At 61.7% G+C, this 57,671-nt stretch carries 51 protein-coding genes; 31 read left to right on the forward strand and 20 right to left on the reverse strand.

The genetic code is table 11. From position 1 onward, the window contains the following. Positions 1-240: 240 nt before the first annotated feature. The 10 genes from CGA22_RS07940 to edd all read right to left on the reverse strand — a co-directional run bounded on the left by CGA22_RS07940 (position 241) and on the right by edd (position 12,940). On the reverse strand, positions 241-1,587 hold the full coding sequence (locus tag CGA22_RS07940; RefSeq protein ID WP_041023870.1) for a carbohydrate porin: 1,347 nt from the start codon (positions 1,585-1,587) through the stop codon (positions 241-243). A 229-nt stretch (positions 1,588-1,816) separates the two neighbouring features. Continuing rightward, a complete protein-coding gene (locus CGA22_RS07945) occupies positions 1,817-2,977 on the reverse strand; it encodes an ABC transporter ATP-binding protein (RefSeq protein ID WP_041023871.1) in 1,161 nt (386 codons plus the stop codon). A 2-nt stretch (positions 2,978-2,979) separates the two neighbouring features. Further along, positions 2,980-3,825, reverse strand: coding sequence for a carbohydrate ABC transporter permease (locus CGA22_RS07950; protein ID WP_041023872.1), 846 nt, complete (start codon positions 3,823-3,825; stop codon positions 2,980-2,982). Next, positions 3,818-4,726: a carbohydrate ABC transporter permease gene (locus CGA22_RS07955; protein WP_041023873.1), complete on the reverse strand. Its 909-nt coding sequence runs from the start codon at positions 4,724-4,726 to the stop codon at positions 3,818-3,820. The genes CGA22_RS07950 and CGA22_RS07955 overlap by 8 nt, the downstream gene beginning before the upstream one ends. 175 nt (positions 4,727-4,901) lie before the next feature. Then, complete coding sequence (locus CGA22_RS07960) at positions 4,902-6,188, reverse strand: ABC transporter substrate-binding protein (protein WP_041023874.1); 1,287 nt, start codon at positions 6,186-6,188, stop codon at positions 4,902-4,904. A gap of 115 nt (positions 6,189-6,303) precedes the next feature. Continuing rightward, positions 6,304-7,563, reverse strand: coding sequence for an AGE family epimerase/isomerase (locus CGA22_RS07965; RefSeq protein WP_188258537.1), 1,260 nt, complete (start codon positions 7,561-7,563; stop codon positions 6,304-6,306). A 201-nt stretch (positions 7,564-7,764) separates the two neighbouring features. Continuing rightward, positions 7,765-9,234: an ATP-binding protein gene (locus CGA22_RS07970; protein ID WP_041022913.1), complete on the reverse strand. Its 1,470-nt coding sequence runs from the start codon at positions 9,232-9,234 to the stop codon at positions 7,765-7,767. Continuing rightward, on the reverse strand, positions 9,224-9,955 hold the full coding sequence (locus CGA22_RS07975; RefSeq protein WP_041022914.1) for a response regulator: 732 nt from the start codon (positions 9,953-9,955) through the stop codon (positions 9,224-9,226). Before CGA22_RS07975 ends, CGA22_RS07970 begins: the two co-directional genes overlap by 11 nt. Positions 9,956-10,160: 205 nt before the next feature. Further along, positions 10,161-11,117, reverse strand: coding sequence for a glucokinase (locus CGA22_RS07980; RefSeq protein ID WP_041022915.1), 957 nt, complete (start codon positions 11,115-11,117; stop codon positions 10,161-10,163). Continuing rightward, on the reverse strand, positions 11,114-12,940 hold the full coding sequence (gene edd / locus CGA22_RS07985) for a phosphogluconate dehydratase (RefSeq protein WP_041022916.1): 1,827 nt from the start codon (positions 12,938-12,940) through the stop codon (positions 11,114-11,116). Before edd ends, CGA22_RS07980 begins: the two co-directional genes overlap by 4 nt. 229 nt (positions 12,941-13,169) lie before the next feature. On the opposite strand from edd, the gene gap reads away from it, so the two are divergent. The 13 genes from gap (at position 13,170) to CGA22_RS08050 (ending at position 27,119) form a co-directional block, all read left to right on the forward strand. Beyond that, entirely contained in the window at positions 13,170-14,171 is a 1,002-nt protein-coding gene (gene gap, locus CGA22_RS07990; RefSeq protein ID WP_041022917.1) for a type I glyceraldehyde-3-phosphate dehydrogenase, read from the forward strand. Positions 14,172-14,374: 203 nt separating this feature from the next. Continuing rightward, positions 14,375-14,893 carry an RNA polymerase sigma factor gene (locus CGA22_RS07995; RefSeq protein WP_041021886.1) on the forward strand — a complete coding sequence of 173 codons (519 nt, stop codon included), beginning with the start codon at positions 14,375-14,377 and terminating at the stop codon, positions 14,891-14,893. Between the two features lie 167 nt (positions 14,894-15,060). Beyond that, positions 15,061-15,966 (forward strand): FecR family protein, encoded by a 906-nt coding sequence (locus CGA22_RS08000; RefSeq protein WP_223194733.1) that lies wholly within the window; start codon positions 15,061-15,063, stop codon positions 15,964-15,966. A gap of 119 nt (positions 15,967-16,085) precedes the next feature. Continuing rightward, complete coding sequence (locus CGA22_RS08005; RefSeq protein WP_188258538.1) at positions 16,086-18,677, forward strand: TonB-dependent receptor; 2,592 nt, start codon at positions 16,086-16,088, stop codon at positions 18,675-18,677. A 167-nt stretch (positions 18,678-18,844) separates the two neighbouring features. Continuing rightward, positions 18,845-19,435, forward strand: a complete 591-nt coding sequence (locus CGA22_RS08010) for a biliverdin-producing heme oxygenase (protein ID WP_041021889.1) — start codon at positions 18,845-18,847, stop codon at positions 19,433-19,435. Between the two features lie 171 nt (positions 19,436-19,606). Beyond that, complete coding sequence (locus CGA22_RS08015; RefSeq protein WP_041021890.1) at positions 19,607-20,011, forward strand: YbaN family protein; 405 nt, start codon at positions 19,607-19,609, stop codon at positions 20,009-20,011. Between the two features lie 45 nt (positions 20,012-20,056). After that, the gene (locus tag CGA22_RS08020) at positions 20,057-21,403 is read left to right on the forward strand and encodes a CoA transferase (protein WP_041021891.1); all 1,347 of its coding nucleotides are present in this window, start codon (positions 20,057-20,059) and stop codon (positions 21,401-21,403) included. An 87-nt stretch (positions 21,404-21,490) separates the two neighbouring features. Continuing rightward, on the forward strand, positions 21,491-22,918 hold the full coding sequence (gene arcD / locus CGA22_RS08025; RefSeq protein WP_041021892.1) for an arginine-ornithine antiporter: 1,428 nt from the start codon (positions 21,491-21,493) through the stop codon (positions 22,916-22,918). A gap of 30 nt (positions 22,919-22,948) precedes the next feature. Continuing rightward, positions 22,949-24,205 (forward strand): arginine deiminase, encoded by a 1,257-nt coding sequence (arcA, locus tag CGA22_RS08030; protein ID WP_041021893.1) that lies wholly within the window; start codon positions 22,949-22,951, stop codon positions 24,203-24,205. A gap of 12 nt (positions 24,206-24,217) precedes the next feature. Beyond that, positions 24,218-25,228, forward strand: a complete 1,011-nt coding sequence (locus CGA22_RS08035) for an ornithine carbamoyltransferase (RefSeq protein ID WP_041021894.1) — start codon at positions 24,218-24,220, stop codon at positions 25,226-25,228. A gap of 132 nt (positions 25,229-25,360) precedes the next feature. Further along, a complete protein-coding gene (gene arcC, locus CGA22_RS08040; RefSeq protein WP_041021895.1) occupies positions 25,361-26,290 on the forward strand; it encodes a carbamate kinase in 930 nt (309 codons plus the stop codon). Positions 26,291-26,354: 64 nt separating this feature from the next. Beyond that, positions 26,355-26,714: a DUF5064 family protein gene (locus CGA22_RS08045; RefSeq protein ID WP_041021896.1), complete on the forward strand. Its 360-nt coding sequence runs from the start codon at positions 26,355-26,357 to the stop codon at positions 26,712-26,714. A gap of 228 nt (positions 26,715-26,942) precedes the next feature. After that, a complete protein-coding gene (locus tag CGA22_RS08050) occupies positions 26,943-27,119 on the forward strand; it encodes a hypothetical protein (RefSeq protein WP_167355727.1) in 177 nt (58 codons plus the stop codon). 7 nt (positions 27,120-27,126) lie between these two features. On the opposite strand, the gene CGA22_RS08055 is transcribed toward CGA22_RS08050, so the two are convergent. Beyond that, entirely contained in the window at positions 27,127-28,020 is an 894-nt protein-coding gene (locus tag CGA22_RS08055; RefSeq protein WP_041020439.1) for a helix-turn-helix domain-containing protein, read from the reverse strand. A 174-nt stretch (positions 28,021-28,194) separates the two neighbouring features. Between CGA22_RS08055 and pobA the strand changes: the two genes are divergently transcribed. Together pobA and CGA22_RS08065 are read left to right on the forward strand one after the other, a co-directional pair. Then, positions 28,195-29,385, forward strand: a complete 1,191-nt coding sequence (gene pobA, locus CGA22_RS08060; RefSeq protein ID WP_041020440.1) for a 4-hydroxybenzoate 3-monooxygenase — start codon at positions 28,195-28,197, stop codon at positions 29,383-29,385. 51 nt (positions 29,386-29,436) lie between these two features. After that, entirely contained in the window at positions 29,437-30,972 is a 1,536-nt protein-coding gene (locus CGA22_RS08065; protein ID WP_188258539.1) for an MDR family MFS transporter, read from the forward strand. Positions 30,973-31,180: 208 nt separating this feature from the next. Here CGA22_RS08065 and CGA22_RS08070 read toward each other — a convergent pair whose 3' ends face one another. Next, positions 31,181-32,530 (reverse strand): spinster family MFS transporter, encoded by a 1,350-nt coding sequence (locus CGA22_RS08070; RefSeq protein WP_041023130.1) that lies wholly within the window; start codon positions 32,528-32,530, stop codon positions 31,181-31,183. 283 nt (positions 32,531-32,813) lie between these two features. Here CGA22_RS08070 and CGA22_RS08075 point away from each other — a divergent pair, with 283 nt between their 5' ends. Then, on the forward strand, positions 32,814-34,991 hold the full coding sequence (locus CGA22_RS08075) for a hypothetical protein (protein ID WP_041023131.1): 2,178 nt from the start codon (positions 32,814-32,816) through the stop codon (positions 34,989-34,991). A gap of 277 nt (positions 34,992-35,268) precedes the next feature. Here CGA22_RS08075 and CGA22_RS08080 read toward each other — a convergent pair whose 3' ends face one another. Continuing rightward, positions 35,269-35,574, reverse strand: a complete 306-nt coding sequence (locus tag CGA22_RS08080) for a DUF2288 domain-containing protein (protein ID WP_024776370.1) — start codon at positions 35,572-35,574, stop codon at positions 35,269-35,271. A 338-nt stretch (positions 35,575-35,912) separates the two neighbouring features. Here CGA22_RS08080 and CGA22_RS08085 point away from each other — a divergent pair, with 338 nt between their 5' ends. The 9 genes from CGA22_RS08085 to CGA22_RS08125 all read left to right on the forward strand — a co-directional run bounded on the left by CGA22_RS08085 (position 35,913) and on the right by CGA22_RS08125 (position 43,666). Further along, positions 35,913-37,040 (forward strand): branched-chain amino acid ABC transporter substrate-binding protein, encoded by a 1,128-nt coding sequence (locus CGA22_RS08085; RefSeq protein ID WP_041023132.1) that lies wholly within the window; start codon positions 35,913-35,915, stop codon positions 37,038-37,040. A 273-nt stretch (positions 37,041-37,313) separates the two neighbouring features. After that, positions 37,314-38,237: a high-affinity branched-chain amino acid ABC transporter permease LivH gene (gene livH, locus CGA22_RS08090; protein WP_041023133.1), complete on the forward strand. Its 924-nt coding sequence runs from the start codon at positions 37,314-37,316 to the stop codon at positions 38,235-38,237. Then, positions 38,234-39,487 (forward strand): high-affinity branched-chain amino acid ABC transporter permease LivM, encoded by a 1,254-nt coding sequence (locus CGA22_RS08095; protein WP_041023134.1) that lies wholly within the window; start codon positions 38,234-38,236, stop codon positions 39,485-39,487. Before livH ends, CGA22_RS08095 begins: the two co-directional genes overlap by 4 nt. Further along, complete coding sequence (gene livG, locus CGA22_RS08100; RefSeq protein WP_041023135.1) at positions 39,484-40,251, forward strand: high-affinity branched-chain amino acid ABC transporter ATP-binding protein LivG; 768 nt, start codon at positions 39,484-39,486, stop codon at positions 40,249-40,251. The genes CGA22_RS08095 and livG overlap by 4 nt, the downstream gene beginning before the upstream one ends. Next, positions 40,252-40,953, forward strand: a complete 702-nt coding sequence (locus CGA22_RS08105; protein ID WP_041023136.1) for an ABC transporter ATP-binding protein — start codon at positions 40,252-40,254, stop codon at positions 40,951-40,953. It begins immediately after the preceding gene. A gap of 254 nt (positions 40,954-41,207) precedes the next feature. After that, the gene (locus CGA22_RS08110) at positions 41,208-41,513 is read left to right on the forward strand and encodes a DUF2282 domain-containing protein (RefSeq protein WP_041023137.1); all 306 of its coding nucleotides are present in this window, start codon (positions 41,208-41,210) and stop codon (positions 41,511-41,513) included. Positions 41,514-41,538: 25 nt separating this feature from the next. Then, positions 41,539-42,426 (forward strand): DUF692 domain-containing protein, encoded by an 888-nt coding sequence (locus CGA22_RS08115; RefSeq protein WP_041023138.1) that lies wholly within the window; start codon positions 41,539-41,541, stop codon positions 42,424-42,426. Beyond that, complete coding sequence (locus CGA22_RS08120; RefSeq protein ID WP_041023139.1) at positions 42,423-43,184, forward strand: DUF2063 domain-containing protein; 762 nt, start codon at positions 42,423-42,425, stop codon at positions 43,182-43,184. Before CGA22_RS08115 ends, CGA22_RS08120 begins: the two co-directional genes overlap by 4 nt. Further along, positions 43,181-43,666 (forward strand): DoxX family protein, encoded by a 486-nt coding sequence (locus CGA22_RS08125; RefSeq protein WP_041023140.1) that lies wholly within the window; start codon positions 43,181-43,183, stop codon positions 43,664-43,666. The genes CGA22_RS08120 and CGA22_RS08125 overlap by 4 nt, the downstream gene beginning before the upstream one ends. An 83-nt stretch (positions 43,667-43,749) precedes the next feature. Here CGA22_RS08125 and CGA22_RS08130 read toward each other — a convergent pair whose 3' ends face one another. Further along, positions 43,750-44,664: a LysR family transcriptional regulator gene (locus tag CGA22_RS08130; RefSeq protein WP_041023141.1), complete on the reverse strand. Its 915-nt coding sequence runs from the start codon at positions 44,662-44,664 to the stop codon at positions 43,750-43,752. A gap of 104 nt (positions 44,665-44,768) precedes the next feature. On the opposite strand from CGA22_RS08130, the gene CGA22_RS08135 reads away from it, so the two are divergent. The 3 genes from CGA22_RS08135 (at position 44,769) to CGA22_RS08145 (ending at position 47,823) form a co-directional block, all read left to right on the forward strand. After that, positions 44,769-45,368, forward strand: a complete 600-nt coding sequence (locus CGA22_RS08135) for a short chain dehydrogenase (RefSeq protein WP_041023142.1) — start codon at positions 44,769-44,771, stop codon at positions 45,366-45,368. Positions 45,369-45,447: 79 nt separating this feature from the next. Then, positions 45,448-46,122: a COG3650 family protein gene (locus CGA22_RS08140; RefSeq protein WP_041023146.1), complete on the forward strand. Its 675-nt coding sequence runs from the start codon at positions 45,448-45,450 to the stop codon at positions 46,120-46,122. An 87-nt stretch (positions 46,123-46,209) separates the two neighbouring features. Then, positions 46,210-47,823 (forward strand): NAD(P)/FAD-dependent oxidoreductase, encoded by a 1,614-nt coding sequence (locus tag CGA22_RS08145; RefSeq protein WP_041023143.1) that lies wholly within the window; start codon positions 46,210-46,212, stop codon positions 47,821-47,823. 219 nt (positions 47,824-48,042) lie between these two features. On the opposite strand, the gene CGA22_RS08150 is transcribed toward CGA22_RS08145, so the two are convergent. Continuing rightward, positions 48,043-49,137, reverse strand: coding sequence for a PLP-dependent cysteine synthase family protein (locus tag CGA22_RS08150; protein WP_041023144.1), 1,095 nt, complete (start codon positions 49,135-49,137; stop codon positions 48,043-48,045). A 257-nt stretch (positions 49,138-49,394) separates the two neighbouring features. On the opposite strand from CGA22_RS08150, the gene nhaA reads away from it, so the two are divergent. Next, a complete protein-coding gene (gene nhaA / locus CGA22_RS08155; RefSeq protein ID WP_041023145.1) occupies positions 49,395-50,582 on the forward strand; it encodes a Na+/H+ antiporter NhaA in 1,188 nt (395 codons plus the stop codon). Positions 50,583-50,838: 256 nt separating this feature from the next. Here the strand turns inward: nhaA and CGA22_RS08160 are convergent, their stop codons facing one another. Continuing rightward, positions 50,839-51,303 (reverse strand): glycine zipper 2TM domain-containing protein, encoded by a 465-nt coding sequence (locus CGA22_RS08160; RefSeq protein WP_041021792.1) that lies wholly within the window; start codon positions 51,301-51,303, stop codon positions 50,839-50,841. A 170-nt stretch (positions 51,304-51,473) separates the two neighbouring features. Between CGA22_RS08160 and CGA22_RS08165 the strand changes: the two genes are divergently transcribed. Further along, the gene (locus CGA22_RS08165) at positions 51,474-51,758 is read left to right on the forward strand and encodes a hypothetical protein (RefSeq protein ID WP_052435101.1); all 285 of its coding nucleotides are present in this window, start codon (positions 51,474-51,476) and stop codon (positions 51,756-51,758) included. Here CGA22_RS08165 and pdxH read toward each other — a convergent pair. The 4 genes from pdxH to dinG form a co-directional block, all read right to left on the reverse strand. Next, positions 51,706-52,353, reverse strand: a complete 648-nt coding sequence (pdxH, locus tag CGA22_RS08170; RefSeq protein ID WP_041021793.1) for a pyridoxamine 5'-phosphate oxidase — start codon at positions 52,351-52,353, stop codon at positions 51,706-51,708. The two genes, CGA22_RS08165 and pdxH, sit on opposite strands and share 53 nt — an antisense overlap. A gap of 24 nt (positions 52,354-52,377) precedes the next feature. Beyond that, positions 52,378-53,493, reverse strand: coding sequence for an OmpA family protein (locus CGA22_RS08175; protein ID WP_188258540.1), 1,116 nt, complete (start codon positions 53,491-53,493; stop codon positions 52,378-52,380). A 117-nt stretch (positions 53,494-53,610) separates the two neighbouring features. Continuing rightward, positions 53,611-54,756: an EstA family serine hydrolase gene (locus CGA22_RS08180; protein ID WP_041024505.1), complete on the reverse strand. Its 1,146-nt coding sequence runs from the start codon at positions 54,754-54,756 to the stop codon at positions 53,611-53,613. Between the two features lie 109 nt (positions 54,757-54,865). Further along, the gene (dinG, locus tag CGA22_RS08185; protein WP_041024506.1) at positions 54,866-57,010 is read right to left on the reverse strand and encodes an ATP-dependent DNA helicase DinG; all 2,145 of its coding nucleotides are present in this window, start codon (positions 57,008-57,010) and stop codon (positions 54,866-54,868) included. A 99-nt stretch (positions 57,011-57,109) separates the two neighbouring features. Here dinG and CGA22_RS08190 point away from each other — a divergent pair, with 99 nt between their 5' ends. Beyond that, positions 57,110-57,574, forward strand: coding sequence for a CopD family protein (locus CGA22_RS08190; RefSeq protein WP_041024507.1), 465 nt, complete (start codon positions 57,110-57,112; stop codon positions 57,572-57,574). Positions 57,575-57,671 lie beyond the last annotated feature (97 nt).

The raw sequence follows: 57,671 nt of genomic DNA on the forward strand, positions 1-57,671 counted from the left end.
GGAAATCATTGAACTCTCAACGGGTACAGCGCGTTTTTTATGGCGAGGGAGCATGCGGTGGGAGCAAAGCTTGCTCGCGACACAGGCGCCTCGGCTCTCGGGCAAACCGCATTCAGCTTCATCGCGGGCAAGCCTTGCTCCCACAGATGACCTCTCGGCGCGGGAACACCCCAAAAAAAAGCGGACAGCCTTGGCTGTCCGCAAATATGCGCACATAGAGAGGAGCTTATCGCAACAACGTTAGAACACCGACTGAATTTTCAGGCCGGCCACCAGCGCGTTGTCCACTTCATCCACGCCACCTGGGTGGGTGATGTATTGCAGGTTGGGACGTACGGTCAGCCAGTTGGTCACGTGGACACCGTAGTTGAGCTCGTAGTTGTACTCAGTTTCACGCAACGGCGCGAACAGCGGGTCGTTGTAATCGGTCACACCGTTGGCAGCGTTGGTCAGTTCGGCGTTTTTCTTCACGTCATCGTTGACATGGATACGGGAGAAGCCGATGCCGATGTCATCTTTAGGACGCGCATCGAACGGCCCCTTGTACACGAACATCAACGACTGGTAGTTGTCGACGACGTTGGTGTCCTTGTCGTGGAAGGTCGCGTTGGCTGCGATGTTCAGGCCGCGGGACGCATCACCGTTGTGGGTGGTGAGTTGTTGCTGCGCCACGAACCAGTAGCCGTGCTTGCTGTTGTGACTGCGGTAGGCATTGCGGGTGGTTGCGGCGTCATCGCCATTGTCGTCTTCACGGACGTCATTGGCATCGGCCGTGCTCTTGTAGTAACCGACACGGTATTCACCCGGCAGGCTGTTGACCTTCGGCGACCAGACCAGCTCGACCGGGATCACGGTGCCCTTGGTACCACTGCCGCTGAGCTTGAAGCCGTTGCCATGTTCCAGTTGCGAAGGGTTCTGGTTGTAGGCACCGATCTGCGCATAGAACTCAGGCGTGATGTTGTACTTCACGCGCAGCGCAGCCTGCATGACTGGCCAGTTGTACCAGATACCGGTAGCCCAGTTACCCACTTGGGAGCCGCAGAATGCCAGGTTCTGGAATTCGCAAGGGAAGGTGTTGAAGTCTTCGCCTTCGCCGAAATAACCGGCCTTGACGTCCAGCTTGCCGTCGAGGAACTGGTGCTTGATCCACAGTTGGGTCAGACGGACCATGTGGCCACGGCCGTAGACTTCCTGGGAGGAACTCAAGGTGCCGGCACGCGGGTCGCCGACGCGGTCGTTGGAAATGTTTTCGCCGTTACGGTTGGTCAGTTGGATCTTGGCCTGGGTGTTATCCCAGCCCCACAGTTTCTGCAGGTCCAGTGCCACGCCCAGACCGAACTGGTCGGCGTAACGCGCAGTCTTGTCGTTGTTGTAGCCACCGTGCAGGTTGCCACCCACTTCACCGACATAGTCAGCCTTGATGTCGATACCCTGCTCGATCAGCTTGGTCCGCTCACCACCCCAGTCACCCGTCATCCACTGCGAGTCGGCGCTGAACGCGTCGGCAGCATGTGCGCTACCGGCCAGCATCATCGCCGCAACGGCTGATAACTGGCAGATAAGCTGGGCATTGTTTTTCTTCTTCATCCCTACATTCCTCGTCTTTATTGTTATTTACTGTTTTTATTTTTTCTAACGCGGTTTACAACGATTGCGCTGGACGGTCCCCCACCCACCGCATACTTCTTTTTGTGGGAGCGAGCCTGGGTGGGAGCTAAGCTTGCTCGCGATGAAGACGCCTCGGTCTCTGGATGACCGCGTTATCGTTCTTCGCGAGCAAGCTTTGCTCCCACAGGCTCGCTCCCACATTTGCTCTTTACCGGCCTTTGAACTGCGCCACGTTCGGCGCCCGCCCCTCGGCTTGCGTCTGACCAGCCATACCCAGGCGCTCTCCGGTCTGGGCATCAAATAGTAATACTTTTTGCGGGTCAAACTGAAGCGTCATTGTTTCACCGGCCTGTGGCGCCACGTCCGGAGCCAGGCGGCAGCAAACCTTGGTGTCATTTAGACTGACAAATACCAGGGTGTCCGGGCCGGTGGGCTCGGTGACCTGGACTTCGGCACGAATGGTTGGCAAACCGTTCGGCTCGCTGCCGGCCAGTACAATCTGTTCCGGACGCATGCCAAGAATCACTTCACGATCTTCCAGACCGGCGTCCTGCATGCCCAACGGCAACTCGCAACGGGCCTGGCCGCTGTCGAGCAGCGCCACCAGGCGACCGTCCTTGCGTTGCAGGCGCAGGGGAATGAAGTTCATCGGCGGCGAACCGATGAAGCTCGCCACGAACAGGTTGGCCGGGTTGGTGTAGATTTCTTTCGGGGTGCCGAACTGCTGGATGATCCCGTCCTTCATCACCGCCACTTTGTCGCCCAGGGTCATGGCCTCGATCTGGTCGTGGGTTACATAGACCGTGGTGGTCTTCAGGCGCTGGTGCATCAGTTTCATTTCGGTGCGCATCTCGACCCGCAGCTTGGCGTCGAGGTTGGACAGCGGTTCGTCGAACAGGTAGATCTTCGGCCGCCGCGCCAGGGCACGGCCCATGGCCACGCGCTGCTGCTGGCCACCGGAGAGCTGGCCGGGCTTGCGATTGAGCAGGTGTTCGATCTGCAACAGCTTGGCAACCCGGGCCACTTCCTCGTCGATGGCCGATTGCGGCATCTTGCGGATCTTCAGGCCGAATTCGATGTTCTCGCGCACGCTCATGGTCGGGTACAGCGCATAGGACTGGAACACCATGGCAATGTCGCGATCCTTGGGGCTCATGCCGCTGACGTCCTGGTCGCCGATCATGATCGCGCCGCCAGTGATGGTTTCCAGGCCAGCGATGCAGTTCATGAGGGTCGACTTGCCGCAGCCCGAAGGCCCGACCAGGATCAGGAACTCACCGTCCTTGATCGACAGTTCGATGTTCTTCAGGGTGTCGGGCAGGCCGACGCCGTACGTCTTGTTTACATTGCGAAGTTCGAGCGTTGCCATGATTACCCCTTGACCGCGCCGGCCGTCAGCCCGCGCACGAAATACTTGCCTGCGACCACATAGACCAGCAGGGTCGGCAGCCCGGCGATCATCGCCGCCGCCATATCAACGTTATATTCCTTGGCCCCGGTGCTGGTGTTGACCAGGTTGTTCAGCGCCACCGTGATGGGTTGCGAATCGCCGCTGGAGAACACCACGCCGAACAGGAAGTCGTTCCAGATCTGCGTGAACTGCCAGATGAGGCAGACCATGATGATCGGCGTCGACATCGGCAGGATGATCATGCGGAAGATGGTGAAGAAACCCGCACCGTCCAGGCGCGCCGCCTTCACCAACGCGTCAGGAATGCTGACGTAGTAGTTGCGGAAGAACAGCGTGGTAAACGCCAGGCCATACACCACGTGCACGAACACCAGGCCGGTGGTGGTGCTGGCCAGGCCCATCTTGCCGAGGGTGAACGAAGCCGGCAGCAGTACGGTCTGGAACGGCAGGAAGCAACCGAACAGCAGCAGCCCGAAGAACAACTGCGAACCGCGAAAGCGCCACATCGACAGGACGTAGCCGTTCAGTGCACCGATGGCGGTGGAAATCAGCACCGCCGGCACGGTGATCTTGATCGAGTTCCAGAAGTAACCGTTGACCGTCGCCCAGGCCTTGACCCAACCGATGCCGCTGACCACAGTCGGCCAGCTCAACAGGTTACCGGTGCTGATGTCTTCCGGGGTCTTGAAGCTGGTCAACAGCATGACCACCAGCGGAACCAGGTAAAGCAGTACGGCGAGGATCAGTACCGTGTAGATCGCGATGCGACTCAGGCTGATGCCAGGTTTGGTGGCGAGACTAGTCATGACGCTTGGTCCTCAGCTCGGAATACAGGTAAGGCACAATGATCGCGAGGATCGCACCGAGCATCAGGATCGCACTGGCCGAGCCCATGCCCATCTGGCCGCGGCTGAAGGTGAAGGAATACATGAACATGGCGGGCAGGTCGGACGAATAGCCCGGGCCACCGGCCGTCATGGCCGCCACCAGGTCGAAACTCTTGATCGCGATGTGCGCCAGGATCATCACGGCGCTGAAGAACACCGGACGCAGGCTCGGCAGGACCACTTTCCAGTAGATTCTGGGCATGCTCGCGCCATCGATCTGCGCGGCGCGGATGATCGATTGATCGACACCCCGCAGGCCGGCCAGGAACATCGCCATGATGAAGCCCGAGGCTTGCCACACGGCGGCGATCACCAGGCAATACACCACGCGATCCGGGTCGATCAGCCAGTCCAGGCGAAAGCCTTCCCAGCCCCAGTCACGCAGCAGCTTGTCCAGGCCCATGCCTGGGTTGAGCAGCCACTTCCAGGCGGTACCGGTCACGATCATGGAGAGCGCCATCGGGTACAGGTAGATGGTGCGGATGAAACCTTCGCGACGGATACGCTGGTCGAGGAAGACGGCCAGCAGCACGCCGATCACCAGGGTGATGCCAATGAACATGCCACCGAACACCGCGAGGTTCTTGCTCGCGACCCACCAGCGGTCGTTATCGAACAGCCGGGCGTATTGCGCCAGGCCGACCCATTTGTAGGTGGGGAGGAAAGTCGAGTTGGTGAACGAGAGAAGAAACGTCCACAGGATGTAGCCATAAAAGCCTACCAGGACGATGAACATGCTGGGCGCCAGCACCAGTTTTGGAAGCCAGCGCTGCAGTGCATCGAACGGCGAGGCTTTGCTGAACACAGCAACAGAGCTCATGGGGAAATCCAATACGTGAAAACTACAGTGACATCCCTTGTGGGAGCCGCTTGCGTGGGAGCCGAGCTTGCTCGCGATGAAAGCGCCTCGGTCTTTCGACAGACCGCGTTATCGTCATCGCGAGCAAGCTTGGCTCCCACAGGCCCGCTCCCACAGGGACAGCGTTGCTGCCCGATTACTTGGCGGACTTGACCGCCGCGCCGAGCTTCTTGGCCGTGTCGGCCGGGTTGGCACTCGGGTCGTTGATGTAGTTGGTCACTACGTCAAAGAACGCGCCTTGTACTGCCAGCGTGGTCGCCATGTTGTGCGCCATGCTTGGCTGCAAGCCGCCAGTCGTGGCGTCGGCCAGGAAGTCCTTGGCAGCGGTCTGGGCACAGGAGTCGAAACCGTACTTGCCCATGTCTTTCAACATGTCATTACGAACCGGGATCGAACCTTTGTTGATGCTGAAGACCTTCTGGAAGTTCTCACCCAGCACGACCTTGGCAATGTCCTGCTGACCGGCAGAAGTGCCCTTGTCTTTCTGCTTGAACACCGCCAGGGAGTCGATGTTGTAGGTGAAGGCCTTGTCGGTACCCGGGAAGGCTACGCATTCGTAATCCTTGCCGGCGACTTTCTTGGCCGCGGTCCACTCGCTCTTGGCCCAGTCACCCATGATCTGCATGCCGGCCTTGCCGTTGATGACCTTGGCCGCCTCGAGGTTCCAGTCCTGGCCCTTGCCGTCCGCATCCATATAGGTCGCGACTTTCTTCAGCTCGGTCAGCGCCTTGACCATCTCGGGTCCGGTCAGCGCAGCGTTGTCCAGGTCGACCAGGGCTTTCTTGTAACCATCGGCCCCCATGACCGACAGCACCACGGCTTCGAACACGGTGCTGTCCTGCCAAGGCTGGCCACCGTGGGCGAGCGGAATGAAGCCTGCCGCTTTCAGTTTGTCACCAGCGGCATAGAATTCTTCGAGGGTGGTCGGGTTTTTCGTGATACCGGCTTTCTTGAAGACTTCCGGGTTGATCCACAGCCAGTTGACGCGGTGGATGTTCACCGGCACGGCCACGTAATCGCCCTCGTACTTCACGGTATCGGAGACTTTCTTGTCGAGAAGGGAGTCCCACTTCTCGTCTTTGGCAACGTCCTTGAGGACGTCGCTGTCGAGCAGTCCGGTGGACGCCCACTCCTGGATGTCCGGGCCCTTGATCTGGGCAACGCCTGGCGGGTTGCCGGCGACTGCGCGGCTTTTCAGCACGGTCATGGCCGTGGCACCACCACCGCCTGCGACGGCGCCGTCTTTCCAGGTGAAACCGTCCTTCTCGACTTGGGCCTTCAGGACATCAACAGCTGCCTTCTCACCGCCCGAGGTCCACCAATGCACCACTTCGACCGTCCCTTTCGAGTCGGCGGCAAAAGCACTGAGGGGAAACAACGAGGCAATGGAAACAGCAACTGCGAGGCGATTAATCGCGTTCATCTGAGTACCTTTTTTTGTTGTTATGCATGCAAGTCTGTGGCTTGCGCTGCATGGATTCTAAACAGGGGGATTCCCTTCACAGGTAACGAAGGGATGCGTAAATGTCACGACATGGTTACACGGTTGCCGGAGCGGAAAATTGCGCCAAGGCCGACGCCATGCTCGGCGCCAGGGGCAGGCGTGGAATCAGCACCGCCTGCCAGGCGTGATACAGGTCCGGCTTGCCGGGCCAGATGTCGGCACTGGGGCGATTCTGCGGATCGAGTTCGTGGTGCCAACTGCCGTTGCACCGGTCGATGAAGTGCTTCTCGCAAAACTCCCAGAAGCACCGGTACCAGGTTTCGTATTGCGCCTCGTCGGTGCGCTTTAGCAAGGCGCTGGCAGCCGCCGCCGCTTCGGCATGGACCCAGTGCAGGCGATGGCGGACCACCGCGCGATTGTCCCAATCCAGTGTGTATACAATGCCAGGCGCGCCATCGACGTCCCAGCCGTGGCGGCAGTTCTGCTCGAACAGTTTCTGCGCATCCTGGACCAGCCAGCCCGGGGTCAACATGCCGATCCGCACGCGCGCCGCTTCGAGGTGCAGGAGCAGGCGGGCCCATTCGAAACCGTGGCCCGGCGTGGTGCCATACGGACGGAAGCCATCGGCGGGATTGTCGTGGTTGTATTCGCGCAGCGGCTGCCAGTGGCGGTCGAAATGCTCCACCACCAAATAGTCGTTGGCCGCCGCGTGGCCGTGGATCACGCGCTCGACGATACGCAACGCGCGAGCGAGCCAGCGCGGATCGTCGGTGACATCGGCCAGGGCCAGGAAGGCTTCGGTGGCGTGCATGTTGCTGTTGGCGCCGCGATAGGCTTCCTCGACGCTCCAGTCACGGTTGAAGGACTCGCGCAACGCGCCTTCTTCTTCGCTCCAGAAATGCCCGTCGATGACTCGCACCGCCTCGTCCAGCAACGCCTGGGCGCCGGGACGCTGGGCCACCACGGCGGAACTGGCGGCCAGGGCCACGAAGGCATGCAGGTAGGCGGCCTTGCCGGTGTCGTCTTCATGGGGTTGCGTCGTGGCAAACCAGCCGCCGTATTCAGCGTCCCGCAAGGGGCCGCTGAGGGCCTCGATGCCGTGGTCCACCAGCTCGGCGAAGCCCGGCAGGCCCTGGGCGTGGGCCATGGCGAAGCTGTGGGTCATGCGGGCGGTGTTCATGGTTTCGGCCCGGGCCCCGGTCGGCAGGCAACCGCGCTCGTCCAGGTTGCCGAAACCGTCCGGCAGCCTCGACGCCTTGGCGAACGCCAGCAACCGCAAACCTTCGGCGGCGAGCCATTGCTGGTGGGCAGGTGCGTTCAGCCAACTGCTGAAGGCCGGTTGGAAGGTGTCCATCAGACTTACCTTTTTTGTTGTTTTGACGCAGGGAGTCTAAACAAGGGATGACGGCGGGCAGGTAACGAAAGGGGCGAGTTATGTCACCACTCCGTTACAAAACAGAAGACGCCATCGCGAGCAGGCTCGCTCCCACAGTGGGAGCGCCTTGGCCCACTTGTGGGAGCGAGCCTGCTCGCGATGAACGATAACGCGATCTCGCTAATCGACACTGCGAGGCAACTGCAACGTCACCCGCAACCCGCCCTCGCGCAGGTTCTGCAGGCTCACTTCACCCCCGTGGCTGTGGGCGATGTTGCGGGCGATACCCAGCCCCAGGCCATATCCCTGCTGCTGCCCGGCCAGGCGGAAGTGTGGCTCGAAAACCTGCTCGAGACGCTGCTCCGGCACACCCGGACCTTCGTCGTCGACATGCAGGACGAACGCGGTTTCGTCGTCGTCGATGTGCAGGTGCGCGTTCTGCCCGTACTTCAAGGCATTGTCGATCAGGTTGCCGATGCAGCGCTTGAGGGCCAGCGGCTTGCCGGGATACGGCGCCAGCGCCCGGCCATCCTGGGTGACACGGCCATTGCCGTTGGGGGCAAGGTAAGGCTCCACCAGGCAATCGAGCACATGGTTGAGGTCCACCGGCTCGATGTTTTCGTGGATATCGGTGTCCTTGACGCATTGCAGCGCCCCTTTGACCAGCAACTCCAACTCGTCCAGGTCACGGCCGAACTTGGCTTGCAGGTTCTCATCCTCCAGCAGCTCGACCCGCAGCCGCAGGCGAGTGATCGGCGTGCGCAGGTCATGGGAAATCGCGCTGAACAACTGGCTGCGCTCGGTCAGGTAACGGCTGATGCGCTCGCGCATGGCGTTGAACGCCCTGCCCACCTCCACCACTTCGCTGCCGCCCCCCTCGGCCACCGGCTCCACTTCGGCGCCCAGGGACATGTCCCGGGCCGCCCGGGCCAGGCGCTTGAGCGGCCGGCTCTGCCAGTGCACGAGCAGACCGATGAACAGCAGCAACAGGCTGCTGGTGAGCACGATGAAGCCGACCTGTTGCTTCGGCAGGTCCTGTTCTTCGAGGCTGGTGTAGGGTTCGGGCAGCAGCGAGGCGATGTACAACCATTCGCCAGGCGCCATCTGGATCTGCGTGACCAGTACCGGCGGGTTCACGGGCTCAAGCGTCAAGGCGTAGTGAGCCCACGAGCGTGGCAACTCGTCGAGCTTCAGCCCGCCGTTGAAAATCCGCAGGTCATCGGGGCTGACGAAGGTGACGGAAATATCGGTGTTATTGCCCAGGGACTTGCGCAGCACTTCGTCCACCGCCTTGAGCACTGCCAGCTTGCGCGGCGTGACCGGCAGCACATCCATGCCCAGGGGTTTGTCATTGAGCGTGACGACAAACCGCGTCCCCCCCATGCTGCGCAGTTGGTCCAGCACCAGCGGTCGGTACGCCACCGGCAACGAACGCAGGTAGCTGACGCTGGCCGTCATCGAATGGGCCAGGCTGCGGGCGCTGGTGACCAGGCCTTCGAGCTGAGTGGCGCGCAGTTGCGACACCCAGATGACGCTGGACAACGTCTGGGCGAACAGCACCACCAGCAAGGTCAGCAACAGCATCCTTCCGAGCAGCGAGCGCGGCACCGGCACCCGTCGGGCGAGTTTCCTGGCCCAATCAAAGACCATTGCTGGCAACCACATTGGCCGCCAATTGGTAACCACTGCCGCGCACCGTGCGGATCAGCCGTGGCGGCTTGTCGGTATCACGCAGGCGCTGGCGCAGGCGACTGACCGCCATGTCGACGATCCGGTCCAGGGGCATCAGCTCACGGCCCCGGGTGGCGTTGCCGATGGTATCGCGGTCGAGGATTTCCTGGGGATGATCGAGAAACAGTTTGAGCAGGGCGAAATCGGCGCCGGAGAGGATCACCTCCTCACCGTCGGTGTGGAACAGCCGATGACTGACCATGTCCAGCCGCCACTCGTCGAAGGCCAGCACTTCACCGCCGGAGCGCTCCTGGCCGAACTGTGCCCGGCGCAACAGGGCCTTGATGCGCGCCTGCAATTCACGCGGGCTGAACGGCTTGCCGAGATAGTCGTCGGCCCCCAGCTCCAGGCCGATGACCCGGTCGGCCTCGTCGGAACTGGCAGTGAGCATGATGATCGGCACATGGGCCTGGCGCGGGTGCTGGCGAACCCAGCGGCAGAGGCTGAAGCCATCTTCGTCGGGCAGCATCACGTCGAGGATCACCAGATCGCTCGGCGCGTCGTTCAACGCCTGGCGAAACCCGGCGCCGTCGGGCGTGGTCCGCACCTGGAACCCCGCACGGCTGAGGTAAGTGTCCAGCAGCTCGCGAATCTCCTGGTCGTCGTCGACCAACAAAATCGATTTGTTTACTGAACTCACGGGGCCGCGTCCTTGTTGTTTGGATTAGTGCGGATTATGCCTGATGGAGAAAGCCTATAAACACACCACAAACCGTTGTGGGAGCGGGCTTGTGTGGGAGCCGAGCTTGCTCGCGATGAAGACGCCTCGATCCATTGACCGTGTTTTCCTTCATCGCGAGCAAGCTTTGCTCCCACAGGCTCGCTCCCACAGGGGGACTGCATTTTCAGCTGGCCGATTGCTCCAACGCCACGCCCGCGCCCATCAGGCCAGAGTACGGCGCGGTGACCAGCCAGACCGGAATGCCCTTGAAGTAATCGCTCATGCAGCCCTTGTCGGCGAAGCAGCGGGCGAAGCCGCTTTCGAGGAAAAAGTCGGCAAACCGGGGAATCACCCCGCCGACGATGTATACACCACCCCGACCGCCCACCGTCAGCACATTGTTGCCGGCCACGCGCCCCAGCCAGCGGCAGAATTGCTCCAGCACTTCCAGGGCGATAGGGTCACCGGCCAGGCCTGCGGCGGTAATGGATTCCGGTGTATCGAGCACGGGTTCATGCCCGTCCACCGCGCAGATCGCCCGGTACACCCGGGGCAAGCCGCTGCCGCTCAAGGCGGTTTCGGCGCTGACGTGACCGATCTCGTTGTAGATGTGCTGCCAGAGCTGGGTTTCCCGCGGGCTGCTCATCGGCAGGTCGACATGGCCGCCCTCCCCCGGCAATGCCGCAAAGCGACCGTCGCCCAGGTCCAGCAATGTCCCGACGCCCAGCCCCGTGCCCGGCCCGATCACCACCGCCGGGCGCATCGGCTCCGGGGTGCCCTCGCACACGACCCGGTACTCATCGGGACGCAGACGGGTCATGCCCAGGGCCATGGCCGAGAAGTCGTTGACCAGCAACAGCTTCTCTACCTGCAGGGTCTTGCAGAACGCCAGGTTGCTCAGGCGCCAGTGGTTGTTGGTGAAGCGAAACAGATCACCCGACACCGGGCCGGCCACCGACAGGCACACCGAACCGATGGCGCCAGGCGCCAGCCCCATGCCACTCAGGTACACCTTGATGGCATCTTCAGGGCAGGCGTAATCCGCCGTCGCCAGCACCTGGACGTTCTCCAGGTTGTGGTTCTTCCACAACGCGAAGCGCGCGTTGGTCCCACCGATGTCACCGACCAGGGCCAGTTTCAATTAATCGTCTCCAGTGCAGCCGTGAAGGCGCTGGCGCCCTGCTCTGCGGAGCTGAAGGCCATGCGCATGAAACCGAACAGTTCGCGACCGGTGCCGATGTTGTTGCCCAACAGGCCCTTAGCCGGTTCGCGTGCGGCGAATTCCTCGGCGTCCACCTTCAATTCCAAGGTGCCTTTGACGCCATCGACGCGGATGATATCGCCCTCCTGCACCCGGGCCAACGCGCCGCCGACATAAGCTTCGGGGCTGACGTGGATCGCCGCCGGGATTTTCCCCGAGGCGCCGGACATGCGCCCGTCGGTCACCAACGCCACTTTGAAACCGCGATCCTGCAGCGAACCGAGGAACGGGGTCATCTTGTGCAGCTCCGGCATGCCGTTGGATCGCGGCCCCTGGAAGCGCATCACCGCGACAAAATCCTTCTCCAGCAGTCCGGCCTTGAACGCATCGGCCAGGTCCTGCTGGTCCTGGAAGACCATGGCCGGTGCTTCGACGATCTGGTTTTCCAGCGCAACGGCGGAGACTTTCATCACGCCACGGCCCAGGTTGCCTTCCATCACCCGCAAGCCGCCCTCTGGCGAGAACGCACGGGCCACCGGGCGCAGGATGTTTTCGTCAAGGCTTTCGATCGGGCCGTCGCGCCACACCAGCTCGCCGTCCTCGAGGAACGGCTCCTGGGTGTAACGGCTCAGGCCATGACCGAGCACGGTGTTGACGTTTTCGTGGAGCAGGCCGGCTTCCAGCAGTTCGCGGATCAGGAACGACATGCCGCCCGCCGCCTGGAAGTGGTTGATGTCGGCCTTGCCGTTCGGGTAGACGTGACTCAGGGTCGGCACCACCTCGGAGAGGTCGGCCATGTCCTGCCAGGTCAACTGGATGCCCGCCGCCATGGCGATGGCCGGCATGTGCAAGGTGTGGTTGGTCGAGCCGCCGGTGGCGTGCAGCGCAACGATGGAGTTGACCAGCGAACGCTCGTCGACAATTTCGCCGATGGGCATGAAGTTGCCGCTCTGCTTGGTCATGCGCGTCACCTGGAACGCCGCTTCGCGGGTCAGGGCATCGCGCAGCGGGGTGTTCGGGTTGACGAACGAAGCGCCCGGCAAGTGCAGGCCCATCACTTCCATCAGCAGTTGGTTGGTGTTCGCGGTGCCGTAGAAGGTGCACGTGCCAGGGCTGTGGTAGGACTTCATCTCCGACTCCAGCAGCTCCTCGCGAGTGGCCTTGCCCTCGGCGTAACGCTGGCGCACGTCAGCCTTTTCCTTGTTGGAAATGCCGGACACCATCGGCCCGCCGGGCACGAAAATCGTCGGCAGGTGACCGAAGCGCAGCGCCCCCATCATCAGGCCCGGGACGATCTTGTCGCAGATGCCGAGCATCAGCGCGCCGTCGAACATGTTGTGGGACAACGCCACCGCCGTGGACATCGCGATCACTTCGCGACTCGGCAGGCTCAGTTCCATCCCCGCCTCGCCTTGGGTGACGCCGTCGCACATGGCCGGCGTGCCGCCCGCGAACTGGCCGACCGAGCCGATCTCGCGCAAGGCTTTCTTGATCTGTTCCGGGAAGGTTTCGTAGGGCTGGTGGGCCGAGAGCATGTCGTTATAGGACGACACGATGGCGATGTTCGCGGCGTTCATCATCCGCAAGTGATGCTTGTCTTCGCTGCCGCAACCGGCCACGCCGTGGGCGAAGTTGGCGCATTGCAACTTGCCGCGCATCGGACCGTCGCTGGCAGCACCGCGGATCAATGCAAGGTAAGCCTGACGCGTGGCGCGGCTGCGGGCGATAAGCCGTTCGGTGACCTCAAGAACGCGGGGATGCATGTGTAGAACTCCAGGCTAACGGGTGTGGCGACCTGATTGTCTATGCTGATCAGAACCGGCTGCGCGCCCTGTGACAGAGAAGGCGACAAACGGTTTTTGACCAATCGGACCAGTTGATTCAGGTCACTCGTTGTAGATAAAACAAAATATTGCCATCAAAAAGGCTTGTTTTCTATTTTTATGCGAATAATCTTGTAATTCCAACAACAAATCGACGGCGGCGCAGTTAATGACTCTTCGAATCGCAATCAATGGTTTTGGCCGCATCGGCCGCAACGTCCTTCGTGCACTGTATACCCAAGGCTATCGTCGCGACTTGCAGATCGTCGCCATCAACGACCTGGGCGACAGTGCGATCAACGCTCATCTGCTCAAGTACGACACCGTCCACGGCACTTTCGATGCCGAGGTGCAGCACGATAACGAAAGCCTGACGGTCAATGGCGACCGCATCGCGGTCAGCGCCATCCGCAACCCGGCCGAACTGCCCTGGGCCGCCGAGAAGATCGACGTGGTGTTCGAGTGCACCGGGCTGTTCACCGATCGCGCCAAGGCCGCCGCCCATATCAGCGCCGGCGCTCGCAAGGTAATCATCTCGGCCCCGGCCAAGGGCGCCGACGCCACGGTGGTGTATGGCGTGAACCACGACATCCTGCGCCAGTCCCACCAGATCATTTCCAACGCTTCGTGCACCACCAACTGCCTGGCCCCGGTGGCCCAGGTGCTGCATCGCGAGCTGGGTATCGAAAGCGGCCTGATGACCACCATCCACGCCTACACCAACGACCAGAACCTGACCGACGTCTACCACACCGACCCGTACCGCGCCCGTTCGGCCACCCAGAACATGATCCCGAGCAAGACCGGTGCCGCCGAAGCGGTAGGCCTGGTACTGCCGGAACTGGCGGGCAAGCTGACCGGCATGGCCGTGCGTGTGCCGGTGATCAACGTATCCCTGGTGGACCTGACCGTGCAGCTCAAGCGCGAAGCGTCGGCCGAAGAAGTCAACGAACTGCTGCGCCAGGCCAGCCAACATTCGAAGATCCTCGGCTACAACACCCTGCCGCTGGTCTCCAGTGACTTCAACCACAACCCGCTGTCGTCGATCTTCGACGCCAACCACACTAAGGTCAGCGGCAAGCTGCTCAAGGTACTGGCCTGGTATGACAACGAGTGGGGCTTCTCCAACCGCATGCTCGATAACTGCCTGGCGTTGTGCAACGCGGAATGATTGAGCACGGCTGTTGAGCTCTTTTGTGGGAGCGAGCCTGCTCGCGATAGCGATGTGTCAGTCTGCATTTTTTTCGACTGACACACCGCTATCGCGAGCAGGCTCGCTCCCACAGTGGTTTTCAGGTAGTGACGAAATCCGGGCTTGACCTATCGAGTAGATGATAAGCATTATCATTTACTCCTACCGGATCGGGCCTTACCGTGAGTCAATCGCGCTTTCACCACGTCTTCCTCGCCCAGCGCACCCCCCTGCTGCGCACCCTCGAGCGCATGGTCAACAACCCCAGCACCGCCGAAGACCTGCTCCAGGAAACCTATTTGCGCGTCTCCCGCGCACTGGGTGAACGCACAGTCGAGCACCTCGAACCCTTTGTCTTCCAGACCGCCCGCAACCTGGCGCGGGATCATCTGCGGACTCGGCGCATGCAATCCCGGACCGTGCTGGACGACGTGCCGCTGGAGGTCGTCCACAACGTGGTCGCCCCCCAGAGCAGCGCCGAAGACGCCGCCCATGCCGAACAGATGCTCGAGCGTCTCAGCGTCGGTCTGCAAGCGCTGAGCCCGCGCCAACAGCGGATTTTCATTCTCAGCCGCCTGCATGGGCATGCTTATCAGGACATCGCCGCAGCGCTGGGTGTGTCCCTGAGTACCGTGCAAAAGGAACTGAAGCTGATCATGGCGATCTGTATCGGCGTGGCAGAGCGCCTGGACATCGACTGAATCCGCCAGAGCGCTTCTACACGAACGCACCGATTGCGCTGGCCGACGGCGCTGCTAGTCTGGGTCGCCGGATTCGAAACAGCCGTGCAAAGACACTGCGAGGAACCACCGTGACGGATAATCACCACGCTCCCGAGTCTGCGTCAGCGCAGGACACCGCCCATGCCATGGAGCAAGCGCTGGACTGGCTGATCCTGCTGGACAACCCCAGCCAGGAGCAGGCCCGGCAATTCCAGGTCTGGCTGGCGGCCGACCCGCGCCATGGCGAAGCGTTCGTCAGGGCCCAGACCCTATGGAACGGCCCGCACGTGAAGGAAAGCGCCCGGCGGCTCCAGGCCGCCCCCAGGGTTGGCGCACTGTCACGCTTGCGCGCCCATTGGAAACCCCTGGCCACCGCTGCCGTGCTGTTCCTCGGCCTGTTCAATTTCAGCGACCTGCCCCTGCGTTTCCAGGCCGATCACCTGACGGTGGTCGGTGAGCGCCAGCGCCTGCAACTGGAGGACGGCTCCAAGGTCCTGCTCAACACCGACTCGGCCTTTTCCAGCACATTCAACGAACAGCGCCACGTGGCCCGGCTGTACAAGGGCGAGGCGTTTTTCGAGGTGCCCGACACTCGCAGCCTGCCACTGGAGATCGACGCCGGGCCGGTCACCGCCAGTGTCAGCAACACCACGTTTGCGGTGCGCTACCTCGACGGCGTAGCCCAGGTCCAGGTCCAGCGCGGCGATGTGGACCTGCGGGCCAACCGCAACGACACCCATGTCCGGCTCTCGGCCGGGGAAAGCATCCGCATCGGCCCCAACGGCTTCGACCGCCCGGCCCCGCTCGACGCCAGCACCGACCTGGCCTGGGTCCAGGGTCGGCTGGTGTTCCAGAACCGGCCGCTGAGCCAGGTCCTGGCCGAACTGCGGCGCTACTATCCCGGCTGGATCATCAACCGCAACGAGCAGTTGGCCCAGGTCGCGGTAACCGGTAATTACCGCCTCGATCAGCCGCTGGACGTGGTTCGCTCCCTGGCTCACATCACGTCCGCGCAGCTTCAGGAATTCCCCGCCGTGGTGATCCTGAACTAAATGAGAATTATTTTTACTCGATAGCCTTCGCTGATTCGTCTCGTTATAGCCAATGCAATTGATTCGCATCTATCGATGCCTATCTGCACCTATAACAGATGCGACACGGAGCGCTATCGATGTCCTCTCGCCCTACCTGCAGGTTCCTCGCCCCTTCCCGAACGCTGTCGTTGCTGACCGCCGCCATCCTCATGGCCGGCATCGCGCCCGCCGCCCTGGCCGCCGCGACGCAACCGCCTGCGCGCACCATCGGCGACTACACCTTCGCCATCGCCCGGCAGCCACTGGTCTCTGCCCTGAACGCGTTCACGGCCGTTACGGGCTGGCAAGTGGGTCTGCCGGCCGAGCTGGCCGAAGGGGTCGCGTCGCCCGGCGTCAACGGCTCGCTGCCACCGGAGCAAGCCCTGGAGCGCCTGCTGACGGGGACCAACCTGAGCTACCGCAAGCTGGGCAACAACAGCATCGTCCTGGAGAAACGCAGCACCGGCAACGTGGTGAACCTGCAGCAGATGACCATCAGCGCCACCCGCCAGGAGCAGGACATCAGTGGCGTACCGAGCACCGTCAGCGTCCATGATCGCCAGGCACTGGACCGTAACAACGTCAACACCCTCAAGGACCTGGTGCGCTACGAGCCCGGCGTGTCGGTGGGTGGCGCGGGACAGCGCGGCGGCATCAGCGGCTACAACATCCGTGGCATCGACGGCAACCGGATCCTGACCCAGGTCGACGGCGTGGCGATTCCCGACGGTTTCTTCAACGGCCCCTATGCCAAGACCCAGCGCAACTACGTCGACCCGGAAATCATCAAGCGCGTGGAAATCCTCCGCGGTCCGGCGTCGGTGCTCTATGGCAGCAATGCCATCGGCGGCGCCGTCAGCTACTTCACCCTGGAACCGGACGACATCATCAAGCCTGGCCAGGACGTCGGCGCCCGGTTGAAAACCGGCTACAGCTCCGCCGACGAAAGCTGGCTCAAATCCGCCACCGTCGCCGGTCGCAGCGGGACATTCGATGGCCTGCTGCACTACAGCCAGCGCGACGGCCATGAAACCGAATCCTACGGCAGCCACAACGGCACCGGACTGGACCGCACCGCAGCCAACCCGGAGGACGTGCGCGCCAGCAACGTATTGGCCAAACTCGGCTGGCACTACAACGATGACGCCCGCCTGGGCCTGGTCTACGAGAAGTACAAGGATGATCGCGACAGCGATCTGAAAAGCGCCTACGGGGGCCCCTTCTCCAACGGTCAGCCGGCCATTCCCACGAGCATCCTGCCCGGCGGCATGTACCAGTGGCGCACCGGCAACGACACCGTCACCCGCGAGCGTTTCGGCCTGGAACACAGCTTCGCCCTCGACAGCCTGCTGGCCGACAACATCAAGTGGAGCCTGAATCACCAGATCGCCAAGACCGACGAGAGCACCGCCGAATTCTACTTCCCGATCACCCGCCGGGTCCTGCGCACCCGGGAGACCCTCTACGAAGACAAGCAATGGGTCTTTGACGCACAACTGGACAAGGCCTTCAGCCTCGCCGACACCGATCACGCACTGACCTACGGCGCCACGATCAAGCAACAGAAAGTCACCGGCTCGCGCAGCGGCAATGGCGTGTGCCTCGCGGTCGGCGTGGGTTGTTCCGCCGTCGGCGCCATCAGCACCCGGGACGTGCTGGCAAAAGCCAGCGACTTCCCGGACCCGACCATCAACACCTACAGCCTGTTCGCCCAGGACCAGATCAGTTGGGACAAGTGGACCTTCACCCCGGGCCTGCGCTACGACTACACCCAGCTCAAGCCGCACCTCACCCAGGCCTTCCTCGACACCGTGGATCCGACCGGCGGAGGCCAGGTCAGCGACAGCAACAAGACCTGGCATCGGGTCTCGCCCAAGTTCGGCCTGACCTATGCCTTTACCGACCAGTACACCGGGTACGGCCAGTACGCCGAAGGCTTCCGTACCCCGACCGCCAAGGCCCTGTATGGCCGTTTCGATAACCCCAATGTCGGCTACAGCGTGGAACCCAACCCCAACCTGGAGCCGGAAAAAAGCAAAAGCTACGAGACCGGGTTGCGCGGCCGTTTCGACTCCGGTTCGTTCGACGTGGCGGTGTTCTACAACAAGTACCGCGATTTCATCAACGAAGACGCCATCACCCCCGGTGCCGATCAGTTGACCTTCCAGAGCAACAACATCAAGCACGCCACCATCAAGGGCGCCGAGGTCAAGGGCCGTCTGGAGCTGGACATATTGGGCGCGCCCCAGGGCCTCTACACCCAGGGTTCGGTGGCCTACGCCTACGGTCGCAACGACGACACCGGCCAACCGATCAACAGCGTCAACCCGCTGACCGGCGTGTTCGGCCTGGGTTACGAGCAGGACGACTACGGCAGCTTGCTCACCTGGACCCTAGTCAAGAAGAAAAACCGCGTCGACGACAGCAACTTCAACTCGCCGGATGGCGTCAGCAGCCAGTTCAAGACGCCCGGGTTCGGGATCCTCGACCTGACCGGTTTCTACAAGGTGACCCGGGACGTCACCGTCAGCGGCGGCCTCTACAACCTCACCGACAAAAAGTATTGGCTGTGGGATGACGTGCGCGGCTACGACAGCGTCGGCGAAGCGGCCGTGCTGAGCCCCGCCAACCTCGATCGCCTGACGGCGCCGGGGCGCAACTTCGCGGTCAACCTGATTTGGGATATCTGATCCGCTGACCACAGCAAACAGTTCATAGGTGGGAGCAAAGCTTGCTCGCGATACAACAGGCGCCTCGATTTCTGAAGGACCGCATCGTCTGCATCGCGGGCAAGCCTTGCTCCCACAGCGGTTCCTCTCGCCACAACAGCGACTTGTTTTCATTCGAAGGATTATTCATGACCACCCAACGCCCCACCTCACGCTCCCAACGCCTCAACCAGGTCACCCACGAGCCCCACGCCAAGCTCGACGCCCTGGTCAAGGCCCACGCCCCATTCGAAACCCCGGCCAGCTTCGCCCGTTTCGTCGTCGCCCAGTACCTGTTCCAGTCAGAACTGGTGGCGCTGTACAACGACGCGCAGCTGTCCGCCCTGATCCCCGACCTGCCGGCCCGCTGCCGGGCCGAAGCGGCCAAGGCTGACCTGGCGGATCTGGACACCGATGTTCCGGCGCCGGTGGCCGGTGCCCTGGACAGCCCAACCTTGGGCGAGGCCCTGGGCTGGTTGTTCGTCTCGGAAGGTTCGAAACTGGGCGCTGCATTCCTGATCAAGCGCGCAGTGGGCCTGGGGCTGAGCGAAACCTTCGGTGCCCGCCACCTGGCCGAACCGACGGGCGGCCGCGCCGAAGGCTGGAAGACCTTCACCCGTATCCTCGACGAACTGAGCCTCACCGAACAGCAGGAAGCCGAAGCGGACAAAGGTGCGCTGGATGCCTTCAACCGGTTTACGGTGTTGCTGGAACAGGCCTACGCCGCTGAGCTAGCCTGAACACTGACATCTGGATCACCCCTTCCCTTGTGGGAGCGAGCACTGTGTGGGAGCAAAGCTTGCTCGCGATGAAGACGCCTCAATCCATTGACCGTGTTTCGTTCATCGCGAGCAAGCTTTGCTCCCACAGGCTCGCTCCCACAGAGATATGTGCATGTTTGAAAGGTGACGATGAATCCACCCTCCAAAACCGCCCGATTGCTCTTCGGCCTGCTCGCCTACACCAGCCTGGCCATCGGCCTGGTCGCCATCGTTGTGCCCGGCCTGCCGACGACCGAGTTCATCCTGCTGGCCGCCTGGGCCGCGACTCGCAGTTCGCCGCGCCTGAGTGCCTGGCTGGAAAGCCACCGGCTGTTCGGGCCGATGCTGTACAACTGGCGCAACGGCAAGGTGATTCCGCGTCGGGCCAAGATCGGCGCAACCCTTGGCATGCTGTTCTGTGCCGCACTGATGCTGGCGACGCTCGATCATGGCTGGCCGATTTACCTGGCCATGGTGGGCATGGGCGCAGGCAACCTGTGGATCTGGTCCCGTCCTGTGGCAAGGGAACCGGCAACAGCGCGAACGCCCGAATAAACCGTTTTGATCTATGCTCGGCCTCTCACACCCGGAGGGCCTCCGATGACAGATCTACTCGCATCCATGCAAGCCGCCCTCGGCTTGCCCACGACTCCGATCCCCTTCACCCGTGACGGCGCCCTGCCTTCGGCGTTCGCCGTCACGGAGCTGGCCAGCGCCAGTATCGCCTTGGCGGGCCAAGCAATAGCAGAGCTCATTTGCCAACAGACCGGCCGCCTGCCGCCCCTCGAAGTCGACCGGCGCCTGGCCTCGTTCTGGTTTTCCACGTCCCTGCGCCCAATTGGTTGGAGCGTGCCGCCGATGTGGGACCCGGTGGCCGGCGACTACGCCACGGCCGACGGCTGGATTCGCCTGCACACCAATGCGCCGCATCATCGTCGGGCGGCGGAAAAGGTCCTCGGCGCCTGCGTTGATCGCGCCTACATGGCGAGCAAAGTGATCCGCTGGAACAAGACCGAACTGGAGCAAGCCGTCGTCGACGCCGGTGGCTGCGCCGCCGAGATGCGTTCGTGGCAAGCCTGGCAAGCGCACCCCCAAGGCAAGGCAGTGAATACCGAGCCGCTGGTGCACTTCGCTGAAACCGTCGAGGCCCACCGCAAGCCCTGGCTCGGCTCCGTGGCCCAGCCACTGGCCGGCCTCAAGGTACTGGACCTGACCCGCGTACTGGCCGGTCCCGTTGCCAGCCGCTTCCTCGCAGGCTTGGGTGCCGACGTCTTGCGGATCGATCCACCGACCTGGGACGAGCCCGGCGTGGTGCCGGAAGTCACCCTGGGCAAACGCTGCGCGCGCCTCGACCTGCACCAGCCCGACGACCGCACCACGTTCGAAGCACTGCTCAAGGACGCCGACATCCTCCTGCACGGCTACCGCGCCGACGCCCTGGAACGCCTGGGCTACGGCGCCGAGCAACGCCGCAAGATCGCCCCTGGCCTGATCGATGTCAGCCTCAACGCCTACGGTTGGAGCGGTCCGTGGCAGCACCGGCGCGGCTTCGACAGCCTGGTGCAGATGAGCAGCGGCATCGCCGAGGCCGGCATGGCCTGGAAACAGACCGACAAACCGACACCGCTGCCCGTCCAGGCGCTGGACCATGGCACCGGCTACCTGATGGCGGCCAGTGCCATCGTGCTGCTGATCCGGCACCTGCAGCACGGCCGCGGCGGTTCGGCACGCCTGTCACTGGCGCGCACGGCCAAGCTGTTGATCGAGCGTGGCGCGGATCCCCGGCCCGCACTAAGACCCGAGGACGAACACGATCTGGGCGCGCTGGTCGAGCAGACACCGTGGGGGCCGGCGCACCGACTGCAGGTCCCACTGAGAATCACTGGCACGCCCTGGCAGTGGGCGCTTGCAGCGACGGAACTCGGTGCCCATCGGGCGCAGTGGTGATCGGCCCTGTCCCCTGATCTGGGTCAGCTATCGAAACGATAAATCGACATACGCTGTGACTCTCCTCGGCTGCCTCGGAGTCATGCAATGTCTGATACCCCCGGAAAACTTCGCTTGGGTGCGTTGGTCGCACTGGTAGTGGGTTCGATGATCGGCGGGGGAATCTTTTCCTTGCCCCAGAACATGGCCGCCAGTGCCGATGTCGGTGCCGTGCTGATTGGCTGGGCGATCACCGCGGTGGGCATGCTGACCCTCGCCTTTGTGTTCCAGACCCTGGCCAATCGCAAACCCGATCTGGATGGTGGTGTGTATGTCTACGCCAAGGCCGGATTCGGTGACTACATGGGGTTCTCCTCGGCCTGGGGTTATTGGATCAGCGCCTGGCTGGGCAACGTCGGCTACTTCGTCTTGCTGTTCAGCACCCTGGGTTATTTTTTTCCGGTCTTCGGTGAGGGCAATACGGTTGCAGCGGTGATCGGCGCGTCGCTGCTGCTGTGGGCCGTGCATTTCCTGGTGCTGCGCGGCATCAAGGAAGCCGCGTTCATCAACCTCGTCACCACCGTTGCCAAGGTCGTGCCGCTGGCGTTGTTCGTGCTGATCGCCTTGTTCGCCTTCCGGCTCGACATTTTCACCGCCGATATCTGGGGCGTGAAAAACCCGCAGTTGGGCAGCGTGATGAACCAGGTGCGCAACATGATGCTGGTCACCGTCTGGGTGTTCATCGGCATCGAGGGCGCGAGCATTTTTTCCGCCCGTGCCGAGCGACGCTCGGACGTGGGCAAGGCCACCGTGATCGGCTTCATCACCGTGCTGCTGTTCCTGATGCTGGTGAACGTGCTGTCCCTGGGGATCATGACCCAGCCGGAACTGGCGAAGCTGCAGAACCCGTCCATGGCCGCAGTGCTGGAGCACGTCGTGGGCCATTGGGGTGCGGTGCTGATCAGCGTCGGCTTGATCGTTTCGCTGCTCGGCGCCCTGTTGTCCTGGGTGCTGTTGTGCGCCGAGATCCTGTTCGCCGCCGCCAGGGACCACACCATGCCGGCGTTCCTGCGCCGCGAAAATGCCAACCACGTGCCGGCCAACGCCCTGTGGCTGACCAACGCCATGGTCCAACTGTTTCTGATCGTCACCCTGTTCTCGGCCAGTACCTACCTGTCGCTGATCTACCTCGCCACGTCGATGATTCTGGTGCCCTACCTGTGGTCGGCGGCCTACGCGCTGCTGCTGGCGGTGCGCGGCGAAACCTACCAGAACGCCCCGGCCGAACGTCGCAAGGACTTGGCCATCAGCGCCATCGCCCTGCTCTACGCGGTGTGGTTGCTGTATGCCGGCGGGATCAAATACCTGCTGCTCTCTGCGCTGCTCTACGCCCCCGGCGCGGTGCTGTTCGCCCAGGCCCGGCGCGAAGTGGGCCGACCGGTTTTCACCGCTGTCGAGAAGCTGATTTTCACCGCAGCGGTCGCTGGCGCCCTGGTGGCCGCCTATGGCCTCTACCGCGGCTTCCTGAGCTTGTGATCACTGAACGTTTTAACGGGAGGATGTGTAATGACCACGGAAAAAATGCAATACGGCGTTCATTCCGAAGCCGGTAGATTGCGTAAAGTCATGGTGTGTTCCCCAGGCCTGGCCCATCAGCGGCTGACCCCGAACAACTGCGATGAACTGCTGTTCGACGACGTGATATGGGTCAACCAGGCCAAACGCGACCATTTCGATTTCGTCACCAAGATGCGCGAGCGGGGCATCGACGTGCTGGAAATGCACAACCTGTTGACCGACATCGTCGCCATCCCCGAAGCCCTGGACTGGATCCTGCAACGCAAGGTCACCCCCAACTCGGTGGGCCTGGGCCTGGTGAATGAGGTCGGCTCGTGGCTGCGCAGCCTGGAACCGCGCCGGATTGCCGAATACCTGATCGGAGGCGTCTCGGCCGATGACCTGCCCGACAGCTTCGGCGGCAAGACCATCCAGATGTTCCGCGACTTCCTCGGGCACTCCAGCTTCATCCTGCCGCCGCTGCCCAACACCCAGTTCACCCGCGACACCACCTGCTGGATCTACGGCGGCGTCACCCTGAACCCGATGTACTGGCCGGCGCGCCGCCAGGAAACCCTGCTGACCACCGCCCTGTATAAATTCCACCCCGAGTTCACCCAGGCCGATTTCCAGATCTGGTACGGCAACCCGGACCTGGACCATGGCAGCGCCACCCTCGAAGGCGGCGACGTGATGCCCATCGGTAATGGTGTCGTGCTGATCGGCATGGGCGAACGCTCCTCCCGCCAGGCCATCGGCCAACTGGCACTGAACCTGTTCAAGCACCAGGCCGTGGAGCGGGTCATCGTCGCCGGTTTGCCGAAGTCCCGGGCCGCCATGCACCTGGACACCGTGTTCAGTTTTTGCGACCGCGACCTGGTGACCGTTTTCCCGGAAGTGGTGAGCCAGATCGTCGCCTTCTCCCTGCGCCCCGACGAGAGCAAACCCGGCGGTATCGACGTTCGCCGCGAGGAAAGCAGCTTCATCGACACTGTTGCCGCCGCCCTCAAGCTCCCGGCGCTGCGCGTGGTGGAAACCGGCGGCAACAGCTTCGCCGCCGAGCGCGAACAATGGGACGACGGCAACAATGTGGTGGCCCTGGAGCCGGGCGTGGTGATCGGCTACGACCGCAACACCTACACCAACACCCAGCTGCGCAAGGCCGGGGTGGAAGTCATCACCATCAGCGCCAGCGAGCTGGGCCGGGGCCGCGGTGGCGGCCATTGCATGACCTGCCCGATCATCCGCGACCCGATCGACTACTGAAGGAGAGGCACCATGGCGTTCAACACCCACAACCGTAACCTGCTCAGCCTCGAACATCACACGCCCCGTGAATTGCGCTATCTGCTGGACCTGTCCCGCGACCTCAAGCGAGCCAAGTACACCGGCACAGAACAGCAGCACCTCAAGGGCAACAACATCGCGCTGATCTTCGAGAAAACCTCGACCCGTACCCGTTGTGCCTTCGAAGTCGCGGCCTACGACCAGGGTGCCAATGTCACCTACATCGACCCCAACTCGTCGCAGATCGGCCACAAGGAAAGCATGAAGGACACCGCCCGCGTGCTCGGGCGCATGTACGACGCCATCGAATACCGGGGCTTCAAGCAGGAAACCGTCGAGGAACTGGCGAAGTTCGCCGGCGTACCGGTGTTCAACGGCCTGACCGATGAATACCACCCGACGCAGATGATTGCCGACGTACTGACCATGCGCGAGCACGCCGACAAACCGATCCATGAGATCAGCTACGCGTATCTGGGCGATGCGCGGAACAACATGGGCAACTCGTTGCTGCTGATCGGCGCAAAGTTGGGCATGGACGTGCGCATCTGCGCGCCCAAGGCCCTCTGGCCCCACGACGATCTGGTGCAGCGTTGCCATCAATACGCCGAAGAAAGCGGTGCGCGTATCACCCTCACTGAGGATCCGAAAGCGGCGGTCAAGGGCGTGGATTTCATTCACACCGACGTCTGGGTCTCCATGGGCGAGCCCGTCGAAGCCTGGGCCGAACGTATCGAGCAACTGTTGCCTTACCAGGTCAATGCCGACCTGATGAAAGCCACCGGTAACCCGCGTACTCGCTTCATGCACTGCCTGCCGGCATTCCATAACAGCGACACCAAGGTCGGCAAGCAGATCGCCGAGCAGTATCCGCACCTGGCCAACGGCATCGAAGTCACGGACGACGTGTTCGAGTCACCGGCGTGCATCGCCTTCGAGCAGGCGGAAAACCGCATGCACACCATCAAGGCGGTACTGGTGTCGACGCTGGCGGACCTGTAACGCCGACCCTTTGTGGGAGCGAGCCTGCTCGCGATGGCGGTCGATCAGCCAGCTCATTCATGGGCTGACACACCGCATTCGCGAGCAGGCTCGCTCCCACAGGAACCGTGTTCCCATTTTAAGGACAGCACTATGCGCATCGTCGTTGCCCTGGGCGGTAACGCCCTCCTGCGTCGGGGTGAACCCATGACCGCCGACAACCAACGCAGCAACATCCGCACCGCGACCGAACAGATCGCCAGGATCCATCCGGGCAACCAATTGGTGATCGCCCACGGCAACGGCCCGCAAGTCGGCCTGTTGTCGTTGCAAGCGGCGGCCTACAGCTCCGTGACCCCGTATCCGCTGGACGTGTTGGGCGCCGAGACCGAAGGCATGATCGGCTACATCATCGAGCAGGAACTGGGCAACCTGCTGGACGCCGACGTGCCCTTCGCCACGTTGCTGACCCAAGTGGAAGTGGACGCCAACGACCCGGCCTTCCAACACCCCACCAAGCCCATCGGCCCGGTCTACAGCCAGCAGGAGGCGCAGGCACTGGCCGCCGAAAAAGGCTGGAGCATCGCCCCGGACGGCGACAGGTTTCGCCGGGTAGTCGCCAGCCCCAGACCCAAGCGCATCTTTGAAATCCGGCCGATCAAGTGGCTGCTGGAAAAGGGCAGCATCGTGATCTGCGCCGGCGGTGGCGGTATCCCGACGATCTATGACGCCGACGGCAAGCTGCGAGGCGTTGAAGCGGTCATCGACAAGGACCTGTGCTCGGCGCTGCTGGCCGAACAATTGGAGAGCGATCTGCTGGTGATCGCCACCGATGTCAACGCGGTCTTCATCGATTTCGGCAAGCCGACCTGCAAAGCCATCGCTCGGGCCCACCCCGACGATCTGGAAAAACTCGATTTTGCCTCCGGCTCCATGGGGCCCAAGGTGCAGGCCGCCTGCGAATTTGCGCGCAATACCGGCAAGATCGCGGTGATCGGGTCACTTTCGGACATCGATGCTATCGTCCACGGCAACGCCGGCACCCGCATCAGCACGGCGACGACAGGCATCGCTTATCGATAATCGGAAACTCTCGGGGTAGATCCGGGGTCTGCCCTACTTCCAGGCCTTTCAAGGAGAGTCGCTCATGGCCATGTTCCAACCCGGTCACCTGCACATGGAGCGCCATGCGCTGAACAAGGATGATTTCAGCTACAACCTCTGCATCGACTACGAACTGGCCCAGGACCCTAAGGAAGGCGCGGGCATGTCGTTTCGGTTGCACGGCACGGTCGAGGACAAAAGCGTGGATGAGCGCTTTTTCCTGGCCAAGGACCTGGCCTTCGACTTTGCCCGGCACGCCACGCGTATCGCGCAGAAGTACGGCCTGCCGAAAAGCGCCAGCATCGCTTCGATGCACACGTATTACGACGAAATGTTCGAAGACGTGCGCAAGCAACTGGATGTGAAACCGGGCGATCCGGTGAAGCCCGAGCATCTGGTGTAATCGATCTGGCAGCCCCATTACCCTGTGGGAGCGAGCCTGCTCGCGATAGCGGCCTGCCTGTCGACATCGATGTGACGGCTGTATCGCCATCGCGAGCAGGCTCGCTCCCACAGGGATATCAATATTCTGAATACCGGGTTAACTGCCCCACCCACCCCACTGGCAACTCCCCCCCGCTGACCTATGCTGAAAACAGTACCCCAGGGTATTCGTTCAGAGGTCATCGCCATGAACATCAGAACAAAAAGACGCCTCGCCATTTTCGTGACCTGCGCCGCCACGCTTGCGCTGTACGGCACGGCGGCCTACCGGGTCGAGCAGGCCAGGCAACTGCCCCGTGACTACGCCAGCTGCAACTTCGAACGCTGCATCCCGCACAACGCGACCCTGAACGCCCTGCGCTGAGGCGTGCTCAGTCGTCCGGCTGCTCGGTCTTGAGCCGGTCCCGGAAGGCCTTGGGCGAGATGCCGACGCGGCGGCGGAACAGGCGGGTGAAGTTGGTCGGGTCGGAGAATCCGAGCGTTTCGGAGATCTCGTAGATGGTCATGCCGGTGTAGGTCAGCATCCGCTTGGCCTCCAGCAACTGACGCTCATGCATGATCTGTAACGCCGGCTGCCCCGCCAGCTCGCGGCAGGTGCCGTTGAGGTGCGACACGGAAATGCCCAGGCGATGGGCCAGGTCTTCCACCTTGACGTGCTGGCGATAGGTTTCCTCCACCAGTTGAATGAACCCGTTGAGGTATTCCCGGGCCCGTTGCGGTCTCTGGCTCTGGGTACGGCGCTGCATGACCTGGCGGCTCACCCAGACCATGATCACGTTGACCAGCGCATGCATGAGCATTTCCCGGGCCGGTTGATGCCCCATGTACTCACTCTGCAAGGCGCTGAACAGGCTATTGAGATAGTCGGCGTTTTCACCGGCCGGGTAGCTCTCGGCTTGGGCCAGGATGTTCACCGAATGGCCCAACTGCCCTTGCAGGTGGGTCACCAGCGGCGCCGCCAGGGTCACCACGTAGCCTTCCACGTCCTCGGAAAAGCGAAAGCCGTGAACCGACAGCGGCGGCAGGATCTGCACCGCCGGCTCGTCGAGCCGGGTACGCTGGCCTTCGATTTCGAGCTCCGCCTGGCCCTTGAAAACGAACAACAACTGACAGAGGTCGGCATGCCGATGGGGTTTGATTTCCCATTGGTGTTCGCGACTGCGCTTGGAGATGGTTTCACAGTGCAGCAAGTCCGGCGTCGGCCAATCCTGGCTTTCGCCGTAGAGCTTGAACACCGGGATCGAAGGCAGGTCTGTTTTCTTCATAACGAGGATCGGCCTCGGAGTAGCGGGCGATAATCGCACCGATTGGCAGAAAGTACAGGTATCGGCTCAGTTTTCCCCTTCAATTGACAGGCCCGCAAGGAAAAAATGCAAGGACTCGGTTCATAACCATCCACACCGGCCCTGGTCGCGTGCTTCGTGCGAGTCATAACAACAATGAAAACCCTCAAGACCCAAGTCGCCATTATCGGCGCCGGCCCCTCTGGACTGCTGCTTGGCCAGTTATTGCACAATGCCGGAATTGACACCCTGATCCTCGAACGCCAGGCCCCGGACTACGTCCTGAGTCGCATCCGCGCCGGTGTGCTGGAACAAGGCATGGCCGAGCTGTTGCGTCGGGCCGGCGTCGGCCAGCGCATGGACGCCGAAGGGCTGGAGCACGACGGTTTCGAACTGGTCCTCAATGGCCGACGGGTACACATCGACCTCAAAGGGTTGACCGGTGGAAAAAACGTGATGGTCTACGGACAGACCGAAGTGACCCGCGACCTGATGGCCGCCCGCGAAAAGGCCGGTGCCCGAACGCTTTATCAGGTCGACAAGGCCCAGCCCCACGGCATGCAGACCGACCAGCCTTTCGTGACATTCGAGCACCAGGGTGAAACCTGGCGCCTGGATTGCGATTACATCGCCGGGTGCGATGGCTTCCATGGCGTGGCGCGGCAATCCATTCCGGCGGAAAAACTGAACATCTTCGAGCGGGTCTACCCCTTCGGCTGGCTCGGCATCCTGGCCGATACCCCGCCGGTCAATGAAGAACTGGTCTACGCCCGCCACGAGCGCGGATTTGCCTTATGCAGCATGCGCTCCAAGACCCGTACCCGTTACTACCTGCAAGTGCCCGCCGAAGAACAGGTCGCCGACTGGCCGGACGAGCGCTTCTGGACCGAACTCAAGACCCGCCTGCCCGCCGATCTCGCCGAGGCCCTGGTGACCGGTCCGTCCATCGAGAAGAGCATCGCGCCGCTGCGCAGCTTCGTGGTCGAGCCGATGCAGTACGGGCGCATGTTCCTGGTAGGCGATGCCGCCCATATCGTCCCGCCCACGGGCGCCAAAGGGCTGAACCTGGCGGCCAGCGATGTCAGCACGCTGTTCGACATCCTGCTCAAGGTCTATCGCGAAGGCCGGGTGGACCTGCTGCAACAGTACTCGGCCATCTGCCTGCGGCGCGTCTGGAAAGCCGAGCGCTTCTCCTGGTGGATGACGTCGATGCTGCACCGCTTCGACGACGACGCCTTCAATCAGCGCATCAGCGAAGCCGAGCTGGAATATTTCGTCGACTCCGAAGCCGGGCGAAAAACCATCGCGGAAAATTATGTCGGACTTCCTTACGAGGCTATCGAATAGCCGACTACCGATTTACACTGCGGGCTCCGTCTCACTCGCCTCTTTGGCGTGATGCCCGCAGGTTCTACCGTGACTCAGCTCAATACGCTCAACGTCCAGCCGCCCGCCATCCGCAGCGTACTGGTGGCCCTGATGCTGGCGATTTTCCTCGGTGCGCTGGACCAGACCATCGTCGCCGTCTCGATGCCGGCCATTTCCGCCCAATTCAAGGACGTCAGCCTGCTGGCCTGGGTCATTTCCGGCTATATGGTCGCCACGACCGTGGCTGTACCGATCTACGGCAAGCTGGGCGATCTCTACGGTCGCCGACCGCTGATGCTCTTCGGCATGGGGTTGTTCACCCTGGCTTCGTTGTTCTGTGGCCTGGCGCAAAGCATGGAACAACTGGTGCTGGCGCGGATCATCCAGGGCATCGGTGCCGGCGGGATGATCTCCGTGAGCCAGGCGATCATCGGCGACATCGTGCCGCCCCGCGAGCGTGGCCGCTATCAAGGCTACTTCAGCAGCATGTACGCCGTGGCCAGCGTGGCCGGGCCGGTGCTGGGCGGCTACATGACCGAATACCTGTCGTGGCGCTGGGTGTTCTGGATCAACCTGCCGCTGGGGTTGGGCGCCTGGCTGGTGGCCCGTCGCACCCTGGTCGGGTTATCGGTGCCGCAACGCACACCCATCATCGACTACCTGGGCACCGTATTGCTGATCATCGGCCTGAGCGCCTTGCTGCTGGGCATTACCCAGGTCGGCCAGGGCCAGGCCTGGCACAGCCGTGGCGTACTGGGACTGCTGGGGTGCGCCGTGGTGACGCTGGGCGTGTTCGTCTGGCACGAACGCCGCGCCCGGGAGCCTTTGCTGCCGATGCACCTGTTCGTCAACCGCAGCGCTGTGTTGTGTTGGTGCACGGTATTTTTCACCAGTTTCCAGGCGATTTCCCTGACGGTGCTGGTGCCATTGCGCTTTCAGAGCGTGACCGGTGCCGGCGCCGACAGCGCGGCGTTGCACCTGCTGCCGCTGGCGATGGGTTTGCCCATCGGCGCGTATTTCGCCGGACGTCGCACCTCGATCACCGGCCGCTACAAACCGATGATCCTCAGCGGCGCCCTGCTCTTTCCCTTCGCCATCCTCGGCATGGCCTGCACAGCACCTGACGCATTCTGGCTCAGCAGTCTGTTCATGCTGCTGGGCGGCATCGCCTCCGGCATGCAGTTCCCCACCTCGCTGGTGGGTTCGCAGAACTCGGTGCAACAACGGGATATCGGCGTCGCCACCAGTACCACCAACCTGTTCCGCTCCCTCGGCGGCGCGGTGGGCGTGGCGCTGATGTCGGCGTTGCTGCTGGCTTTGCTGCAGGACTCAGGCTTCGCCCAGCTTGCCGGTTCGACGCTGATCAGCGAAAGCCATTCCGGCAATGCCCTGCTGGACGGCTTGAACGCCGCCCCGGGCGAAGCACGGGACGCCCTGCGCCTGGAATTGCAGACAACGTTCCGGCATTTGCTGCTGATCAGCGCGGCGGTGTCGCTGCTGGGGTTGGCGGCGGCAGTGGCGATGCCGAATCAATTGTTGCGTGGGCGGGAGGAACAGGTTCGGTAGTTGCCTTGAAATACAAAACCCAGAGTTGAAATACAAAACCTGTGGCGAGGGGATTTAGCGAAACGTCGCACCGCCCCGCTGGGCTGCGCAGCAGCCCCCTTGAGGTCTATCTGATATCACGTAGTGGCAGACAGACTTGGGGGCGCTTCGCACCCCAGCGGGGATAAATCCCCTCGCCACAAAAAGCTTCTTTGCAAGGCTGAAGGACTCAAGCCGTCGCCACCACAATCCCCGGCTCCACCTGCGCGCTCATGCCATCCTTCATCCGCTGGGCATCGCGAGCGAAACAGCGCGAGGCCAGGAACAGGAACACCATGGTCAGGAACAGCGCCACCGGGATCAAGTACATCGCGTCATGCAAACCGATGGCCTTGAACGCTTCGGTCATCTGCGGGGCGCCGGCAGCCGCCATGGCCGTGCGGGCGAAGTAGTCCGACAGGCCGCCGACCACCACCGGTCCCAGGCCGCCGCCAAGCAGGTACAACCCGGCAAAGAACAATGCCATCGCCGTCGCCCGCAGACGTGGCTCCACGACGTCCTGGATCGCCGTGTACACACAGGTATAAAAGGTATAGGCGAACAGCCAACCGACACTGAACACCGCAACGAACACACCGATTTCGATACGCCCGGCATGCAACGCCCAAGCCGTGGTCAGCGTGGAAACGACCAGGCTGAACGCAGCGAACAGCAGACGGCCATTGGCCACGCGTTGATGGATCTTGTCGGCGATCCAGCCGCCCAGGGTCAGCCCGAACAACCCGGTCACGCCCACCATGATCCCGGTGGCCACGGCGGCTTCGTGCAGAGGCATCAGGAAGTAACGCTGCAGCATCGGCACCAGGAACGAGTTGCAGGCATACGTGGCGAAGTTGAAACACAACCCCGCCAGCACCAGCCACAGGAAGGTGGGAATCGCCAGCACCCGACGGATCGGTCGGTCGACTTTTTCTTGGGACACCGGCACGGTTTCCGCCGCACCGCGCTTGGGTTCCTTGATAAAGAACATGAAGACCGCCAGCACCAGCCCCGGCACCGCGGCGATAAAGAACGGCGCGCGCCAGCTGTCGAAAGCCTTGACCATCGCCCCGATGGTAAAGAACGCCAGCAGCAAACCGATCGGCAGGCCCAGCATGAAGATCCCCATGGCCCGCGCCCGACGATGGGCCGGGAACAGATCGCCGATCAGCGAGTTGGCCGCCGGCGCGTAACTGGCCTCGCCGATACCGATGCCCATGCGCACCAACAAGAATGCCCAGAAACTGCCCACCAGACCATTGACGGCCGTCAGCCCACTCCAGGCCGCCAGCCCCCAGCCCATCAATTTGCTGCGCGAACCGGTATCGGCCATGCGCCCCAACGGCAGGCCGGCAATGGCATACACGATGGTGAACGCGGTGCCGATGATGCCGATCTGGAAGTCACTGAGGCTCCATTCCATGCGGATCGGCTCGATGATGATCGCCGGAATGGTACGGTCGAAAAAATTGAACAGATTGGCCAGAAACAACAGGAACAGAATGCGCCAGGCATTCGCCGCTTGGGTCGAGTTCTGCATGATTCCGTCTCTTTTATTGTTATGGGCGAGGCATCCGAGCCCGGAATCTGCAATCTAGACAGCAGCGCGGGGGCTGTCTTCAATCATTCGCAGCGCTGATACCCGACCATGGGGTACAGCCGGTTGATTGATGCCAATCAACAATCTGTAACAATTGCCATCATTTTGCCGGTTCTTGATTAAAGATCATGTCCCGATGGCCGATCCATCATGAAGCTTCTTTCATCCGCGATGGTTCGATGACAGCGGTCGTCCAACCCACCAGTTCAGGCTACGGCGCATAATGACCTCAAAAAAAACAGCCACTGCGGTATCCGATCTGACCCTGGGCCCGGCCGCCAATGGCCCTGAAACCCCGAAGTCGTCGAGCAGCTCGCGTCCCCTGGCGACGCAGCAGTATCTGTATTTCACCGAGACCAACACCGACCGCATCCTCGATAACCTCGATGGCCTGCGCGACATCGTCTTCCCCCGCCCGCCCCATCTGGTGGACGACGAGAGCGAACGCGACCAGCAGGAATTCCCCTCGGTGTGCCTGATCGGCCTGGGGCGTTGCGGTTCCAACATCGCCCTGGACGTGGCCGAGCTGGTCTACAACGCCCGCAAGTTCTACCTCAACGAATTCAACAACGAAGACAAAGCCTACAGCGACAAGGCCTACCGTCCTGCGCAATGGATCCGCAACAACCTGCGCCTGGGCGCCGGCAAGGCGACCAAACCGGTATTCCTGGTGGAGCCGCTGGTCATGCTCGGCGACCTGGACAAGGACATCGCCGGACGCATCCGTTTTTCACGCAAGGGCGAAAAAACCGGCTTCCTGCGCGACTACAGCAAGATGAAAATCATGGACCTGTCGGAAGTCCATGCCGGCGGTGCCGGTAACGCGCCGATCCTGGGCCAGTACCTGGCCAAGATCATCCTGAACAAGGACACCCAACGCTTTTCCAGCCCCGACTGGAAGATGATCCACTCGTACCTGATCGACAGCTGCGGCATCAAGGCCAACCAATCGCGCCTGTACTTCTCGATCTTCAGCGCCGGCGGCGGTACCGGTTCGGGCATGGCCTCGGAGTTCGGCCTGGCCCAGCAGCACTCGTACATGAACAAGACGTTCGACACCAAGCCGATGGACGAGCACGACGGCAAAAGTGGCCACTCGTTCGTCTTCGAACCGATCTTCACCAGCGGCATCTGCGTGCTGCCGAACATTTCCGATCACCGCAGCGAAATGTCCGAAGCCCTGCACATCAACGCCGGACGCCTGCTGTGCAAGTACCTGTCGGAAGAATGGGATTTCTCGTACAACTTCGCCAATGAAGACAGCAGCGAAGCCAGCGTCATGGGCCGTATCCGCCCTTGGAACGCGATGATGCTGATCTCCAACGACATCATGCGCTACGCCGAAGAGAACGATGACGGCAACATCCAGAACATCGACGTCAACGCCATGGAGAAGCATGCCAACCAGTACATCTCCCAGCAGATCTTCAACATCCTGACGGCCCAGGCGGTCACCACCGATTACGACCAGAACTATTTCCGTCGTGCCGGCATCGACATCGGCGAAACCATCCGCCTGGACGCCAACGACCTGTTCATGAGCCTGGCCGGTCCCGTGGCGATTGCCTACGCCGAGTCCGTCGTCCCGGAAACCCCGGCGCCAAGCGGCGACAAGTTCAAGGTGTTCGATAAAGAACCGCCGCGCCTGAACATCGACGACCTGTTCTTCCGCTCCATCGACCTGCCGCACTTCAATAAAGTGACCCAGGCCATCGAAGGCATCAGCCTGTTGCCGATCGAATCCAAGCGCTACCGGGCTTCGCTGGAGCAGTACAAGAATTCCGGCTACGACGCCGCCGCCCTGCATGACCTGCACTTCTTCAAGAACTGCTCCTCGGTGGTGTCCATCGTTTCGCTGCCCAAGGACTACAAGCTGTCCTACATGGACCTGAACCGGCTCAAGACCCACCTCAACAGCCTGTTCCCCAATACCACCCTCAAGCGTTACGCCCTGGTGATCGGCGCGTCGGCCAACCTGTCGCTGACCACCCTGATCGCCAAGAGTCCGTGCCTGTCGGATGATTTCCTGACCTTGATCGTGGCCTTCATCAAACGCTGCTTCGCCCGCAATCCGTATCGCTTCGACGACACCCTGGACAACTCGATCCTGGACTTCATCATCAATGAAGACTTCGACGAAGAGCGGATCGACGACCTGCTCAACGAATTCGAGAACCCGGCGAAGATCCTCGACACCAACTGGTACGCGATCAAGCCGATGTACGAGAAGAAGTACCGCGAGCTGATCAACGACAAGGACAAGTTCGTTTCGATCAACGACATCCGCCTGTCCCGTGATTGCGTGAAGAAAGCCATCAAGTACCTGCGCGAGATCTACCGTCATCGTATTGGCAAGACCAAGGTCATTTCGCTCAATAACCATACTGGCAGGACTTACTGAGGCCGGCTCAGGACTGCGGCGCCCCTTTCGCGAGCAGGCTCGCTCCCACATTGAATCGCGGTTTCCTGTGGGAGCGAGCCTGCTCGCGATGGCGGCCTGGACAACACCACGGAACAACATCCAGAAACAATTAGGCAGCCCGAAGGCGGCCCCCTGAACTGTTCCCGTTACGTATACGTCACCCTGCCCTGTGGCGTTTCACCACGGCAGGGTGCCATCACGCTACTCAGCTACACACTTTTATTCGATCAAAACGCGAACCAATTTGGTGCATCGATCAATTCGACGCCCTTTCCTGGATCATTATCCACGGCGAAACCACCACCGCCCAGAGCAACGGATCACGCTCCAGAAAATCCAGCGCCCGCGTTTCAGACAGCTTGGCGAGTTGCCCGGCGGCCAGCCAGGCGGCGACTTTATCGCCTTCGTCCTGAGCGACAGCCTCCGCGGCGGCGATCAAATCCAGTGCTGGCTCGACCCATAACAGGGCACCCTTGGCAAAGAACGGCTCCAGCTCTTTCCATGTAATGGATGCAGTTTCTCCAAGCAGTTTGGCATAGAGGGTGCTAGGTTCTTGATTCATGGGACTGTCCGGAAAAGAAATCGGCGCGAATGATAACGTCGGTGGTCTGGCAGAAAAACCCGGTAGCAATTGGAGTACGATTGAAAAGCACAGCAAAGCCAGGGATTGCCGATTTGACCGGACATTACCCGCCGCTATTCTGTCTTTTTCTTTCAATAAAGCGACACCCTCTGATTTTGCCCCCAAGCGCCAGCTTCCCTTGCCAACAACCGGCGCTCTACACTGTACCGGTACAGTTGCCGGGGGCATTTTCCGAGGGGATATCCAAAGATATCTGACCCGGTTCTGCTGCTACGGCGCCAGGACTATAAAAACTACAACAGCATGAGTGGAGCACTATGACTAAGGCTACTAAGCAGATTTCCAAACTGTTTGCCGCTATGGTTCTGGCCGGGGTTGCCAGCCATTCGTTCGCCGCCGACACCATCAAGATCGGCATCGCTGGTCCCAAGACCGGTCCGGTGACCCAGTACGGCGACATGCAATTCGTCGGCGCCAAACAAGCCATCAAGGACATCAACGCCAAGGGCGGCGTCGACGGCAAAATGCTCGAAGCCAAGGAATACGATGATGCCTGCGACCCTAAACAGGCCGTAGCCGTGGCGAACAAAGTGGTCAACGATGGCGTCAAGTTCGTCGTCGGCCACCTGTGCTCCAGCTCCACCCAGCCAGCTTCGGACATCTACGAAGACGAAGGCGTGATCATGATCACCCCAGCGGCCACCAGCCCGGAAATCACCGCCCGTGGCTACAAGCTGGTCTTCCGCACCATCGGCCTGGACAGTGCCCAGGGCCCTGCCGCCGGCAACTACATCGCCGATCACGTCAAGCCGAAAGTCGTTGCGGTCCTGCACGACAAACAGCAATACGGTGAAGGCATCGCCACCGCCGTCAAGCAGACCCTCGAAAAGAAAGGCGTGAAAGTCGCCGTCTTCGAAGGCCTGAACGCCGGTGACAAGGACTTCTCCTCGATCATCCAGAAGCTCAAGCAGAACAACGTCGATTTCGTCTACTACGGCGGCTACCACCCCGAGCTGGGCCTGATCCTGCGTCAATCCAAGGAAAAAGGCCTGAACGCCAAGTTCATGGGGCCTGAAGGCGTCGGCAACGACTCCATCTCGCAAATTGCCCAGGACGCTTCCGAAGGCCTGCTGGTGACCCTGCCGAAATCCTTCGACGCCGATCCTGCGAACCAGGCAATCGTTGCGGCCATCAAGGCCGACGGCAAGGATCCAAGCGGTCCGTTCGTGTTCCCGGCCTACTCGGCTGTCGAGCTGATCGCCGAAGGTATCAAGGCCGCCAAGAGCGAAGACACCGCCAAGGTTTCCGAAGCCATCCACAAAGGCACCTTCAAGACCCCAACCGGCGACCTCTCGTTCAACGACAAGGGCGACCTGAAGGACTTCAAATTCGTGGTCTATGAATGGCACTTCGGCAAACCGAAAACCGAAGTTTCCCCTCAGTAAGCCCGGCCTGGTGTCCTGTTTCACAAATACGTTCTTTTTTGTGATGCAGGACACTTACGGTCAACGAGCCCACTGTGCAAGCAGTGGGCTTTGTTTTACGAGGTTTATGGGCCAGGCACCCGCGATCCGGGCGCTGGTTCACCTGAAAATCTTAAAACCGTCACCAGCGGTTCGCTGGCAAACGCTCCGTGCAAATGTGACAACAGAACACAGCACAGGGCCGGAACATGACTCCACCAGTGAAATGCGTATCGGGTTTTTAGGAGCGCTGTAATGCCTGAGATCTATCACTTTTTCCAACAGCTGGTTAATGGCCTGACCATTGGCAGCACCTATGCCTTGATAGCCATTGGCTACACAATGGTTTACGGCATCATTGGAATGATTAACTTCGCCCATGGCGAGGTGTACATGATCGGTTCCTACGTGGCCTTCATTGCCCTTGCCGGGCTGGCCATGCTGGGTATCCACTCACTGCCGTTGTTGATGACCGCCGCGTTCCTGGCGTCGATCGTCGTGACCAGTGCCTATGGTTACAGCATCGAACGCGTTGCCTATCGCCCCTTGCGTAGCAGCAACCGTCTGATCCCGCTGATTTCCGCCATCGGCATGTCGATTTTCCTGCAGAACACTGTATTGCTGTCCCAGGACTCCAAGGACAAGTCCATCCCCAACCTGATCCCTGGGAGTTTCTCCTTCGGCCCGGGCGGTGCTGAAGAAGTCCTGATTTCCTACATGCAGATCCTGGTCTTTGTCGTGACCCTGATCGCCATGCTCGGCCTGACCCTGTTCATCTCCCGTTCCCGCCTGGGCCGCGCCTGTCGCGCCTGTGCCGAGGACATCAAGATGGCCAACCTGCTGGGTATCAACACCAACAACATCATCGCCCTGACCTTCGTCATCGGTGCCGCGCTGGCGGCCGTCGCTGCCGTGCTGTTGAGCATGCAGTACGGCGTGATCAACCCGAACGCCGGTTTCCTGGTCGGCCTGAAGGCCTTTACCGCGGCGGTGCTGGGTGGCATCGGCAGTATTCCGGGGGCGATGCTCGGCGGGCTGGTGCTGGGGGTGGCCGAAGCATTCGGCGCCGATATCTTCGGTGACCAGTACAAGGACGTGGTTGCGTTCGGTCTCCTGGTCCTGGTTCTGTTGTTCCGGCCGACCGGCATCCTGGGCCGCCCGGAGGTTGAGAAAGTATGAGCAAATATCTTAAACAGGCGCTGTTCAGCGCCCTGCTGGTCTGGGCCGTGGCCTTTCCGGTGCTCGGCCTCAAGCTGAGCATCGTCGGCGTCAACCTGGAAGTGCACGGCACCGGTCCGCTGACCCTGAGCGTGATTGCGCTGTGCTCGGTGCTGATGTTCCTGCGGGTGCTGTTCACCCAGCAGGTCGGTGCCGTGCTGCGTTCCAATCGTGGCCCGCTGGTTTCGCCCAAGGTCAGCCAGTTCCTGACCCTGCCACGCACCCAGCGCCGGATCATCATCGGCCTGATCGTGGTGGCGTTGGTCTGGCCGTTCTTCGGCTCCCGTGGGGCGGTGGACATCGCCACGCTGATCCTGATCTACGTGTTGCTGGGCCTGGGCCTGAACATCGTGGTCGGCCTGGCCGGTCTGCTCGACCTGGGTTACGTGGGGTTCTACGCCGTGGGCGCCTACAGCTACGCGCTGCTGTCCCACTATTTCGGCCTGAGCTTCTGGATCTGCCTGCCGATCGCCGGGATGATGGCAGCCACGTTCGGCTTCCTGCTGGGTTTCCCGGTGCTGCGTCTGCGGGGCGACTACCTGGCCATCGTGACTCTGGGCTTCGGTGAAATCATCCGTTTGTTCCTGCGCAACCTCACCGGCCTCACCGGTGGCCCCAACGGTATCAGCAACATTCCCAAGCCGACCTTCTTCGGGCTGAGCTTCGAACGTTCCGCGGCCGAGGGTATGCAGACCTTCCATGAGTTCTTCGGGCTGACCTACAACCCGGTGAGCAAAGTGGTGTTCCTCTACCTGGTCGCGCTATTGCTGGCCCTGGCCGCGTTGTTCGTCATCAACCGCCTGCTGCGCATGCCCATCGGCCGTGCGTGGGAAGCGCTGCGCGAAGACGAAATCGCCTGCCGTGCCCTGGGTCTCAACCCGACCGTGATCAAGCTGTCGGCCTTCACCCTCGGTGCCGCATTCGCCGGTTTCGCCGGTAGCTTCTTCGCCGCCCGCCAGGGCCTGGTGACGCCGGAATCCTTCACCTTCATCGAGTCGGCGATCATCCTCGCCATCGTGGTGCTGGGCGGGATGGGCTCGCAGCTGGGTGTGATCCTGGCCGCCATCGTAATGATCCTGCTGCCCGAAATGATGCGTGAATTCAGCGAATACCGCATGTTGATGTTCGGCGCCTTGATGGTGCTGATGATGATCTGGCGTCCTCAAGGTCTGCTGCCTATGCAACGCCCCCACATGGAGCTGCGCAAATGAGCCGCGAGATCCTCAAGGTTGAAAACCTAAGCATGCGCTTCGGCGGTCTGCTGGCGGTCAATGGCGTGGCCCTGACCGTGAAAGAGAAACAAGTGGTTGCCTTGATCGGGCCAAACGGCGCGGGCAAGACCACGGTGTTCAACTGCCTGACCGGTTTCTACCAGCCAACCGGCGGTAGCATCCTGCTGGACGGCGAGCCGATCCAGGGCCTGCCGGGGCACAAGATCGCCCTCAAGGGCGTGGTGCGCACCTTCCAGAACGTGCGGTTGTTCAAGGACATGACGGCCATCGAGAATCTCTTGATCGCCCAGCATCGCCACCTGAACACCAACTTCTTCGCCGGCCTGTTCAAGACCCCGTCGTTCCGCAAGAGCGAACGCGAAGCGATGGAGTACGCCGAGTACTGGCTGGAAAAGGTCAATCTCAAGGAGTTCGCCAACCGTACCGCCGGCACCCTGGCCTACGGTCAGCAGCGGCGCCTGGAAATCGCCCGTTGCATGATGACCCGTCCGCGGATCCTCATGCTCGACGAACCGGCCGCCGGCCTGAACCCGAGGGAAACCGAAGACCTGAAAGCCCTGATCGGCGTGCTCCGCGAGGAACACAACGTCACGGTGCTGCTGATCGAACACGACATGAAACTGGTCATGAGCATTTCCGACCACATCGTGGTGATCAACCAGGGCACGCCCCTGGCCAACGGCACGCCGGAACAGATCCGGGACAATCCTGAAGTGATCAAAGCCTACCTGGGGGAAGCGTAAATGCTGCAGTTCGAAAACGTTTCCACCTTCTACGGCAAGATCCAGGCCCTGCACAGCGTCAACGTGGAGGTCCGCCAGGGCGAAATCGTGACGCTGATCGGCGCCAACGGTGCCGGCAAATCCACCCTGCTGATGACCCTCTGCGGTTCGCCCCAGGCCCACAGCGGCAGCATCCGCTACATGGGTGAGGAGCTGGTGGGCCAGGACTCGTCACGGATCATGCGCAAGAGCATCGCGGTGGTACCGGAAGGTCGTCGGGTGTTTGCCCGGCTGACCGTGGAAGAGAACCTCGCCATGGGCGGATTCTTCACCGACAAGGGCGATTATCAGGAACAGATGGACAAGGTCCTGCACCTTTTCCCACGCCTGAAAGAACGCTTCAGCCAGCGCGGCGGCACCATGTCCGGCGGCGAACAGCAGATGCTCGCCATCGGCCGCGCGCTGATGAGCAAGCCCAAGCTGCTGCTGCTCGACGAGCCTTCCCTGGGCCTGGCACCGATCATCATCCAGCAGATCTTCGACATCATCGAACAGCTGCGCAAGGATGGCGTGACGGTGTTCCTGGTGGAGCAGAACGCCAACCAGGCCCTGAAAATCGCCGACCGGGCGTATGTGTTGGAGAACGGTCGCGTGGTGATGCAGGGCACCGGTGAAGCACTGCTGACCGATCCGAAGGTGCGCGAGGCGTACCTGGGCGGTTAAGGCGTTGCGGTAAACAAAAACGGCCTTCGGGCCGTTTTTTTTGCACCAGCTAGATGTGAACACCTTTGTGGCGAGGGGATTCATCCCCTCACCACAAAGGATGGAGATGCCTCTTTTAATCCCTTTCAGCACACAATTTCACGGTGATAAAAAATAATTCGAAACTCGCTGTAACACTTCCCCTCCTCCCCTCTCTAGTTCAGCAGACCGGCGCTGAAGCCGGTTCATTTCCCAAGAAGAACTGGAGAACCATCATGTCCGCTACCACCCGTACCCTGTCCGCCTCCGCCCTGGTCCTGGCCCTCGGTTCCGCGCTGAGCATCGCTGCCGTATCGACCGTCCATGCCGCTGACGACAACATGGAAAAATGCTTTGGCGTGGCCATGAAAGGGCAAAACAACTGCGCCGCCGGTGCCGGCACCACCTGCGCCGGTACCGCCAAGATGGACTATCAGGGCAACGCCTGGAAACTCGTCCCGAAAGGCACTTGCGTGACCACCATGAGCAAGACCTCGCCCACCGGTTTCGGTCAGCTCGAAGCGTTCAAAGCCAAGTCCTGATCCACCGTCTGCCTGAGTGTCGATCATGACAACGTCCTACGAACCTGCTTTCCCCGGCACTCAGGCAGCCAGCGTCGAGCTCCCGCCCCGTGCCGGGCTGGGGCTCAAGACCGGGCACTTCGAGCAAGTGCTCGGCTCAAGACCGGACATCGGTTTCTTTGAAGTCCACGCCGAAAACTACATGGTGGACGGTGGTCCGTTCCACCATTTCCTGGGATTGATCCGCGAGCAGTATCCGCTGTCGCTGCACGGCGTCGGCCTGTCCATCGGTACCGAGGGCAAGCTGGATGCGACACACCTGCTGCGCCTCGCCGAACTGATCGAACGCTATCAGCCCCAAGCCTTTTCCGAACACCTGGCCTGGTCGAGCCATGGCCCGGTGTTCCTCAACGACCTGCTGCCCCTGGCTTACGACGCGCCGACGCTGGACCGCGTCTGCGCCCATATCGGACAAGTGCAGGACACCCTCAAACGCCCGATGCTGCTGGAAAACCCCGCCACCTACCTGGCGTTCCAGCGCTCGACCCTCGACGAAGCGGACTTCATCAGCGAAGTCATTCGCCGTACGGGCTGCGGCCTGCTGCTGGACGTCAACAATCTCTACGTTTCCTGCATCAATCATCAACGCGATCCACTGGCCTATCTCGATGCCCTGCCGCTGCAGGCGGTAGGCGAGATTCATCTGGCCGGGTTTGCCGAAGATTCCGATAGCCTGGGCGACCGTTTACTGATCGACGATCATGGCGCCCCCATCGACCTGGCAGTCTGGGCGCTGTACCGCCAGGCACTGGAACGCGTCGGTCCGGTGGCCACCCTGATCGAGCGTGACAACCAGGTACCGGCTTTCAATGTCCTGCTGGCCGAAGCCCATCAGGCCGACGCCCTGTTGCTGTCCGCAGGGAGGTCGACATGAGCAGCCAAGCCGCGTTCACCGCTGCCCTGCTCGACATCCGGCAGCCGTGTCCGGAAGGTTTGTGTAGCGCCAACGGTGCGGATCCGGCGAGCCGTTTCGCCGTGTATCGCAACAACGTCCAGGGTTCACTGATCAATGCATTGGCGGACGCCTACCCGGTGGTCCGTCAGTTGGTCGGCGATGAATTCTTTCGCGCCATGGCGGCTATTCATGTGCAGACCTCAGCGCCCCACAGCCCGTTGATGAGTGGCTATGGCGCGGATCTGGCCGACTTTATCGAAGGCTTCGAACCGGCGTCTTCCCTGCCATACCTGGCGGATGTCGCCCGGTTGGAAAGGTTGCGCACCGTCGCCTATCACGCCGCTGACGCACACCCTCTGGGCCATGAACAGATCGCCGCCGCACTCGCCGATCCACAATCCTTGGACGGACTGTGCATAACCCTTCATCCGTCCACGCACCTGCTCGATTCAGCGTTCGCGGTCGTCGCGATCTGGGCGGCCCATCAGACGAACGTGACGCTCGCCGAAATCGATCCGAACCTGGGGCAATGCGCATTGGTCCTGCGCAACGGCCTCGAGGTTGAAGTGTTTGCCCTCGACCGTGGTGCCTTCACGTTTATCCGCAACGTGCACAACGGCCAGCCGCTCGGGCAGGCGCTGGCCTGTGCACCCACATTCGACATTGCACAAACCCTGGCACTGCTGATCAGTCACGGCGCCATTACCCGCCTGCATCACGACAAGGTATTGCCATGAACAGCCCCGTCACTCGCGCCATTACCCTGCTGGAAAAAATCCCCCACAGCCTGATCGCGTTCATTGCGCGGTTTTCCATCGCGGCGGTGTTCTGGAAATCCGGGCAGACCAAGGTCGAGGGCCTGGCCATCGACCTGATCGATGGCACCTTCCAGATCGGATGGCCGCACCTGGCCGACTCAACCATCCCGTTATTCAAGAGCGAGTACGCCATCCCGCTGCTGTCACCGGAAATCGCCGCGCACCTCGCCGCGTTCGCCGAGCATTTCTTTCCGGTCCTGATCCTGCTGGGTTTCGCCACGCGGTTTTCGGCACTGGCGCTGCTGGGCATGACCCTGACCATTCAACTGTTCGTCTATCCCGATGCCTACCCGACCCACGGCACCTGGGCGGCGGTATTGCTTTACCTGATGGCCCGCGGCCCCGGCGTGTTGTCCATCGACCACCGGATTGCCGTATGGGAGCGAGCCCGCTCGCGATAGCAATGTCAGCTTTACACAATGGTTGACTGACCCACCGCTATCGCGAGCAGGCTCGCTCCCACAAGGGTTTGTGTAATGCCTCGCTATTGCTGGAGTCGGTCAAGCGCCTCACCACTGCGCTTGAACCAGGCAATCAGATAATCGGCGAGCACCTGGGTGCGCTTGGGCAAGCCGCCCTGATAGGGATGCACCAGGTACATCGGCATACGACGGGTCTGAAAATCCCGTAGGAGCCAGCACAAGCGCCCATCGGCCAATTCTTCATTCAACAGGTAGGACGGTAGCCGGGCGATTCCGGCACCCGCCAAGGCGGCTTTTTTCAGCAAGCTGTAGTGATTGCTGGCGAACGGACCCGAGACCCGGACCCGCAACAGCTCGTGTTGCTGGTGGTACAGCCACTCTTCCCGACCACTGTAGTGGCTGTTGAGCAGACAGCGATGTTCAGCCAAAGCCTGGGGCGTTTGTGGTTCGCCATATTGATCGAGATAGGCCGGACTGGCGCAGGTCATCTCGTGCCACGCCAACAACGGTCGGGCGACCAGTCGCTCATCGATGGCGGCGTCGGAGCGGATCGCCAGGTCGAAACCGTCCCGGGTCAGGTCGCGATAACCATTGCTGAGTTCCAGTTCGATCTGCACGTTGGGGTACGTGCGGGCGAACTCCAGCAGCAGTCCCTCGAAGAAGGTTTCGCCCAACGACACCGGCACCGTCATACGCACCGGCCCGGAAATATCGTCTTTCAATCGGGCCAGGGCCTGACGCGCCCTTTCCACCTGAACCAACAGCGCTTGGGCCTGGGGCAACAAGGCCGCCCCGGCCGCGGTAAGGCTCAGGCGCCGTGTGGTGCGCTGCAGCAACACCACCGAGAAACGGCTTTCCAGCAGGCTGATGCGCTTGGACAACTGGCCCTTGCTGCACCCCAATTGCTGGGCCGCCAGGGTAAAACTGCCGGCCTCGATCAACACGGCGAACGCCGCCAGGTCATCCATCTCGCTCACTGGATTGTTTCCAATAGAAAACCAAAGGTTGCCTATTAGCACGCTTATCAGCGAAAAAAACCACTCTAAACTGCAATCTCGTTCAACCCACTGAGGAACAGCCCATGAAAATCCTGTTGATCGGCGCCAATGGCACCATCGGTTCAGCCATCGCCAACGAACTGGCGCCGCGCCACGAAATCATTCGAATCGGCCGCAACAGCGGTGAACTGCACGTCGACATCAGCGACAGCGCCTCGATCCGTGCCATGTTCGAAAAAACCGGGCGCTTCGATGCGCTGATCTGTGCCGCCGGCAGCGTCACCTTCGCACCGCTGGGCGAGATGACCGAAGAAAGTTTCGCCCTCGGCTTGAAGGACAAGCTGATGGGCCAGGTCAACCTGCTGCTGATCGGTCGGGAATTCGCCAACGACGGCGCCTCCTTCACCTTCACCACCGGTGTACTGAGCCACGACCCGATCAAGAGCGGTGCTTCGGCGGCACTGGTCAACGGTGCCCTGGACAGCTTCGTGCGGGCGGCGGCCATTGAGTTGCCACGGGGCCTGCGAGTCAACTCGGTGAGCCCGAACGTGCTGCTGGAGTCCATGGACAAATACGCCCCTTACTTCCGCGGCTACAAACCGGTACCGGCCGCCGATGTGGCACTGGCCTACGCAAAGAGTGTCGAAGGCCTACAAACCGGCCAGACCTTTCACGTAGGTTGAATAGCACTTTGCCTACGCTCCCGCTTGTGATGCGGGAGCAGTCTGAGTAACGTGACGGCACCTGTCTGGAGACCCGATGATGCGTGCCGCCCGTTCCCTGTTGTGTGTTGCCCTCCTTCCCCTGTTCGCCGGCTGCCAACTGCTCGACGCTCCGCGCGAGAGCGCGTCCCACGCCGGCCAGACACGCATGCAAGGCGAACTCACGGCGGCCGACGGCAAGCTGGTGTTCCAGCCGTGCCAGGAACAACGCCGCTACATCGTCAACGACAGCGGCGGCACCAGCGTGCTGCAACAAGCTGCCGCCCTGGCCGATGAACGCGGCAAGCTGTTCGCCGACGTGCGCGGCCATATCGCCTCCAGCGCCGCGGCGGGGGCCGACAGCCAATTGAACCTGGAGCAGTTGTATCGCCTGGAACGCTCGGGTACGGCCTGCGACGATGTCGACTTCAAGCGGCTGGTCCTGCACGCCACCGGCCACGGTCCGGAGTGGAGCCTCAAGGCCAGCGGCAAAGGCCTCGTGCTCGAACGTGACGGCCAGCCAGCGCTGGCGGTGCCTTACGTTGAAGAGCAACTGGGGGACGGCCGTTTCGACCTGAGTACCGAAGCGAATGGCCAGAAAGTCGAACTGTGGGTCGCGCCGCAGCGTTGCGTCGACAGCACCAGCGGCAGTGTCCAGCACATGAGTGCCGAGTTGCGGGTCAATGGCGTGGTGCAACGTGGCTGTGCCTACTTTGGCGGGGCGCGTAACGACTGATTCACCGTGACAAGGGATTGCAGCATATAATCGCCGGTTTGAAGAACGCCCTGGCGCAGTTGTGCGCCCCGCGAACCGGATCCCGTCATGTTACGAATCACCGAACTCAAGCTGCCGATCGACCATCCCGAAGAAGACCTGCGCGCTGCCATCCTGCAGCGCCTGGGCATCGCCAGCGATGAGCTGCTCGACTTCACCTTGTTCAAGCGCAGCTACGACGCGCGGAAAAAGTCTTCCGAACTGTGCTTCATCTACACCCTCGACCTGACGGTACGCGATGAAGCCGGCCTGCTGCGCAAGTTCGCCGACGACCGTAACGTCAACGAAGCGCCGGATGTCAGCTACAAGATGGTCGGCCAGGCACCGGCAGACCTGGGCGAGCGGCCGATCGTGGTCGGTTTCGGCCCGTGCGGCATCTTTGCCGCCCTGCTGTTGGCGCAGATGGGCTTCAAGCCGATCATCCTCGAACGCGGCCCGGAAGTGCGCCAGCGCACCAAGGACACCTGGGGCCTGTGGCGCAAGAGTGTGCTCAACCCCGAATCCAACGTGCAATTCGGCGAAGGCGGCGCGGGCACGTTTTCCGATGGCAAGCTCTACAGCCAGATCAAGGATCCGAAGTTCCTCGGTCGCAAGGTGCTGCACGAGTTCGTCAAGGCCGGGGCGCCGGAAGAAATCCTCTATGTCAGCAAGCCGCACATCGGGACGTTCCGCCTGACGGGCGTGGTGGAAACCATGCGCGAGCAGATTCGCGCCCTCGGCGGTGAAGTACGCTTCCAGCAGCGGGTCACCGACGTATTGATCGAGGACGGCCAGTTGGTCGGTGTCGAACTGGCCAGCGGTGAACGCATTCATTCCAGGCACGTGATCCTGGCTCTGGGCCACAGCGCCCGGGACACCTTCCGCATGCTCCACAGCCGTGGCGTGTACATGGAGGCGAAGCCGTTCTCGGTGGGTTTCCGTATCGAACACCCGCAATCGCTGATCGACAGCGCACGCCTGGGCAAATATGCCGGCCACCCGAAACTCGGTGCCGCCGACTACAAACTGGTGCACCACGCCAAGAACGGCCGTTCGGTGTACAGCTTCTGCATGTGCCCGGGCGGCACCGTGGTGGCAGCGACGTCCGAGCCGAACCGCGTCGTGACCAACGGCATGAGCCAGTATTCGCGTAACGAACGCAACGCCAACTCCGGCATCGTCGTAGGCATCACTCCGGAAGTCGATTATCCGGGCGGCCCATTGGCCGGGATCGAGCTGCAGGAACGCCTGGAATCCCACGCTTTCGTGCTCGGCGGCAGCAACTACGAAGCCCCGGCCCAACTGGTCGGGGATTTCATCGCCGGCAAACCGTCCACGGCACTGGGCAGCGTCGAGCCGTCCTATAAGCCAGGGGTTTCGCTGGGTGACCTGGCCCTGGCCCTGCCGGACTTCGCCATCGAAGCCATCCGCGAAGCCCTGCCGGCCTTCGAGAAACAGATTCGCGGCTACTCCCTGCGCGACGCCGTGTTGACCGGGATCGAAACCCGCACCTCATCGCCGCTGCGCATCACCCGCAACGAATCGCTGCAGAGCCTGAACGTGAAAGGCCTGTTTCCGGCAGGTGAAGGCGCCGGTTACGCGGGCGGGATTCTGTCGGCGGGCGTGGACGGGATCCGCATTGCCGAAGCGGTGGCGCGGGATATCCTCGGCCTGGAGGCCTGACAACACCGTCTCTGTGGGAGCAAGGCTCTGTGGGAGCAAGGCTCTGTGGGAGCAAGGCTCTGTGGGAGCAAGGCTCTGTGGGAGCAAGGCTCTGTGGGAGCAAGGCTTGCCCGCGACAATATCGCTTCGGTAGCAAGATATACCGAGGTGTATGCATCGCGGGCAAGCCTTGCTCCCACAGGGCTCGCTCCCACAGGAATTTTCAGTGTCTGGAAGGTTTCAGATATTGGCCCGCAGCACCGTCTCCGGCAACGCCTCACCGCGCTCCGCGCTCGCCGCCACGGCCTCCATCAACCCGTCCAACTCATACCCCTGGGCCTTGAGCCACGCCGGGTCGTAATACGTCGTGGCGTAACGCTCGCCGCCGTCGCACAGGATCGCCACGATCGACCCTGACTCGCCGGCCTCCACCATCCGCTTCGCCGCGATCAGCGCACCGATCAGGTTGGTGCCGCTGGACCCACCAACCCGCCGTCCCAATCGCTGTGCCAGGTAATGCATGGCCGCCAGCGACAAGGCGTCCGGCACCTTGACCATCGCATCAATGACTTTTGGCAGGAACGACGCCTCGACCCGTGGCCGGCCGATTCCTTCGATCCGCGAGCCGCACTCCAGGCGCAGGCTGGCATCGCCGCTGCGGTAATAGTCGAAAAATACCGAACGCTCGGCGTCGGCGCACAGTACGCGGGTACAGTGCTGCCGATAGCGTACATAGCGACCCAGGGTAGCGGTGGTTCCCCCGGTCCCCGGGCTGGAAATCAGCCAGCTCGGCTCCGGGTGCTGCTCGAAACGCATCTGCTGGAAGATCGACTCGGCAATGTTGTTATTGGCCCGCCAGTCCGTGGCGCGCTCGGCGTAGGTGAACTGGTCGATGAAGTGCCCGTCATGCTCACGGGCAAGCCGCTCGGACTCGGCGTAGATCTGCGTAGGATCGTCCACCAGATGGCTCTGGCCACCATAGAAAGCGATCTGTGCGATTTTTTCCCGGGAAGTCGTTGCCGGCATGACCGCAATGAACGGCAGGCCCAGCAACCTGGCGAAATAGGCTTCGGAAATGGCCGTCGAGCCACTGGAAGCCTCGATCACCGGGGCGCCGGGCTTGAGCCAGCCATTACACAGCGCATAGAGAAACAGCGAACGAGCCAGCCGATGCTTGAGACTGCCGGTGGGATGGCTGGATTCATCCTTGAAGTACAACTCGATGCTCGGAAAACCCGGCAGCGGCAGCGGTATCAGATGCGTATCGGCACTGCGCTGGAAATCAGCCTCAATGATGCGAATCGCTTCGCGTGCCCACTGACGGTGGTCGTTCATGTGTGTTCTCGCAGGAATAGGTTCGACGCGGGGAAAGCCTGGCGCTCAGGACTGGATATGGGAAAAACCAGTCACAAGCTTAGGAAAAAACCGACATCACGCACAGGTACAGCTAAGGTCCAATATGCCCCGTAACTGCCCGATCGACGCGCCGGCCTTGTAACGACATATAACAAAAAAGAATATAACTTTTGTTTTAACAACTAACAGTACGGGTTAGGGTGTAGCCACTTTTGATTGACCCATGGAGAGCGATCGTGCCTCTACGTAATTCCCTGACACGTTTTTTCCAGCTGGAGGCTGCCAGTGGCCTGCTGTTGATTGCCGCTGCGGTGCTGGCCCTGATCATCAACAATTCGCCCCTTTCCTGGTTGTACGGCGGCCTGCTGGATACCCCCGTGGCGGTCCAGGTCGGCGCGTTGAAAATCGCCAAGCCGCTGCTGTTGTGGATCAACGATGGCCTGATGGCGATGTTCTTCCTGCTCATCGGCCTGGAAGTCAAACGTGAAGTGCTCGACGGACAATTGTCGAAGCCTTCGCAGATCGTCCTGCCCGGGGCTGCGGCGATTGGCGGCATGGTGGTACCCGCGCTGATCTACTGGTATCTCAACCGTGACAATCCGGCGGCCCTTTCGGGCTGGGCCATCCCCACGGCCACCGACATCGCCTTCGCCCTCGGGGTGCTGGCCTTGCTGGGCAAACGGGTGCCGGTTTCACTCAAGCTGTTCCTGATGACCCTGGCGATCATCGACGACCTGGGCGCCATTATCATCATCGCCATTTTCTACTCCGGCGCCCTGTCGACCTTGTCATTGATGCTGGCGGCCGGATGCATCGCCGTACTGGTGGCGATGAACCGGATGGGCGTGGTCAGGCTAGGCCCTTACATGATCGTCGGCCTGATTCTCTGGGTCTGCGTGCTCAAGAGTGGGGTTCATGCCACCCTGGCCGGGGTCACGTTGGCGTTTTGCATTCCGTTGCGCACGAAAAACGCCGAAACCTCGCCGCTGTTGACCCTGGAGCATGCCCTGCATCCATGGGTGGCCTACGGCATCCTGCCGCTGTTCGCCTTCGCCAATGCCGGCCTGTCCCTGAGCGGTGTCACTGTCGAGAGCTTTACCCACCACGTGCCGATGGGCATCGCGGTCGGCCTGTTGCTGGGCAAGACCGTCGGCGTGTTCGGCCTGACCTGGCTGGCCGTGAAAATCGGCATCGCCAACCTACCCAGCGGCGCCAATTGGGGTCAGATACTGGGGGTGGCGATCCTGTGCGGGATCGGTTTCACCATGAGCCTGTTTGTCGGCTCCCTGGCCTTCGAGCCCGGTGTCAGTGAGTACGCCGGCATGGACCGGATGGGCATTCTCACGGGATCGATCCTCGCGGCACTGCTAGGCTACGCAGTGGCAGCGGCGGCCAGTCGCAAGCCTTCCGCACTGTCCTCCTGATACGCCCGCGCAAGAAGGGATCGCTGTATAGCGATCCCTTCTTCTTGAAGCAAACGCTACCCCCTGTGGGAGCGAGCCTGCTCGCGATAGCGTCGGCACATCCAGCATTTATTCAAATTGTCCCACCGCTATCGCGAGCAGGCTCGCTCCCACAGGGGAACTCGCACGCTCAAAAAAAACGGCGCTTCTCCCAATGGAAGAAGCGCCGTTTTCTTGAGCAAACATCAAAACCAGAGAAATGCTTACCCAATCCAGCTTAGTGCGATACGCGACTCGTCCCGCCCACAGTGGAAATTCGAACCCGCTCACCCACGCGGAATACTTCGTTTTCCTGAACCTGTTGCACGTAGGCGCGCATGCTGCCGTCGTCTTCGCGAACAGTGATTTCCACACCCTGGGTGCGGGTCAGGCCTTCTTCGGTGGCGGAACCGATCAGTCCACCCGCCACGGCACCGATCACGGCGGCGACGATACTGCCACGACCACCACCCACGGCGCTGCCGCCTACACCACCCACCACCGCACCGGCGGCACCGCCGATCGGGGTCTTGGTGCCTTCGATCTTGACCGGACGCAGGGATTCGATGGTCCCCATGCGAATGGTCTGCACGCGACGCGCTTCGTCACGGGAGTAAGAGTCACCGGTCAGGCTCGACTGACAGCCAGTGAGCAACATCGCCATCGTGGAAAAAGAAGCAACCAGCAAAACAGACTTACGCATAGCATCAACTCCAAAAGACAGGGAACTATTAAACTCCGCAGCTTGACGCCTGTCACGGCCCGGCCGGGATAAAATTGTTTTCATTCAGGTGGGATACAGACGCACCCGAAAAATTCATCCAACAGTAGCGCCAATTTCCAAAACCTGCGTCATCGGCTCAAGGATTTTGCATGGATTATTTCATCATCGTCGCGACCACCGTCGCCGGCCTGTACTTTCACGGGTGGTTGTACATGCGGATCAAACGCTGGATGGACCGCGATCTGGCACTGTCGTTGGCGGGGCAGGACGAGCAGAAGAAAACCTACATGCTGCAACAACTGGCCCGCTCCCGAGAACAAGGGATCAAGCGCCGGGACCTGCCGCATTGGCTTCAAGCCGCTGCGACAGGCTATGCCGATGCTAAGGCGCCAGACGTTCGCGAGTCCAGTCCGCCCCTTGCAGACGGTAATTGAGGCGATCATGAAGACGACTCGGGCGACCTTGCCAGAACTCGATGCGCTCGGGCAGTAAGCGATAACCACCCCAATGCTCCGGACAGTGGGGCTGGCTATCACTGAAGCGTTGTTCGGTGGCCTTGAGCAAGTCTTCCAGCTCACCACGACCGGCAATCACCCGGCTCTGGGGCGAGGCCCAGGCGCCGAGACGACTGCCCAGGGGACGAACCTGGTAATAGGCGTCGGACTCTTGCGCCGTGACCTTTACCACCTTGCCCTCGATGCGCACCTGACGCTCCAGGGTCGGCCAGAAAAAAGTCATGGCCGCGAACGGATTCGCGGCCAGTTGCTGGCCCTTGGCGCTGTCGTAGTTGGTGAAGAACGTAAAGCCCTGGGCATCCAACCCCTTGAGCAACAGGATCCGGCAGTGAGGGCGGCCATCGGCGTCCACCGTGGCCAGGGTCATGGCGTTTGCCTCCACCGGGGCCTGCTCGGTTTTCACCGCTTCGGCGAACCATTGGTGGAACAGCGCAAATGGCTCGGCCGGGGCTTGCGCCTCGGTCAGGCCATCGCGGGTGTAGTCGCGGCGCATATCAGCCAGCGTTTGGGTCATGGCGCACTCCTTGTGGCTCGCCTGTCACTGCTTGGGGGTATCGGCCGCCGCGACTTTCTTGGCATCGGTGGCGGCCTTGGCCGGTTCAGGTTTCTTCGCCGGGGTGGCCTTCTTGGCCGGGGCTTTCTTCGCTGGAGCCTTGGTGGCGGCTTTCTTGGCCGGCGCCTTTTTAGTGGCAGTGGCTGCAGGCTTCTGGGTCGCAGGCGCCGGGACAGCTGGCTTCACGTCCTGGGCGGCCACCAGCGTGACCGGTGCCGGGGCTGGCATGTTGTATTTGCCGAGCAGCGCGACCAGGGTGTTTTGCGGTGTCACCAGCAATTCCACGCGACGGTTCAAGGCGCGACCTTCAACGCTGTCGTTGGCCGCACGCGGCTCTACAGAGCCCATGCCTCGCATCATCAGGCGGTCACGTTGCAGGCCGCTGAGACGAAAAATCGCCGCCACGGACTGGGCACGTTCCTGGCTGAGCTTCAGGTTCGCCGGCGCAGCGCCCGAGGTGTCGCCGTGACCAAGAATCAGCACGGCGGATTTCGGATCGGCTTCCAGGACCTTCGCCACGCGAGTGAACGGGCCAAGGGTCACCGGCAGCAGCATGGCCGGGCGATCCGGGTTGAAGGAACTGTCCACGGGCGCCGTGACCACCAGGACGTTGTCGCGACGCTCCAGCTGGAGTTTGCTGCCCTCGATGGCGGTGCGCAGCTTTGGTTCGTAGTCGTCGAGCCAGGCCTGGGTGATTTTCGGATCGGGCAACGGTGCCGCCTTGGCGGCTTCCTGTTCCTTGCCGCCAAATGGCCACCACCATTTTCCACCACTTTCCGTTTCAGCCTTGGCCACCGGTGTCGGAGCCTTCACCGCAGGCTTGGCTTCAGCCTTGACCTGATCTTTTGCTGCAACATCGCTGGCGGCATCATCGGAAGAGAACGGCCACCACCAGTGGCTGGCGCTCTCGGCCTTGGCCTGTGGCGCGACGGCCGCCGGTTTCAGGGGAGCCGATGGCGCCACCTCCTCTTTGGCCGCGGCCTGCTCGGAAGAGCCGAATGGCCACCAGCCACTACCACCCTTGGCATCATTTTGTGGGGTTTGCGCGCAACCGGTCATAGCGAAGCACAGCGCCAGGGCAAGGGATTTATTCGATAACATTGGATATCCACAAAATGATGTAAATGAAAAATACAGGACCCTGTCCGGGACACATAAACAGACGCTTTGAAACCAAAAAGGACACCAGGTTCCGGTGCGCCCCCTTTCAACAACCTTTTACAGACAAGTGGCAAGCACCCGCGCCAGGTTCTGCGCGCGCGGATCCATCAATACGTAAGGTCCCAGGGTGTTTGTCACGAAACCGAACGCCACGTCATGCTCCGGATCGGCAAACCCGATGGAGCCACCGGCTCCCGGATGACCGAATGCCCGCGGGCCCAGGCCGTAAGTGGCGTTCGGTACGTCCGGCTGATCCAGCATGCAGCCCAGGCCGAACCGGGTCTGGGTCAACAACGTCTTGTCCTCGCCGAAGCTATGCTGGCGGGTCAGTTCATCGAGCATTTCACCTTCCAGCAGACTGCCATCCAGCAGACCGGCGTAGAACCCGGCAACGCTGCGGGCATTCCCGTGGCCGTTGGCGGCCGGTTGCTGCATCCGCCGCCACTCGGGCTTGTTGGTGCTGGTCAGGACCGAAGGCGGATTGGTGAAGGCTCGGGTGGTCATGGCGGTGGGTTCGCGCATCGTCACTTGGAGCAGGCGTTGTGCCGCCGCATCGCCGACGTTGCCTTTGCCGCGGGCGATATGAGCCACGCGGTGGAACTCCTGGTCCGCGAGACCGACGTGGAAATCCAGGCCCAACGGTTTGGCCACCCGGGCCACGATGGATTCTCCAGGGCCTCGACCGTCAGCCCTGCGCAACAGCTCACCGACCAGCCAGCCGTAGGTGATAGCGGCATAGCCATGGCCATCGCCCGGTGTCCACCAAGGCGTTTCGGCAGCCAGGGCATTGACCATCGTGTTCCAGTCATACAAGGCTTCGGGCGCCAGCAACTCACGTAACGCCGGTAGTCCGGCCTGATGGCAGAGCAATTGGCGCAGGGTAATGGATTGCTTGCCCGCCGCCGCAAACTCGGGCCAGTACCGGGCAACCGGGGCGTCCAGTTGCAACTTGCCTTCAGCCACCAGTTGCAGGGCAGCGACGGCGGTGAAGGTCTTGGTGCAGGAAAACAGATTGGCGATAGTATCGCTGTGCCAGGCTTCATGGCCGTCCTTGTCAGCCGTACCGGCCCACAGGTCGATCACCGTTCGACCACCGACCTGGATGCACAACGCAGCGCCGCGCTCCTGGGGATCATCGAACAGCGCTGCGAAGGCTTCGCGTACCGCCTCGAACTGAAGCTCATAATGGCCTTGAATCTGCACCCGCAACTCCTTTGAAACAAAGACTTTCTCAAGTGGCCGCATTGTTTCAGCCATTGGTGGTTTTGGAAACCGTCATGGGACGGCTGGCCACCCACAAAATCACGGCCTCCTAGGAAATCTCCCGCCGAAACGGCGGCAACGCATTGAGGATCGCCTTGCCGTAGCGCTGGGTCACCAGTCGACGATCAAGCAAAGTGATGGTGCCGCGGTCTTCTTCGGTACGCAGCAGACGACCGCAGGCCTGGACCAGTTTCAGCGAGGCATCCGGCACGGAGATCTCCATGAACGGATTGCCGCCACGGGCTTCGATCCATTCGGCCAATGCCGCTTCCACCGGGTCATCCGGGACCGAGAACGGGATCTTGGCGATCACCACGTGCTCGCAATAGGCACCGGGCAGGTCCACCCCTTCGGCAAAGCTCGCCAGGCCGAACAGCACGCTGGAATCCCCGCCATCGACCCGCGCCTTGTGCTTGTTCAGGGTCTCCTGCTTCGACAGGTTGCCCTGGATGAACACCTGCTTGCGCCAGTCACGGTCAAGGCCGTCGAACACGTCCTGCATCTGTTTGCGCGAGGAAAACAGCACCAGGGTGCCCCGCGACCCTTCCACCAGCTCCGGCAGGTCACGGACGATCGCGGCGGTGTGCGCCGCGGCGTCCCGTGGATCGGCCTTCAGATCCGGCACCCGCAACACACCGGCATCGGCGTGATGGAACGGACTCGGGACCACGGCGGTCACGGCGGTTTTCGGCAGGCCGGCACGCATGCGGAACCGATCGAAGGTACCCAGCGCGGTCAGGGTGGCGGACGTCACCAAGGCCCCGTAGGCCACGTTCCAGAGATTGCGACGCAGCATGTCCGCTGCCAGGATCGGGCTGGCATTGACCTCGATATCGAACAGCGAACCGCTTTCGGCCAGGGTCAGCCAGCGCGCCATCGGCGGGTTGTCCTCCGGGTCTTCAGTGGTGAAGGCCGTCCACAGCTCCCAGTTACCCTGGGAGCGGGACAACAGGCTGCCGAACAGCGGGTACCATTCCTCGGCCTGGTTGCTGGCAATGCCGATATTGACCTCGCCATCCATCCCTTCCTTGAGCAGGTCGGTCAGGCGCGTGAACAGATCGGTCAGGCGGGCGAAGCCCTTCTTCAGCTCGATGCCCATTTCACGCATGTGCTCGGGGATGATGCCGCCGACGAAACGATGGCGTGGCCGCTCGCGGCCCTCGACATCCTCACCGGGCTTGAAGTCGGCTACCTGCTCGCAGGCGGTGAACATGAACTGCTGGTTCGTCTTGATCTCCCGCGCCAGCTCCGGCACTTGCTCGATGAACTTGCCCAGGTCGCCCGGCAGTGGATGCTGAGCCAACAGCTTGGTGAGATTCTTCGCGGTGGTTTCCAGCCAGTCGGCGGTGGAACGCAACCGCGTGTAATGGGCGAAGTGGCCGATGGCCTTGTCCGGCAGGTGGTGGCCTTCGTCGAATACGTAGATCGTATCGCGCGGGTCCGGCAGCACCGCGCCACCGCCCAGGGCCAGGTCGGCCAATACCATGTCGTGGTTGGTGACGATAACGTCGACCTTGCCCATGCCCTCGCGGGCCTTGTAGAAGGCGCACTGACCAAAGTTCGGGCAATGACGGTTGGTGCACTGGCTGTGGTCGGTGGTCAGGCGAGCCCAGTCGGCATCTTCCAGGGTGGTGGGCCAGCTGTCGCGGTCGCCGTCCCACTTATTGCCGGCCAGTTTCTCGATCATGCTGGTAAACAGTTTCTGGCTGGCCTCATCGACTTCGATCTTGAAGCCTTCTTCCTCGAACAACTGGGCCGTGGCCGTCTGTGCCTGACCTTCCTGCAGCAGCATGTCGAGCTTGGACAGGCACATGTAGCGCCCCCGCCCCTTGGCCAGAGCAAAGCTGAAGTTCAACCCGCTGTTGCGCATCAGGTCGGGCAGGTCCTTGAAGACGATCTGCTCCTGCAGGGCGATGGTGGCCGTGGCGATGACCAGGCGCTTGCCGGCGGCCTTGGCCGTGGGAATCGCCGCCAGGCTGTAGGCAACGGTCTTGCCGGTACCGGTGCCGGCCTCCACCGCCACGACGGCGGGATCGCCACCGCGCCGACCTTCGTCGTCGGTGGCTATATCCCCCAGGACTTTCGCTACTTCGGCGATCATCAGGCGCTGGCCATAACGCGGCTTGAGGCTCTTGGCTTCGAGAAAACGCGAATAGGCGCCCTGGATCGTGGTTTTGAGTTCGGTGCTGATCATGAATGGTCGGGCGCTAAAAACGCTGGATAAATTTTCAGTGGTTCGGATCGGCGGGTATCATACCCCGCTAATGAATCCTGCGCAGAACGGAGTAACTCAATGACACCCTTTGCCTTCATCTACACCCTGCATTTGCTGGCGGCCCTGGTCTGGGTCGGCGGCATGTTCTTCGCCTGGATGATCCTGCGCCCCGCCGCAATGACGGCGCTTGAGGGCCCTGCCCGGCTGAAACTGTGGGTAGAAGTGTTTCAACGTTTTTTCATCTGGGTCTGGGTGGCGGTGGTGCTTTTGCCGATCAGCGGTGTAGGCCTGATCCATGTGCGCTTCGCCGGTTTCGAAACGGCACCGCGTTACGTACAGGTCATGATGGGGCTGTATGTGGTGATGACGGCGCTGTTCATCCGTATCCAGGGTTTGCAGTTGCCGGCATTGCGTAGCGCCGTGACGGCGCAGGACTGGCCGACCGCTGCGTCGGTGCTGGGGAAAATCCGCAGGCTGGTGGGGATCAACCTGCTGGTCGGATTGCTTGTGGTGGCGATTGGCGCGGCCCGGCCGATGTTCTGAAAACTGCGTACAGCCCCTGTGGGAGCGGGCCTGCTCGCGATAGTGTCCGGTCAGTCAGCTCTGATATGACTGATAGATCGCTATCGCGAGCAGGCTC

This window comes from Pseudomonas sp. PSB18, assembly GCF_014596565.1.
In the GTDB taxonomy this organism is placed as follows: domain Bacteria; phylum Pseudomonadota; class Gammaproteobacteria; order Pseudomonadales; family Pseudomonadaceae; genus Aquipseudomonas.

What these genes read in the sequence shown, in the direction of transcription:
- CGA22_RS07940 (WP_041023870.1), bottom strand. Translation starts at nt 1,587, where the DNA reads ATGAAGAAGAAAAACAATGCCCAGCTTATCTGCCAGTTATCAGCCGTT.
- CGA22_RS07945 (WP_041023871.1), bottom strand. Translation starts at nt 2,977, where the DNA reads ATGGCAACGCTCGAACTTCGCAATGTAAACAAGACGTACGGCGTCGGC.
- CGA22_RS07950 (WP_041023872.1), bottom strand. Translation starts at nt 3,825, where the DNA reads ATGACTAGTCTCGCCACCAAACCTGGCATCAGCCTGAGTCGCATCGCG.
- CGA22_RS07955 (WP_041023873.1), bottom strand. Translation starts at nt 4,726, where the DNA reads ATGAGCTCTGTTGCTGTGTTCAGCAAAGCCTCGCCGTTCGATGCACTG.
- CGA22_RS07960 (WP_041023874.1), bottom strand. Translation starts at nt 6,188, where the DNA reads ATGAACGCGATTAATCGCCTCGCAGTTGCTGTTTCCATTGCCTCGTTG.
- CGA22_RS07965 (WP_188258537.1), bottom strand. Translation starts at nt 7,563, where the DNA reads ATGGACACCTTCCAACCGGCCTTCAGCAGTTGGCTGAACGCACCTGCC.
- CGA22_RS07970 (WP_041022913.1), bottom strand. Translation starts at nt 9,234, where the DNA reads ATGGTCTTTGATTGGGCCAGGAAACTCGCCCGACGGGTGCCGGTGCCG.
- edd (WP_041022916.1), bottom strand. Translation starts at nt 12,940, where the DNA reads ATGCATCCCCGCGTTCTTGAGGTCACCGAACGGCTTATCGCCCGCAGC.
- gap (WP_041022917.1), top strand. Translation starts at nt 13,170, where the DNA reads ATGACTCTTCGAATCGCAATCAATGGTTTTGGCCGCATCGGCCGCAAC.
- CGA22_RS08000 (WP_223194733.1), top strand. Translation starts at nt 15,061, where the DNA reads ATGGAGCAAGCGCTGGACTGGCTGATCCTGCTGGACAACCCCAGCCAG.
- CGA22_RS08005 (WP_188258538.1), top strand. Translation starts at nt 16,086, where the DNA reads ATGTCCTCTCGCCCTACCTGCAGGTTCCTCGCCCCTTCCCGAACGCTG.
- CGA22_RS08010 (WP_041021889.1), top strand. Translation starts at nt 18,845, where the DNA reads ATGACCACCCAACGCCCCACCTCACGCTCCCAACGCCTCAACCAGGTC.
- CGA22_RS08015 (WP_041021890.1), top strand. Translation starts at nt 19,607, where the DNA reads ATGAATCCACCCTCCAAAACCGCCCGATTGCTCTTCGGCCTGCTCGCC.
- CGA22_RS08020 (WP_041021891.1), top strand. Translation starts at nt 20,057, where the DNA reads ATGACAGATCTACTCGCATCCATGCAAGCCGCCCTCGGCTTGCCCACG.
- arcD (WP_041021892.1), top strand. Translation starts at nt 21,491, where the DNA reads ATGTCTGATACCCCCGGAAAACTTCGCTTGGGTGCGTTGGTCGCACTG.
- arcA (WP_041021893.1), top strand. Translation starts at nt 22,949, where the DNA reads ATGACCACGGAAAAAATGCAATACGGCGTTCATTCCGAAGCCGGTAGA.
- CGA22_RS08035 (WP_041021894.1), top strand. Translation starts at nt 24,218, where the DNA reads ATGGCGTTCAACACCCACAACCGTAACCTGCTCAGCCTCGAACATCAC.
- arcC (WP_041021895.1), top strand. Translation starts at nt 25,361, where the DNA reads ATGCGCATCGTCGTTGCCCTGGGCGGTAACGCCCTCCTGCGTCGGGGT.
- CGA22_RS08045 (WP_041021896.1), top strand. Translation starts at nt 26,355, where the DNA reads ATGGCCATGTTCCAACCCGGTCACCTGCACATGGAGCGCCATGCGCTG.
- CGA22_RS08050 (WP_167355727.1), top strand. Translation starts at nt 26,943, where the DNA reads ATGAACATCAGAACAAAAAGACGCCTCGCCATTTTCGTGACCTGCGCC.
- CGA22_RS08055 (WP_041020439.1), bottom strand. Translation starts at nt 28,020, where the DNA reads ATGAAGAAAACAGACCTGCCTTCGATCCCGGTGTTCAAGCTCTACGGC.
- pobA (WP_041020440.1), top strand. Translation starts at nt 28,195, where the DNA reads ATGAAAACCCTCAAGACCCAAGTCGCCATTATCGGCGCCGGCCCCTCT.
- CGA22_RS08065 (WP_188258539.1), top strand. Translation starts at nt 29,437, where the DNA reads ATGCCCGCAGGTTCTACCGTGACTCAGCTCAATACGCTCAACGTCCAG.
- CGA22_RS08070 (WP_041023130.1), bottom strand. Translation starts at nt 32,530, where the DNA reads ATGCAGAACTCGACCCAAGCGGCGAATGCCTGGCGCATTCTGTTCCTG.
- CGA22_RS08075 (WP_041023131.1), top strand. Translation starts at nt 32,814, where the DNA reads ATGACCTCAAAAAAAACAGCCACTGCGGTATCCGATCTGACCCTGGGC.
- CGA22_RS08080 (WP_024776370.1), bottom strand. Translation starts at nt 35,574, where the DNA reads ATGAATCAAGAACCTAGCACCCTCTATGCCAAACTGCTTGGAGAAACT.
- CGA22_RS08085 (WP_041023132.1), top strand. Translation starts at nt 35,913, where the DNA reads ATGACTAAGGCTACTAAGCAGATTTCCAAACTGTTTGCCGCTATGGTT.
- livH (WP_041023133.1), top strand. Translation starts at nt 37,314, where the DNA reads ATGCCTGAGATCTATCACTTTTTCCAACAGCTGGTTAATGGCCTGACC.
- CGA22_RS08095 (WP_041023134.1), top strand. Translation starts at nt 38,234, where the DNA reads ATGAGCAAATATCTTAAACAGGCGCTGTTCAGCGCCCTGCTGGTCTGG.
- livG (WP_041023135.1), top strand. Translation starts at nt 39,484, where the DNA reads ATGAGCCGCGAGATCCTCAAGGTTGAAAACCTAAGCATGCGCTTCGGC.
- CGA22_RS08105 (WP_041023136.1), top strand. Translation starts at nt 40,252, where the DNA reads ATGCTGCAGTTCGAAAACGTTTCCACCTTCTACGGCAAGATCCAGGCC.
- CGA22_RS08110 (WP_041023137.1), top strand. Translation starts at nt 41,208, where the DNA reads ATGTCCGCTACCACCCGTACCCTGTCCGCCTCCGCCCTGGTCCTGGCC.
- CGA22_RS08115 (WP_041023138.1), top strand. Translation starts at nt 41,539, where the DNA reads ATGACAACGTCCTACGAACCTGCTTTCCCCGGCACTCAGGCAGCCAGC.
- CGA22_RS08120 (WP_041023139.1), top strand. Translation starts at nt 42,423, where the DNA reads ATGAGCAGCCAAGCCGCGTTCACCGCTGCCCTGCTCGACATCCGGCAG.
- CGA22_RS08125 (WP_041023140.1), top strand. Translation starts at nt 43,181, where the DNA reads ATGAACAGCCCCGTCACTCGCGCCATTACCCTGCTGGAAAAAATCCCC.
- CGA22_RS08135 (WP_041023142.1), top strand. Translation starts at nt 44,769, where the DNA reads ATGAAAATCCTGTTGATCGGCGCCAATGGCACCATCGGTTCAGCCATC.
- CGA22_RS08140 (WP_041023146.1), top strand. Translation starts at nt 45,448, where the DNA reads ATGCGTGCCGCCCGTTCCCTGTTGTGTGTTGCCCTCCTTCCCCTGTTC.
- CGA22_RS08145 (WP_041023143.1), top strand. Translation starts at nt 46,210, where the DNA reads ATGTTACGAATCACCGAACTCAAGCTGCCGATCGACCATCCCGAAGAA.
- CGA22_RS08150 (WP_041023144.1), bottom strand. Translation starts at nt 49,137, where the DNA reads ATGAACGACCACCGTCAGTGGGCACGCGAAGCGATTCGCATCATTGAG.
- CGA22_RS08160 (WP_041021792.1), bottom strand. Translation starts at nt 51,303, where the DNA reads ATGCGTAAGTCTGTTTTGCTGGTTGCTTCTTTTTCCACGATGGCGATG.
- CGA22_RS08165 (WP_052435101.1), top strand. Translation starts at nt 51,474, where the DNA reads ATGGATTATTTCATCATCGTCGCGACCACCGTCGCCGGCCTGTACTTT.
- pdxH (WP_041021793.1), bottom strand. Translation starts at nt 52,353, where the DNA reads ATGACCCAAACGCTGGCTGATATGCGCCGCGACTACACCCGCGATGGC.
- CGA22_RS08175 (WP_188258540.1), bottom strand. Translation starts at nt 53,493, where the DNA reads ATGTTATCGAATAAATCCCTTGCCCTGGCGCTGTGCTTCGCTATGACC.
- dinG (WP_041024506.1), bottom strand. Translation starts at nt 57,010, where the DNA reads ATGATCAGCACCGAACTCAAAACCACGATCCAGGGCGCCTATTCGCGT.
- CGA22_RS08190 (WP_041024507.1), top strand. Translation starts at nt 57,110, where the DNA reads ATGACACCCTTTGCCTTCATCTACACCCTGCATTTGCTGGCGGCCCTG.